Here is a 55177-nt window from a genome sequence, read left to right on the forward strand (position 1 = left end):
CGGGCACTTCGCGCGACCGTGGCGCGGTCAGCCCACCACGTCCGCGGCATGGGGCGTATCGGGCGGCAACCGGGGCGCAGGTGTCTGAACGGCGGGTGCTGCGGGTTCGAGCCGACGTTCAATCACCGGGGCGACCGCGCGGGCGCGGCGACGGGCGGGCACCGTCTCGGGGATGCGTGTCGCGCTGGCCGTGGTGTCGGGACGGGCGGGGGACGCGCCCGTGGCGGGCACGTTGCCGTCGAACTTCTGTCCGACATAGCCGGTCACGTAGGCCTGCCCGGCGCTCGTGTCGGCAAAGCTCCAGATGCCGGCCATCGACCCTTCGGCGATCAGCGCCATCACGGCCTTCTCGACGGCCTGCTCGACCGCGATCTGCTTGGGTTCGTTGACCGCGCGGCCGGCCTCGCCCTCGAGGATCTCGTCGAGCGCGACGTAGGTGAAGATGTTGCCCTGTTCCGAAATCGAGGCCAGCGGCTTGCGCACGACGACGCTGGCCAGCACCTCGCTCGTCTCGACCGACACGGCCTTGAGCGACACGGTCACGACGTCGATCTTGTAGCGGCGATTGGCGCCGATCCCGAGATAACGCGCGCCGACGCCGCCGGTGACGGTGTTGGTGTCGTAGCCGACGATGGCGCCGTCGATCAGGATGCCGGAATGGTCGAGCGGCCCAAGTACCGAGGGGCTGATATTCTGCTCGCCCCGATAGATGCGGCGCATCTCGGTGATGATCTGGCGCTCGCGCACGAGGTTGTCGAGATTGGAGCGGTCGAGCACGCTGAACCAGCGCCGGTCACCGGCATCCTGCAGCGCCTTGATCAGGACGGCCGCGCCGCCCTGGGTGACGGCCCGCGACAGGTTCTGGCCGGTGGTCGATTCCTTGTACTGCCCCGTCAGGTCCGGCATCCCGTAGACCGACACGGTGACCCGGTGCGTCGGGAATGGCACGGCGCGGAGCGCGCGGTTCTGGGCCGTGATGTCGCCGACCGATGCGAGATACTGGCTCTCGTACGAATCCTCGAAGTGGAAATTGCACGCGGACAGGCTTGCGATGGCCGCGACGGCCACGCTGATCGATCTCAATCTGTGGAACACTTTACGGTCCTTTTGATTTACTGCTCGTGCTGCGTTCGGCGGGCCTGGCCCGTCCGCGCGGCATCCTCTTGTTCTATTATCCGGTGACGAGTTGCGGGACGACGATCTCCGTGACGGTGCCGTCGAGGGCATCGGTGATGACGAGGCGGATCTCGCCGACCGTGCGGACGAACTCCACGGTCGTCGTGCCGAAGACGACCGTCCCGCTGTCGCTGGGCGTGTCGCCGAAGATCGCGTCGGTGACCTGGCCCGCGAGCGCCGAGAGAAGCCGCCCCTCCAGCTGCCGTACGAACAGGTCGGCGTTGCTCGAGCCGGGCGCGTCGATCCCGCCGCCGCCGAACCCGCCGCCGCCGCTGGTCGCGTCGCGGGCCGTCGCCTCGCGCTGCGCGCTCGCGGTCGAGAGCAGGTAGGTCGAATTGAGGGGGTTGCCGCCAAAGGACGGGTTCACGGGCGTATAAACGATATCCTGCGCGACGACCGGACCGGCCATCAGGCCGGCCGCAAGGGCAAGGGCGGTTCGATACGTCATCACTCACTCCTCCAACCGCGCATCACGCGAATCTGTCGTTAACACTTTCCCCTTCGATCAGAGCGTAATTCCGCCGATGCGACAATCTTGACTTACCCACAGGCAACCGGATTCCCCTGTCCGTGCCCAATCGGCCACCACCCGGACACCTGTGCGCAGATGACCGCCCGCCGATTGATCCCAGTAAAGAAACGGTTTTGCGGTCTTTTGCCCTTTGTCGGGCAGCGCGAACAAGCACCCCCTGTCCCGCCGTAGGAATGCGACGCGATTGCGTTTCAAATGCAGCAAAAGGTTGACGGTCGGTTAACGCGCGCGGCATGAAGTGAGACATCGGCGTGTTCTTGCCGATACTGCGAACGGATGTTCGCGTGTGAGTGTTTGCAGGTTTCCGCGCCAGTTGGAGTACGGCGCCCGCCCCCCGGACAACCCCGCGTGGAAATGGGGCCATGACCGGGTCGACGGACGGCCTTCGGGTCGGGTCACCGAAGGTACCGGCGGGACCGGATGCGTTGCAGGACGCATCGCCACGATCCCGCCGGGTTGTTCGACCGACGCGGGCGACCCCCGCCGTCACACCCCCGAAGCGCGGACGCAGATCCGGCGCACGGACCCGAGGCAAATCGGACAGGACGTGAATTCGTCCGGGTCGCGTATCCGGATATCGTGACCTTGTGGGGACTTTATGAATAACAGATTTCTTACCGCCTCGATCCTGGCCCTGTCGGTCGGATCGGGCGCTGCCATGGCGGACAACAACTTCGTGCTGTTCGACCAGATCGGGAACGGCAACGACGCGTTGATCGACCAGGACGGCGACAACAACGCCTTCGGCGGCAATGTCGGCAGCTACGAAGGGCCGATCGCCTCGATCAACAACGCGGTCCAGTCCGGCAACGGCAATGATCTCGACCTGACCCAGACCGGGAACGGCAACCTCGTCGGCGTCAGCCGCCGCGGCAACGGAAACGGGTTCGAACAGCTCGGCGACGGCAACCGCGCCCGGATCGAGCAGACCAGCTTCGAGAACATCGTCAACAACGTCAGCCAGGACGCAACCGCAGGCGGCGGAAACGTCCTCGTGATCCGTCAGGGCTCGACGACCACCCCGCCGAACCCGGTCAGCGGCAATCTTGACCGGACGGGCAACACGCTGATCAGCGTCGAGCAGACCAGCACCGGGGCCAACGGCAACCGCGCCCGCATCACGCAGTCGGTCGAGGGCGCAGCACCCAACAACCGCAATCGCAACCGCATCGGTGGCCGCCTCGGGCGCGCGACCCAGATCGAGATCTTCGGTGACACCGCGCTCAACGGCAAGAACCACGGCGTCGAGCAGTATGGCGACGACAATGACGTCACCGCGGTCCAGCGCGGCGCGGACAACCTGTTGATCACGGCCGCGCAATGGGGTGTCGGCAACGACATGGATCTCCGCCAGATCGGCAACACGAACTACATCGTGACCGCCGAGCAGGTGGGCGATAACAACGATGCGCGCATCCGGGTCCGCGGCGACCGGAACGGCAATTTGGGCTTTGGCCAGACCTGGGCGCTGCTCTCCGGCGCGGGCGCGTCGTCCATGCTCCAGATGGGCAACGGCAACTTCGTGGATTACGACGCCCGCGGCGACGACAACGATTTCGGTTTCGTTCAGATCGGTGACAACAACACCGTCGGGTCCGTCATGGTCGTCGGAGACGGCAACGAGACGGGCATCAGCCAGACCGGCGACAACAACATCGCCTCGATCGCACCCATCGTCGGAGACGACAACGATATCGGCATCCTTCAGTTGGGCGACGCGAACATGGCGGACGTGGTCATGGACGGCGGCAGCAGCCGCAATTCGTTCGGGATCGGCCAGTTCGGCAACAACCACGTCGCCAACCTGAGCATCGACGGCAACGACAACGGCGAGGGTCTGTTCAGCGGCGACGCGGCCAGCGTCGGCGTTCCGTCGGGCCTGATTCTGCAGGGCAATCTCGGAGGGGTCGGCAACGTCTTCGACGGCGAGATCACCGGCAATCGCAACGTGTTCGGCGCGGTCCAGCTCGGTGAGGGCAACGACATCGACGCGACGGTCACCGGCAACCGCAACCAGTTCGCGGTCGTGCAGTTCGGCGATGCCAACGTCGCGCAGTTCAGCCAGATCGGGAACAACAACAATCTCGGCATCACGCAGTAAGCGATGCCGGGCCGGGCGGAAAATTCCGCCCGGCCCACACGCCGCCCGAACAGGCGCGCGACGACAACCTCCTTGGCAATTCGAACTTCGAACCGTCGCGCTCTAGCGGTCTGCGACCGGTCCCGTGCGGCGCGCGACGTCGAGTGCCTGACCCAGCGCCTCTGCATCCCCGAGATGGTTGGCGAGGATCAGGATCAGCCGCGCGTTCAGTGCGTGGACCGCGTCCGTCTCCAACCCGTCATGCGCCGCCAGAAGCGCCGCGTAGAACGCGTCCGGGTCGTCGATATTCGGGGTCACGATCAATTCTGCCATCGCCTCACCCCCGTCCCAGCGCGCGCGTCACCGCCGCCTCGACCGCATGGGGGTCGTAGTCCAGCCATCGCGCGACGACATGCTGGTCGGGACGGATGAGGTAGAGGCCCCTCTCCGCCGCCCCGAGATAGCGCGCCGCGACCAGGCCCTCGGGATCGTCCGTCGGCCCGATCGCCACCGTCCCGAGCGCGAGACCCGCGGCCATGGGAGCCTCCGGCAGCTCGCAGCCGATCGCCAGAAGCACGAAGCCGCCCGTCAGGCGGTCGAGGAGGAACCCTTCGGCCAAAGACGCATCGCTGCAGGCGCTGCCGGGCCGCGTCCGCGCAGGCGCCCCCGGCAACGCGTCCGGCCCCGAAAGGGGCGAGCCGTCATAGGTGCAGGGCGTCGACAGCCGCCCCGAATTGACCATCGGCCGCGCGAAGGGCACCTCTCCCACGAGGTCCAGCACCGCGTCGCGGAAGAGCGCGTGCGCCGCATTCCGGGGTGTCAGAAAATCGGCCGACCGGCTGGAATGGGCGATATTTTCCTCAGCGGCCTGCTTGCGCTCGGCATGGTAGCTGTCGAGCAGCGCGTCCGGCGCATCGCCCGCCAGAACCGCAGCCAGCTTCCAGCCCAGGTTGTCGATATCCTGCATCCCGCCGTTCGCGCCCCGCGCGCCGAACGGGCTGACCTGGTGGGCACTGTCGCCCGCAAACATCACCGGGCCGTGGCGGTAGCGATCCATCGTGCAACAGCGGAACGTGTAGATCGACGTCCAGACCGTCTCGAAGGATACGTCCGGGCCGATCATGCCGACGACGCGGGTGCGCACCCGCTCGGGGTCGAGCTCGGCGTCGCGATCGATCTCCCACCCGAGCTGGAAGTCCAGCCGCCAGATATCGTCGGGCTGCTTGTGGAGGAGCGCCGTCTCGCCCGGGTTGAAGGGCGGATCGAACCAGAAGCGCCGCTCGGTCGGCATCTCTGTCCGCATCCGGATGTCAACGATCAGGAAATTGTCCTCGAAGACGCGCCCTTCGAATCCCAGCCCCATCATCTCGCGGATCGGCGACCCGGCCCCGTCGCAGGCCACGAGATACCGTGCCTCGATCCGGTAGGGTCCGTCGGGCGTATCGACCTCCAGCGCGACGTGGTCGTCGTGGCGGTCGAGTGCGGTGACGCGGTTCCGGCCCCGGATCTCGATCGGGGCGCCGCCGGCTTGGGCGCGGCGAATTTCCTCGACGAGGAAGCGCTCGAAATGCGGCTGTTGCAGGTTGACGAAGGCCGGGCGCCGATGCCCCGCCTCGGGCAAAAGGTCGAAGGCGTAGATCTCCGCCTCCCCGCGAAAGACGCGGCCCCGCTTCCAGACGACGCCCCGGTCGACCATCGGCTCGCCGCAGCCCAGGCGGTCGCAGATCTCGAGCGTCCGCTTGGCGAAGCAGATCGCGCGGCTGCCCTGGCCGACCCCGTCGTGGTCGTCCAGCACGACGCAGGGCAGGCCTCGTCGCCCGAGGTCCAGCGCCAGCCCCATGCCCACCGGCCCGCCGCCCACGATCACGACCGGGTGGCGCACCGGCGCGTCCGCGTCCTGGTCGGGCACGCGCGCGTAGGGGTAGAGCTGGAACGCAGTGCGGTATCTCGTGGCGACCATCCCTGTCAGCCTTGCAGTGCCTCCCACATCTCGAGATCGCGCGCGGCGGTCCAGATGCGGGGGTGGGCGATGCCGCGCGCCTCGTCATGGGCGCGGGCGACGTTGAAGGGCAGGCAATGCTCGTAGATGGCGTAGTCGGCGAATTTCGGATCGCATTCGGCGCGCACCGCGTGCCATGCGTCCTTGAGCGAGCCGCCGCGCGCGGCGACGCGGGCCGCTGGGCGATAGGTGCTGGTGACGAAATCGCGCGTGCTCTCGATGGCGCGGTCGACCGCCTCGCGACCGATCAGCGCGCCGCCGCGTCCCGGCGCGATGGCATCGACGTCATAGGCGCGGATCGCGTCGAGCGTGCCGCCCCAATCGCCGAAATACCCGTCGCCGCAATAGCAGGCCGAGCGGTCCTCGACGATGTCGCCGGTGAACATGACGTTGGCGTCTGGCACATGGATCACCGCGTCGCCTGCCGTATGCGCCCGCCCGAGGTGCCGGATGTCGACGCGGCGATTGCCGAGATAGACCGTCATCCCGTGCGAGAAGGTCGTCGTGGGCCAGGTCAGGCCGGGAATGCTCTCGTGCCCTTCGAAGAGGCGGGGGAAGCGCTGGAACTCGCTGTCCCAATCCTCCTGCCCGCGCTCGGCGACCATCGCACGGGCGGCGTCGGACATGATGACCTGTCCCGCGCCGTAGGCCGAAGCCCCCAGCACGCGGACCGCGTGGTAATGCGTCAGCACAAGATGGCTGATCGGCTTGTCAGTGACCGTCCGCACCTTCTCGATCACGAGATTGGCGAGGCGGGGCGTGGCCTGCGCCTCGACGATCATCACGCTCTCGTCGCCGATAATGACGCCCGAGTTCGGGTCGCCCTCGGCGGTGAAGGCCCAGAGCCCGTCGCCGATCTCGTCGAAGGTGATGATCTTGGCGGCCAGGTCGCCCTGGCTGGCGAAGGCTTTGCTCATGTCGTCTCCACGGTTTGAACGATCCGGCCGAAGAGGTTGCGGCCTTCGGCGTCTTCCATCCACATCTCGACCCGGTCGCCCGAGGCAAGGAACGGCGTCTGCGCGGCGCCGTCGGTCAATGTCTCGACCATGCGCTGCTCGGCGATGCAGGAATATCCGCGCCCGCCCGCCGCCACCGTGCGTCCCGGCTTGCCACCTTCGTCGCGGTTCGAGACCGTGCCCGAGCCGATCACCGTACCCGCCGGCAACGGCCGGGTGCGCGCGGCATGGGCGACAAGCTGGCCGAAATCGAAGGTCATGTCCTCGCCCGACCGGGTTCGTCCGAAGGGCGCGCCGTTGAGGTCGACGCAGAGCATGGCGTGCAGGCGGCGACCATCCCATCCCGGCAGATCGTCCGGCGTCGCGGCGAAGGGCGCGAGCGCCGAGGGCGGTTTCGACTGGACGAACCCGAAGCCCTTCGACAACTCGTCGGGAATCAGCGCGCGCAGGCTCACGTCGTTCAGAAGCATCACCAGCCGGATCGCGGCCGCGCCTTCGTCCGGGGTCGCGCCCCGCGGCACGTCGCCGGTGACGACCGCCACCTCGCCCTCAAAGTCGATGCCCCAGGAGGCATCGCCCGTGATCGGGGCCGTCGGCGCGTTGAACACGGCGCAGCCCTGGTACATCAGCGGATCGGTCCAGAACCGCGCCGGCATCTCGGCGCCGCGCGCCCGGCGGACGAGGTCGACATGGTTCACATAGGCCGAGCCATCGAGAAAGGTGTGCGTACGCGGCAGCGGCGCGAGGAACGCATCCCCGGCCACGGGTTCGACACCCGCCCTCGGTGCCAGATCTTCCCCGTCGAGCCAAGCGCGCATCGTGCCCGCGCCCGTCGACCGCAGGCCATCCTCCTCCACCACCAGCGTGCCGTCCGGCCCGCCGGAGGCGAGGCTCGCCAGCCTCATGCGCGCCACCCGGGCGACGCGTCGCGCCCTCGGCCCTCTTGCCAAAAATACCTCGGGGGCTCGGGGGCAGAGCCCCTGCCCCGGCCGACCGCGCCCGCGGTCCGGCCGCTCATCCCTTCGTCCCCGGCGTCCCGTCGAACAGCTTCGGCAGGTCCGTCCAGCAGTCGATGTAATCGTCCTGCAGCGGCGCCTCGCGCCCGGCGAATTCGGTCAGGTGTTGCGGGAACCGCGTCTCGAACATGAAGGACATCGTGGCCTCCAGCTTCATGGGCTTCAGCTCGGCATTCGACGCGCCCTCGAAGGCCTGCCGATCCGGCCCGTGCGGCAGCATCATGTTGTGCAGCGACAACCCGCCCGGGACGAACCCCTTCGGCTTCGCGTCGTATTGGCCGTGAATGTTGCCCATCAGCTCGGACATGACGTTCTTGTGGTACCAGGGCGGGCGGAACGTGTCCTCGGCCACCATCCAGCGGTCGCGGAACAGCACGAAGTCGATATTCGCCGTGCCGGGGCTGGCCGAGGGCGCGGTCAGGACCGTGAAGATCGACGGGTCCGGATGGTCGAACAGGATCGCGCCGACCGGGCAGTAGGTGTTGAGGTCGTATTTGCAGGGCGCGTAATTGCCGTGCCACGCCACCACATCGAGCGGCGAATGGCCGATCCGGGTCTCGTGGAACTGGCCGCACCACTTGACCGTGACGGTCGACGGTGCGTCGCGATCCTCGAAGGCGGCGACCGGTGTCTTGAAGTCGCGCGGGTTGGCCATGCAGTTGGCCCCGATCGGGCCGCGCCCCGGAAGCTCGAAGGTCTGGCCGTAATTCTCGCAGACGAAACCGCGCGCCGGTCCCTCCAGCAGCTCGACGCGGTAAACCAGCCCGCGCGGCAGGATCGCGATCTCCTGCGGGGCGAGGTCGATGACGCCCAGCTCGGTGCAGAACCGCAGACGACCCTCCTGCGGCACGACCAGAAGCTCGGAGTCGGCCGAGTAGAAATAGGCGTCCACCATGCTCTCGGTCACCAGATACACGTGCGCCGCCATCCCGACCTGCGTGTTGACGTCGCCCGCCGTCGTCATCGTACGCATGCCCGTCAACCAGGTCAGCGCCTCGCCCGAATGGGGCAGCGGATCCCAGCGGTACTGCCCCAACGAGGTAACGCCGTCGGGGATATGCGGCGCGGTCGTCCAGTAGGGCAGGTCGATCCGTTCGAAGCGGTGCGTGTGCTTGACCGAAGGCCGGATGCGATAGCACCACGTCCGCTCGGGACGGTCGGCGGTGAACGCCGTCCCTGAAAGCTGTTCGCCATAGAGGCCGTAATTGGCCTTCTGCGGGCTGTTCATGCCTTGCGGCAGCGCGCCGGGCAGGGCCTCGGTCTCGAAGTCGTTTCCGAAGCCGGGCATGTAGCCTTCGACCGTGCCGACCGGCGTCAAGGCGGTCGTCAGGCTGTGCGACGCGGGTGCCTCGTTCATGATGCTCCTCCCTGCTCCTGCCTGCCCCAATAATCGTTGCGCTTGCAACTATCAACGCCCAACTGGCGTGGGGACCGGCCGCCGTCAGCTCAGCCAGGTGTCGTAATCGCTCACCAGAAGGTGGGTCGGCGCGACGTCCTCCTCGATCTCGGCGAAGCGACCGATCGGTTCGCGGAAGATGTTGTCGGTGAGGTCGTCGTTGACCGTCGAGACCTCGCCGATCAGCACGTCGCCCCCCTCGCCCCAGAACGCGTGCCAGTCGCCGGGGCGCAGCGTGACACTCTCGCCCGGCGCCAGCGCCAGCCGCTCTCCGGGGGCGTAGTCGCGGTAGAGCCCGTCGCAGGCGACCCGCCCGCCTGCGTCCTCGGCAAAGCGCCCCGCCTCGTCCGAGCCGTAAAGCTCGATCACCAGCGTGGCACCGCCCCGGTTGATGATATCCTCGGTCTTGGTGATGTGGGTGTGCATCGGCGAAAGCTGGTCTCGCCGCGAGATCAGAAGCTTCTCGGCATAGCAGAACCCCCCGCCCGCGCGCAGCTCCGCCGGATCGCCGTTGCGCAGCGTGAAAAGGAACAGCCCCATCTCGTCGAACCGGCCTGCACCGTAATCGGTGATGTCCCAGCCGCAGCGATGGTCGATCACCTCGGCGGCCTCGGTGCGGCGGGCGACGAAGGTCTCGGGGGACCAGCGCGCCCAGGGCGGCAGCGCGAAGCCGTGGCGGCGCATCATCTCGTCGGCCTCGGCCATGATGGCATTGATCCTCGACCGCTTCATGCCGGTCTCCTCCTACGGGCGTGTCTCGCGCGACGATAGCGCCTTCGCCCCTCGACGCCATCCGTCTTTCCGAGCGGCGGGGGCGGCCTAGATCGCGAAGCATGAAGCGACGCATGTTCATCGCGGCGACCCTGCTGGCCGCCCTGCCCGCCCACGCCGAGGAGATGCAGATGGATCTGGAACCGGACTGGGGCTACGTCGCCGACACGGTCATGGGCGGCGTCTCCGAGGGGCGGGCGACGCGCGAGAGCGTCGCCGGGCGCGACGCGGTGCGCCTGACGGGCGAGGTTTCGACCGAGAACAACGGCGGCTTCATCCAGATGGCGACCCCGGTCCCGCGCGACGTGTCCGGCTGGACGGGCATCGAACTCGACGTCATCGGCAATGGCGAAACCTACGAGATGCGCCTGCGCACCGAAGGGATGACGCGGCCTTGGCAATCGTTTCGCGCCGAGTTTGCCGCGCCACCCGACTGGACGACGATCCGCCTGCCCTTCGACGCGTTCGAGGCCAACCGCACCGACATCGTGTGGGATCCCGCCGGGCTGCGGCGGATCGGTGTGCTGGCCGTCGGGCGGGAGTTCACGGTCGATATCGCGGTGGCCGGGATGCGCCTCTACCGCTAGCCTTGGCGGCAATCGAGGCAGAGCAGCACCGCCGGATCGAAGGCGAGGCGCGCGGCCTCGACCGGTTCCTCGCAATCGACGCAGAGCCCCCATGTCCCCGCGTCGACCCGCGCGAGCGCCGCCTCGAGGACGGTGATCCGGGCCGATCGACGCGCCTCCTCTCCCGCCGCCATCGCCTGGTTCTGAATCGCGTCCATCCGCGACAGGCGCCCGACGCTCTGCTGGTCCAGCACCACGGGACGTCGCGCCTCGGACGTCCCATCACGCGCGGCCCGTAACTCGGCCAGCTCGCCCTCCAGCGCGGCGCGGGGATCGGTCACCCGAGCAGCGCGTCGATCTCGGCCCGCAACGGCATCGACGGCGCCGTGCCGGGGCGCGTGACGCTGATGGCCGCGGTCGCGCAGCCGAAGCGCACTGCGTCGCGCGGGGACATGCCCTCGGCCAGCGCCGCCGCGAAGGCGCCGTTGAACGCGTCGCCCGCCCCCGTCGTCTCGACCACGGGGCCGGCGTCGAAGGCCGGCACTATCTCGGTCGTGTCGGCGTCGTGATAGAGCGCGCCCTGCGCCCCGAGCGTCAGGATCGCGGCCCGCCCCACACCCGCAGCCAAGAGCGCCTCGCCCGCCGCGCGCGCCGACGCGGCATCGGTGACCGCGATCCCGGTCAGCGCCTCGGCCTCGGTCTCGTTCGGGGTGACATAATCGCAGAGCGTCAGCATCCCTTCGGGCAATGGCGCGGCGGGCGCAGGGTTCAGGATGGTGACAGCCCCGCCCTCCCGCGCGATGCGCAGCGCGTGGACCGCGGCGTCCATCGGTTGTTCCAGCTGGGTGACGAAGACCTTGGCTCCGCCGATCAACGCCGCGTGGCCGTTGACGAAATCCGCGTCGATCCCGGCGGCCGCACCCGGCGCGATGATGATCGCGTTGTCGCCCGTCTCGGCGTCTATGAAGATATGGGCCGCGCCCGTCGCCTCGTCGCTCCGCTCGACGGCCGGGGTCACCCCCGCCTCCTCCCATGTCGCCATCGCCATGTCGCCGAAGGTGTCCGATCCGATCCGCGTCACCATGGCCACGTCGCCGCCCGCGCGCGCCGCGGCGACCGCCTGGTTCGACCCCTTGCCGCCGGGGCCGAGTGCAAAGGACCGGCCCATGATCGTCTCGCCCATCCGGGGCTGCCGGTCGGCGCGGTAGGCGGTGTCGGCGACGAACACCCCGAGGATCACGACATCAGTCATAGGACCTGTCTTCCGGCCCGATCACCCCCTTGCGCAGCATGATGCAGCCATAGAACCGCCGCTCGCCCGTCTGGATCACGGCATAGGCGTCGCGCGCGAGGTCGTAGAAGGCGAAGCGCTCGATCCCCACCATGTCCCGCGTCTCGCCGGTCGCCGCGATCTCGGCCTGCACCTCCGCCTGGACCGGCGGGACGGTGGCGGCGTCGTCCACGACCTCCATGCGGCCCGCGAAATCCTCGACGAAGGTGTCGAGCGGCATCACCGACAGGACCGCGCGGGCGACCTCGGCCATCGGCCGGTCGATGCGCAGCACCTCGCCATGGACCGTCTCCTGCGCGATCGCGTCCGAGGGGAAGTTCGTGTCCGCCAGGATCAGCATGTCACCATGCCCCATCGCGCGCAGCGCATAGAGCACATCGGCGTTCAGGATCGGGTCCAGTCCCTTGAGCATCGTTCGGTCCTCCCTTGGTGCGGGCCACGCTAGGCCCGGCGGCGCGCCGCTGGCAAGACGGCGGCTTGCGATGGGTCAAGACATGCGCCAAGCGGCCGGGGCAAGATCGTCGCGACACCCGAACCCTCGCCCGGAGACTCCAATGCGCCTCATCGCTCTTCTGCCCCTCGCCCTTGCCGCCTGCCAGACCGCGCCCGAGGACGTGCGCGTCGACGCGGCCCATGGCATGGCGCTCTTCGCGCAGGACTGCACGGCCTGCCACGGTGCCGATGCGACAGGCGGGACGGGCCCCGACCTGACGCGCATCTCGTCGCGCAATGGCGGGGACTTCCCGACGACGCGCGTGCTGGGTCAGATCGATGGGCTGGGGCGCCATGGCGACCCGGCGGCGGTGATGCCGGAATTCGGAGCCCAGGACCTCGGGCCGACGGTCGTCGTGGAATTCGAGGAGGGGATCGGGACGCCGATCCCCGCCGACCTCCTGGCGCTGTCCCGCTACCTCGAAAGCATCCAGCGCTGATCGGCGATCGGACGGTCAGGGCTGGCCTCCGGGGATTGGCACGGCGCGCTCCGCCGTCCGGCCTGGCCTGCCGCCGCGCCGCCTTCATGGATTATCAACGCCTCGCAGGCAGAGAATATTCGTACGAATATTCTCTGCCGCGGGGGTGACCGGACGAATTAAGTCCGTTATCGGCCACGCCGTGCGCGCACGCCCGGACGGCGCGGGACCCCTGCGCTCCCCTTGTCTTAACCCTGCCCCAGCCGCGCGCCCACCGCGTCGGCCATCGCAAGCCCGATCGCCACCTGCGCCGCGCCGTCCATGTGCACCCCGTCCAGCGGATCGACCTCGGCCACGCGGCCCGCGTCAAAGAACCCGCAGCCCAGCCCCTCGGCCGTCTCGCGGAGCGCGGGCGCGATGGCCCGGCTGCGCGCGCGGCCGCCCTGGAACATCTCGGCCAGCACGCCCGCCTCCTCCAGCGGGACGGGTGCGACCAGCATTACGTCCGGCGCGCCGCCGTCGGGTCCCGCCGTCGAGCCCTGCACAACCTGAGCCAGCCGCCCCGCACCGGCGGCGATGTCCCAGCCGCGCAGGCCGAACCGCGCCTTGCAGTCATTCGTGCCCAGCATGACGATCACCAGCCGGATCGGCCTGTGACTCTCGAGAAGCGCGGGAAGCACCCGCAGGCCGTTCTTATGCGCCCCCTCGATCGGGTCGTCATGGACGGTCGTCCGGCCCGGATGCCCCTCGCAGATCACCTCGATCCCCAGCGCGCGGCCCATGACCATCGGCCAGCGCGCCTCGGGCGGATGGCGGTCCAGCTGACCCAGCCGGGCGAAGGGCCGCGTGCCATGGCTGTTGCTGTCGCCGAAGACGAGGATCGTCACGGATCGATCCGCGCGCCGCTCTGGCGGTCGAAGATGTGAACCGTGCCGGGCGCGGGCATCAGGTGGATGCGGTCGCCGGGCCGGATGCCGGGCCGGTCGCGCGTGACCGCCGTCACCTCGCGCTCGCCGATCCGCGCGATCACATGGGTCTCGGATCCCGTCGGCTCGACCACCGAGACCGTCGCGGGCAGCCCCGCCTCGGCCAGCGAGAGATGCTCGGGGCGCAGGCCCAACGTGACGCCTTGGCCTGCAATGACCCCCGGCACCGGCAGGACGTGGCCGTCCACCGCGACGCCGTCCGCCACACCCTCGCCCGGCATCAGGTTCATCGAGGGCGAGCCGATGAAGCTGGCGACGAAGGTATTCGCAGGCCGGTCGTAGAGGTCGAGCGGAGAGCCGATCTGTTCGACATGCCCGCCCTGCAACACGACGATCTTGTCGGCCATCGTCATCGCCTCGATCTGGTCGTGGGTGACGTAGATCGTCGTCGTGGACAGCCGCTGGTGCAACTCGCGGATCTCGGCGCGCATCTGGACGCGCAGCTTGGCGTCGAGGTTCGACAGCGGCTCGTCGAAGAGGAAGACCTGCGGGTCGCGCACGATGGCGCGGCCCATCGCCACCCGCTGCCGCTGCCCGCCCGAAAGCGCCCGCGGATAGCGGTCGAGGTAATCCGTCAGCCCGAGGATCCCCGCCGCGCGGTCCACCCGCTCGGTGATCTGCGCCTTGTCCATGCCTGCCATGCGCAGGCTGAAGGCCATGTTCGCGCGCACCGTCTTATGGGGGTAGAGCGCGTAATTCTGGAACACCATCGCGATGTCGCGGCGCGCGGGCGCGAGGTTGTTCACAACGCGGTCGCCGATCGCGATGGTGCCGCCGGTGATCCCCTCGAGGCCCGCGACCATCCGCAGGAGCGTGGACTTGCCGCAACCCGACGGCCCTACAAGCACGACGAATTCCCCGTCCGAGATGTCGATGTCGAGGCCGTGGATGACCTCCGTCGTCCCGTAGGACTTCCGCAGGTCGCGGATCGTCACGTTGGCCATTCGTCTCCCCTTCGCTCGGGCCGACGCTAGCGGGGCGTCCGGCGGCTGTCACGTCCGACATGCTAACATGCCAGTCCCTTGACAGGTCGGGTCCGGCGCGGTGACTGTCGCAGGGTCAAGGTCGCCCGGAAAGGGCGCCGATCTGGGAGGATCACATGAAGCACCGCATCTACGAACACTTCCTGCGCACGGGTAAGCTCAATCGTCGCGCCATGCTGCAGGGCGCGGCCGCCACGGCCGGTCTCGCGGCGGGCGGCGCGCTGATGCCGAAGGGCGCCTTCGCCGACGCCCATGGCAATCTGCGCGCCGAGATCCTTCAGATCCCGGGCGTCGGATCGGGCAGCCCCACGGACGCCGATTGGCAGCGCGTGGGCGAGATGTGCCTCGGGGCGACGCGCGAAAGCGTGGCCGAGGGCGAGTTCGCGGGTGTCGAGCTGACCTTCATGGGTCTCAACAACCAGAACACGCACAACTTCCTGTTCCGCGGCTTCCTGAAGTCGTGGGAGGACTACACCGGGGCCACGATCAACTGGATCGACCTCGCACAGGCCGACTACAACGCGCGCCTGCAGCAGTCGATCGCGACCGGAACGGTCGATTTCGACATCATCGAGATGGGCGCGCCCTTCGAGGGCGACGTTCTGGGCCGCGGCATGGCCTCCGAGATGCCCCAATGGGTCGCCGACATCATCGACATGGACGATTACGTCGACTACCTGAAGGCCCCCGTGGGCACCTGGGACGGCAAGACCTACCGCGTATCCATCGACGGCGACTGCCACACGATGGCCTATCGCCAGGACTATTACGACAACGCCGAATTCGCCGAGGCCTGGGCGGCCGAGGGCGGCGAAGGCCCCTGGGCCCCGCCCGAGACCTGGGAGCAGGTCAACGCGCATTCGAAGTTCCTTGCCGGCAAGACCGACCCGCTGACGGGTCTGCCCGCGCATGGCTTCCTCGACCCGCTCAAGGGTTGGGGCGGCTTCGGGTTCTACTTCCTCGAGGACCGCGCGACGCCCTATGCCAAGCACCCGGACGATCCAGCCTGGCTGTTCGATCCCGAGACGATGACGCCCCGCGTCAACAACCCGGCCTTCGTGCAGGCGATCCAGGACGTGATGGACCTGATTGCGACCGAAGGGGCCTACCCGGCCGACCAGATCAACGCCGATCCCGGCACGACCGCGTTCCAGCAGTTCCTGGCGGGAACCGGCGCCGCGCTGACCTGGTGGGGCGATGTAGGTGCCGCGGCGCGGACCTCGGATACGTCGGTCGTGGGCGAGGTCGCGGCCTTCTCGATGAACCCGGCCGCCGAGCGCGTCTACAACTCGCAATCCGGCGAATGGGAGGAGGGCCGCAACGAGAGCCCGAACCTCGCCTATATCGGCTGGGGCGTCTACGTGATGGCCAAGACCGAAGAGGACGCGCTCAAGAACAAGGCGGCCTGGTCGGCGGCGGCACATCTGGGCGGCAAGGACCTCTCGCTCTGGGCCTCGGCCTATCCGTCGGGGTTCCAGCCCTACCGCAACTCGCATTTCCAGTACGAGGAATGGGAAGCGGCGGGCTACGACCGCGCCTATGTCGAGGATTTCCTCGGCGCCAATCTCGACAGCTACAACCACCCCAACGGCGCGATCGAGCCGCGCATCCCCGGCATCTTCCAGTACTACTCGGTCGCCGAGGACGAGCTGGCGAAGGGCTTCGCGGGCCAATACGGCTCGGCGCAGGAGACCGCGGACGCCATCGCCGCCGCTTGGGAGGAGATCACCGACCAGATCGGCCGCGACAGCCAGATCGCGCTCTACAAGGCGTCGCTGGGGATGTGAACCGCATCGTCTGAGATCGGGGGCGCGTCCGGCGACGGGCTCGCCCCTTTTCCGTGGTGCCAGGCCCGATCGGGCCGGGACATCGAGCCCCGGCCCGACCGGCGAGGTGTCTCCCCTCGCGCTCCCCGAGGTATTTGGGGCCAGAGGAGGGGGGCGCGATTGACAGCGGCGCGCGTCGGGGGCCAGTTCGGGCCAGATCCGAAAGGTCCAGCCCATGCTGCCAGACGACATCCAGACGCAGGTCCTCGACCTTCTCCATCACCGTACGTCCCGGCTGGCCGATGGCGACCCGGTGGCCGAGCCGATGGTCTCGACCTCGACCTTCCGGCTGGGCGACCAGCCCGCGCCCGACGCGATCTACGGTCGGTATGCGACCCCCACGGTGCAGGCCTGCGAGGCGCGGCTGGCCGCGGTCGAGGGCGCGCCGAGCCTTCTGTTTGCGAGCGGGATGGCGGCCATCGCGGGCGTGATGCTGAGCGTGCTGAAGACCGGCGACCGGGTGCTGGTGCCCGCAGACGGCTATTTCCACACGCGCGTTCTGGCGGGCGAGACGCTCGCGCCGCTGGGCGTCGAGATGGTCACCGTGCCGACCCGCGAGATGCTCGGGGCGGATCTTTCGGACGTGGCGCTCGTGCTGGTCGAGACGCCGTCGAACCCGGCGCTGGATCTCATCGACCTCGGCGCGCTGTCGGCGCGCTGTCGGGCGGCGGGGGCGCTGCTGGCCGTCGACAACACCTTCTGCACGGGGCTTCTGCAGCGACCGCTGGCGCTGGGGGCCGACATCACGCTGGCATCGGACACCAAGGCCGCGGGCGGGCACAGCGACCTGATCCTCGGGCATGTGGCGACCGTCGATGCGGACCTGATGGAGCGGCTGGCCGCGACGCGGAAATTCACCGGCGCGATCCCCGGTCCGTTCGAGGCATGGATGCTGTCGCGCTCGCTTGAGACGCTGGAGCTGCGCCTCGAGCGGATGTGTCGCAGCGCGCGGTCCGTGGCCGAACGGCTGGCATCGGACGACCGCGTCGCCGTGCGCTTTCCCGGCCTTGCCGACCACCCCGACCACGCGCTGGCCCGGACGCAGATGCACGCGCCCGGCTTCGTCATCGGCGCGACGTTCCCCGACCGTACCGCCGCCGACCGCTTCATCGCCGCCGCCGGATGCATCCTGCCCGCCACGAGCTTCGGCTCGACCCATACCAGCGCCGACCGCCGCGCCCGCTGGGGCGATGCGGTGCCCGAGGGCTTCCTGCGGCTGTCCATCGGGATCGAACCGGAGGCGCCGCTGCTCTCCGCCATCGACCGGGGACTCGCAGCCCTCTGACGTCGCGGGCGGGCGAGACGCCGTCGCAATCGGGCGCCACCGTCGGGGGGATCATCCCTGGAGGCGACATGCGCGACGAGACCCTGCCGGACCTGCCCTACACGCCCGATTTCGAAACCTGGCCCGTCACCCATCGCCCCGTCGCCGCCCGTGCCCAGGGCGATGCGGTTCGCGTCATCTGGGCGGACGGTGCCGAGAGCATCCACCTCGCCCGCCTCCTGCGCGAGAACAGCCCCGATGCCGAGACGATCCACCCCCTTTCGCGCGAGTTGCTGATCTCGCCCACGGCGATCCCCGCCGACCTGTCGGTGCGGTCGGCATCGGTCGAAAACGGCATCCTCGGGGTCGTCTTCACGGACCGGCCCGACACCTGCCGCTACCACCCTGGCTGGCTGCGCGGCACGGCATGGCTGGGACAGGTGCCGGAACCCGACAGGGCCGCGCCGGTGCTCTGGGACGCGACGATGGCCGAGGTGCCGAGCTTCGACGGGCCCACCGCCCTGGCCGATAACACGACCTTCCTCGCCTGGCTGGAAGCGCTGGCCCGCAATGGCGTCGCCCGCCTTCGGGGCCTGCCCGAGCGGGACGGCCTCCTCCTCGAGATCGCCGGTCGCATCGGCACGATCCGCGACAGCAATTTCGGCCGCGTCTTCACGCTGGCGATCCAGGACGACCCGACCAGCAACGCCTACACCTCGCACGCCCTGCCGCCCCATACCGATCTCGCAAGCCGCGAATGCCCGCCGGGGCTGCAATTCCTGCATTGCCGCGAGAACACGACGACCGGGGGCATGGGCACCTATGTCGACGGCTACCGGGTGGCCGAGGATATCCGAACCGAGGACCCCGATCTCTTCGAGACGCTGACGACCCTCGACTGGACCTTCGGCAACCGCGCCCGCGACACCGACTACCGCGCGACGGGGCCGGTGATCGCGCTCGACGCAGAGGGCGCCGTCCGCGAGATCCGCTACACCGTCTGGCTGCGCCAGCCCGTGGTCGCCCCGCTGAACGAGCAGCGCCGCGCCTACGAGAGCCTGCGCGCCTTCGCGGTCCGGGCCGAGGATCCGCGCTACCGAATGGAGGTGCGGTACGCGGCGGGCGATCTCTTCGCTTTCGACAACCGCCGCGCGCTGCATGGGCGCACAGGCTACGACGCGGCGGGCGGGGCGCGCTTCATCGAGGGGGTCTATTCGGACCGCGACGAGCTCTGGTCGCGCATCCGGGTCCTGCGGCGGGGCACGCGATAACGCTTCCCAACCGCCGGGCGGCGTGACTAACATGTCAGCAATGGCCGAGCAGCTTCACATCGTCACCGACGACCGCATCACGCCTGCGCGGCGCGCCGCCGGACGGACCATGGTCTGGGGCGGGCTGGCTCTCCTGATGGCGGTCGGCGCGCTGCAATGGTTCGACCAGACCGGCCGCCTCGATCTCGGCTTCGAAAGCTGGCGCCCGACGCTCTACGCCTTCTGCCTCTTCGCGACGCTGCTGTGCTGGGCACAGGTGGTGCTGCATGGCGAGCAGGGCAAGCGCACGCTCTTCGTGCTGCCCGCGGCCCTCTTCGTGGGCGCGCTGGTGATCTTCCCGCTGATCTTCGGCGTCGGCATTGCACTCAGCGACTGGAACCTCGCCTCGCCCGACGGGCGGCAGTTCAACGGTCTCGACAACGCCCGACAGGCGATGGGGGACCCGTTCTATCTCAACGCGCTCTGGAACATGGTGCTCTATACGGCGGCGATCCTCGTGGAATACGTCATCGCCTTCGGTCTCGCGCTCCTTCTCAACGCCGAGATCCGGGCGCGTAAGTTCTTCCGCGTGGCGTTCCTTCTGCCCCTGATGCTGTCGCCCGTCGCCGTCTCCTGGATGGTCGGCAAGTCGATGTTCGAGCCGCGCTTCGGCCCGATGGCCCGCCTTGCACGCGAGCTGGGATGGGAGACGCCCAGCTTCTTCGGCACCCCCGAGATCGCGCGCCTGATGATCATGGTCATGGACGCCTGGACCTTCATCCCCTTCATGATGATCATGCTGCTCGCGGGCCTCCAGGCCGTGCCGAAGGAGCTGATCGAGGCCGCCAAGGTCGACGGCGCATCGCCCTGGCGCCGCTTCTGGGAGGTGACGTTCCCCCTGATGCTTCCAGTCTCGATAACCGCGATCCTGATCCGCATCATCTTCAAGCTGAAGCTCGCCGACATCGTCATCAACATCACCTCCGGCGGCCCCGGCGGCGCGACGGACACCGTCACCAGCTTCATCTTCCGCGAATACCGCGACCGCTCGAACGTGGGCTACGGGACGATGCTGGCCTTCCTCTACCTCATCGCCATCGTGATCTTCATGACCGTCCTGATGAAACTCACCGAACGCTGGACGAAGCCCCAGACATGACGGACGCGCCCGCCACCCAGATCTTCCACGACAGCGAGGCCGACCGCGCCTTCCGCCCCGGCTTCGTTCTGTCGAAGGTGGCGATCTACGCGCTGCTGATCGCCTGGGCGATCATCTGCCTCTTCCCGATCTACTGGACCATCACCACCAGCTTCAAAGCCGCGCCCGACGTGATGCAGGGCAACATGATCCCCTATGTCGACTTCGAGCCCAAACGCCTCGGGTGGCGGGCGCTCGGCCTGTCGCCCGACACGATCGGTAGCGTCTCGACCGTGCGCGACGAGTTCATGCGCCGGTTCTGGAACTCGACCATCATCTCGGTCTCGGCCTCATTGCTGGCCGTCATCCTCGGGGCCTGCGCCGCCTATGGCCTCTCGCGCTTCCAGTACCGCTTCGGTCCGATGCGCAACGGCGACATCTCGTTCTTCTTCCTCAGCCAGCTGATCCTGCCGCCGGTGGTGCTCGCGCTGCCGTTTCTCGTCCTCTACCGCGAGCTCGACATGCTGGACTCCCGCATCGGCCTGATCCTGCTCTACACGCTGACGGTGCTCCCCATCGTCATCTGGATCATGCGCGACCAGTTCGGCTCGATCCCCACCGAGCTCGAGGAGGCGGCGATGGTCGACGGCCTCGGCATCTGGGGCGCGTTCCTGACGATCATCCTGCCCATCGCCGCCCCCGGCATGGTCGCGGCCTTCATCCTGTCGCTCGTGCTGACGTGGAATGAATACTTCTTTGCCGCGCTCCTGACCTCGACCCACGCCAACACCCTGCCCGTGATGGTGGCGTCGCAGACCGGGTCGCAGGGCATCTCCTGGTGGTCGATGGCCGCGCTCAGCTTCGCGGCGATCCTGCCCCTGATCGTGATCGGGATCGTCCTGGAGAAGTACATCATCAAGGGCATGGCGGCGGGCGCTGTAAAGTAAGCGTCGGCAGGCAGATTGGAAACGGATCTTGGTCTGGCGTTTGGACAGAGACGTCCCTGGACCAACGCAGCACGTGATGCCATCCGATTGGCCGGTTTCCGCGTGAGGAAAACCACCTAGAAGCGCAGCATCGCTCCAACTCGAACCGTCGTCACACCGTCTATCGCGACGAAGTCCTCCGGATTTGAGTCAGACGTCAGACCAGCAGTGCCGACACGACCGTTCGGCTGATAATGAAGGACTTCGAACGTTATGCTCGTATCCTCGGATGCAAGCCAAGAGACCCCGGCCCCGAAGACGGGGCCGAACCCGTCGAGGCTGACTTGGCCGAACGGATCGGCGCCATCGGGGTCCCGCATGGAATAATTCGCGGATACGTAACCGACGCCCAGAGTTGCGTAGGGCAACACGTCTCCGATGGAGTAACCGGCCCTCGCCCGCAGGCTTAGCATGCCGTCTATCTTGATGTCGCTTTGGTTGGGGATCGCCTCCGACTGGCTGTTCTGCGAGGCGCTTACGTTCGCAAGTACAGCGTCGGCTACGACGCCGTAGACAAGCCGGCCGTGCTGCCGATCAAAGCCGAGTTGGACGCCGCCCAACATGCCGTCAGGGGAAAGGTTGTCAGGGTCATCTCCGGGGTCGAAGCCACAGCAATCCTGGATACCAGTGGCTCCCGCGCTCCCAAATCCGAATACGACCCCGGCATACGAACCGGACCAATCCGACAAGGATTGAGCGGACGCCTGTGCCGAAAGGGCGACAAGCACCGAACAGAACAAAAAAGCACATCGGCGGCGTCGAAAATGGCCCATCAGGAATCCCCCCAGAATTAACGAATTCTAAAGCTATTTGTGCATCATGCGCCAACATAGCGTCGCCGTCTTGCAGCAAAGTGCGACCCTGCTCCCCAGCGACAGCCCGGAACGTCTGCGCTGGGCACCGAGCCGATCCTCAAAATACGTCCAGCCGTCCCTCCACCTCCGCCCTGAGCCAAGTCGCCGCCAGCCGGGCGATGCGGCCGGGATGTGCCACCGTGACCTCCAGCCCCTCGTCCAGCAGAACGCGCGCGCCCGCCTCCTCCAGCCGGCCCTCGGCCAGCAGACCGGCCACGAGCGACAGGCGTCCCATCGCCGTGCCCGCGCCGCGCAGCGCCTCCTCGATGGCCAGCCCGTAGAGCGAGAAGACCGGCCCCGGCGCGGGCACGCCGCCCGTCGCGGCGTCCCAGGTCGCCCAATCCCCGGCCCAACTCGCATCCGTCAGCCGCGTCGCGGTCCCGCCCGGCGCGCGGACCGGGACCAGAATGTCCGCGCCGGGGCCGTAGAACAGCCACAGGTCATGCGGCGCGCGCTTGGTCGGCGGCGGCGCCTCCATTGCGGTGATCGAGACCGAGAGGCCCGGCATCGTCGCGCGGAGCGCGGGCAGGCGCGGCTGGAGCCAAAGCTGCGCGATGGACGGCAGCGTCGCCACCGACAGCCGCGCGGGGGCCGCCCCCGTCCGCAGCGTGTGCTGCGCCGTCCCAAGGTCGTCGAACGCGCGTGTCAGCCCCGGCAGGACGCTGGCCCCCAGCGGCGTCAGGCGCACGCCCCGCGCCAGCCGATCGAAGAGCGGCGCGCCCAGCCGGTCCTCCAGGCCCTTCACATGCGCCGTCACCGCGCCGGGCGTCACGCCCAGCTCCCCGGCGGCGGCCTTGAACCCGCCCAGCCGCGCCGCCGCCTCGAAGGCGCGCAGAGCGTTGAGCGGCAGGTCGGGGGCACGGGGCGGGTCGACGGACATGGGCAAGCCTCAGTTTTCCTGACCCTCACCTTCACCCGATCTGCGTTGACCGCAAGCCCCCGTCTCGGGCCAATGCGACCCATGACCGATCTCGCCCCCCGTCCCTGGCTCTCCGCTCCCGCCGCCGCGCGCATCGACGCGCTGCCCCTGCCCCCCGACCCCCGCGCCGCCGTCGAGGCGCTGGCCGCCGAAACCCGGGCCATCCACGACGACCGCTGCTTCAACCTGAACCCCGCGACCAACGTGATGAACCCGCGGGCCGAGGCGCTGCTGTCGTCGGGCCTCGGCAGCCGTCCGTCGCTGGGCCAGCCGGGCGACAAGTACGAGACCGGCCTCGACGCCGTCGAACAGATCGAGGTGATCGCCGCCCGCCTCGCCGCCCGCGTCTTCGGTGCCACCTATGTCGAGGCGCGCGTCCCCTCGGGCGCGCTCGCGAACCTGATGTCCTTCATGGCACTGGCCCAGCCCGGCGACGCCATCGTCGCGCCGCCGCCCGCCATCGGTGGCCACGTCACCCACCACGCGCCGGGCTGCGCGGGGCTCTACGGCCTGACGACGCACCCGGCCCCGGTCGATGCCGCGCGCTATACCATCGATGTCGACGCCCTCCGCGCGCTGGCCCACGAGGCCCGTCCGAAGATCATCACCATCGGGGCCTCGCTCAACCTCCATCCCCACCCCGTCGCCGATCTGCGCGCCATCGCCGACGAGGTCGGTGCCACCCTGATGTTCGACGCGGCCCATCTCTGCGGCGTGATCGCGGGCGGCGCCTGGCCGAACCCGCTGGGCGAGGGCGCGCATCTGATGACCATGAGCACCTACAAGTCCCTCGGCGGCCCGGCCGGCGGCCTGATTGTCACCAACGACGCCGAGATCGCGCGCCGGCTCGACGCGGTCGCCTTTCCCGGCCTGACCGCCAATTTCGACGTGGCCAAGACGGCGGCGCTGGCGATCACGCTGCAAGACTGGCTCGACCACGGCGCAGAATACGCCGCCCATATGGTCGCCTTGGCACAGGCCCTCGCCGAAGCCGCGCGCACCGAAGGCCTGCCCGTCCACGGCACGACTGAAAGCCACCAGTTCGCGATAGAGGCGGCGCCGTTCGGCGGTGGTCAGACCATAGCCCGGCGCCTTGCCCGCGCGGGCTTCCTCGCCTGCGGCATCGGCCTGCCCCTTCCAGAGGTCGAAGGCGACATGAACGGCCTCCGCATCGGAACGCCCGAGCTGGCCCGCCGCGGCGTCGAGCCGTCGGACGCGCCCGCGCTCATGGCGCTCTTCGCCCGCGCACTCCGCGATGACCCGGAGACCGTCGCCCCCAAGACCGCCGCCCTCCGCGCCGGGTTTTCGGAGCTGCGCTACGCCGACTGAGTCCCGCGTCTTCGATGTTCCGGAAATATGTGCGGGGGGTGCGAGGGGGGCCGCCGGCCCCCCCCCGCCGTCAGAGCGAATGCGCGATGGCCTTCGTCGTCTCGTAGAGATCGCGCCAGAGTGGATAGGCCCGCGCATAGGCGTCCCGCGCCACCGGCTCCACCACGCGCTCGACCGGGTTCCAGGCGGCGATGTCGCGCGGCGCGCAGGCTCCGACCGCCACGCCCGCGAGGAACGCGTCGCCCAGCGCCGCCCCCGTCGTGCGCCGGCAGAGATGCTGGGTCACGCCCGCCGCGTCCGACGTCGCCTGCAGCCAGACGTCGTTTTTCACCCCGCCGCCCACGGCCAGCACGCGCGCCGGGTCCGCCCCGCCCGCGCGGATCGTCTCGACCACGTGCGCCGTGCCCATCGCCACGCCCTCGCAGACCGCCCGGAACATCGCGCCGCGATCATGGGTCAGGTCCAGTCCGAAGAAGGCGCCTTTCGCGCGGGGGTCCTGGATCGGCGTCCGCTCGCCCGAGAAGTAGGGCAGGCAGAGCAGGCCGCGCGCCCCGGGCTCGATCCCGCGCGCCTCGGCGGTCAGCACGGCGAAGGCGTCCTCCCCCAGCTCCCGCGCGAAGACGTCGCGGAACCACCGCGTCAATGTCCCGCTGGTGCCCTGGCCCGCCATCGTGCACCACGTGCCCGGCCAGAGCCACGGCGCCGACCAGAGTGCCGGGTCCAGCAGGCGGTCCGCCGTCACTTGGATCATGAACATGCTCGACCCGTACATCACCATCATGTCGCCCGCGTCGCGCGTGCCGACGCTCACGGCTTCGGCCGCCGCGTCGATCGTGCCCGCCGTCACCGGCACGCCCTCGGGTAGCCCCGTTGCGCGGGCGGCCCGCGCGGTCACACGCCCGGCGACCTCGGTGGTCCAGATCAGGCGGGGCAGCATACCGGGGTCGACCACGCCGTCGCACATTGCCTCGGACCACCCGCCCTCGCGCGCATCGTAGAACGGCGTCCATTGTCCGGCTGAATGGTGGTCCAGCACCCGCTCGCCCGTCAGGCGGCGCACGAGGAAGGTCGTGCAGGTCTCGATCGCCGCCGTCTCGGCCCAGATCTCCGGTCGGTTTCGCCGCAGCCAGAGCACCTTCGGCCCGACCGACTGCGTCGTCAGCACGTTGCCCGACGCCTCCAGCATCGCCTCCGCCCCGAACCGCGCCGTCATCTCCGCGATCTCGGCCCCGGCACGTGCGTCCACCCCATAGAGGATCGCGGGCCCCAGCGGGTCGCCCGCCCCGTCGACCGCCAGCACGCAGGGCCCGATCCCGCTGACGGCGACGGCGGCGACCTCTGCGGCATCCACCCCGGCCAGCACCTCGCGCGCAAGGGCCACGAACCCGTCCCACCAGACGGCCTCGGCGTCGTGCTCGGCCCATCCGGGGCGCGGCACGTCCATGCGGTGCGCCCGCACGGCCTCGGCCACGACCGCGCCGTCGGGCGTGGCCAGCACGGCCTTGCCCTCAAAGGTCCCGATATCCACACCCAGAAGATAGGTCATCGCGCGCTCCCCCTCGCCGGGGACGCTAGCGCCCACGCCACGGACATTCTAGCATGTCAGCCGATCAGGGGAGCACCGGATGACACTCAAGACACGACACTGGGACCGGCTGGGCAATGGCGGCCTCACCTTCACAGAGCTTGGCTTCGGGACCGCGCCCCTTGGCAATCTCTACCGCGCGATCACCGATGACGAGGCCGACGCCATCCTCGACCGGGCCTGGGCGGCGGGCGTGCGCTACTACGACACCGCACCGCTCTACGGTCTGGGTCTTTCGGAGACGCGGCTGAACCGGTTCCTCCGCGACAAGCCGCGCGACGAATATGTCCTCTCGACCAAGGTCGGGCGCTACCTCGTGCCCGCCACGCCCGAAACCCGCGACGGCCACGGAAAGTGGTTCGAGGTCCCGAACCGCAACGAGGTCTACGATTACAGCTATGACGGCGTGATGCGCTCGCTGGAAAGCTCCTTCGAGCGGCTGGGCGTCGACCGGATCGACATCCTCTTCGCCCATGACATCGACGTGCCGAATCAGGGCAGCCGCGCCAATGTGGACGCCAAGGTCGCCCAGCTGCAATCGAGCGGCTACCATGCGCTCGAGCAGATGCGGAAGGATGGCGCGATCACCGCCTTCGGCGCGGGCGTCAACGAATGGGAGGTCTGCCAGCAACTGGCCGAGGGGGGCGATTACGACCTCTTCCTGCTGGCGGGCCGCTACACGCTTCTGGAGCAGGAGGCGCTCACCTCCTTCCTGCCCCTCTGCGAGGCGCGGGGCATCGGCATCGTGACCGGCGGGCCCTACAATTCCGGCATCCTCGCCACCGGCCCCAAGCCCGGCGCGTTCTACAATTACGAGGTGGCCGAGCAGCCCGTCCTCGACCGCGTCGCCGCCATCGAGCGCGTCTGCCAGAGCCACGGCGTCAAGCTCGTGGACGCCGCCTTCCAGTTCCCGCTTCTTCACCCCTGCACCGTCAGCGTGGTGCCCGGCGGGCAAGGGGTGGCCGAGATGGACGGCAATCTCGCCGCCGCCCGGGCCGAGATTCCCGCGGCCCTCTGGTCCGACCTCAAGTCCGAGGGCCTGATGCGCGAGGACGCGCCGACGTGAACCGCCAACCCCTTCGATGTTCCGGAAGTATGCCGGGGGGTCCGGGGGGCTGGCCCCCCGGCTATGGGCTCGGTCCGGGGGGCTGGCCCCCCGGCTATAGGCTCGGTCCTGCGGGCCAGCCCCCCAGCCTCCTCAACTGGGCCCGACCGTGAGAGTCGACGCCCATCACCACCTCTGGCAGCCGCTGCGGGGCGACCACGACTGGATGCCCGAGGGCCACCCGATCCTCGACCGGCCCTACGCGCCCTCCGATCTGGCACCGCAACTCGACCGGCACGGCATCGACCGCACCGTGCTCGTCCAGGCCGCCGCCACGACCGACGAGACCGAGTACATGCTGGGTCTCGCCGACGCGACGGATTGGATCGGCGGCGTCGTCGGCTGGGTCGACTTCGAGGATGCGGACCAGCGCGCCACCCTCGCAAGACTGGCCCGCCACCCGAAATTCCTCGGGGTGCGGCCGATGATCCAGGACATCCCCGACGACGACTGGATGCTCCGCGCGGACGTCGCCTGGGGGTTCGCGGCGGTGGCGGAGCTGGACCTCACCTTCGATGCGCTCGGCTTCCCGCGGCACTTGGCCAATTTCCACACGATCCTCACCCGCCACCCCATGCGCGCCGTGATCGATCACGCGATGAAACCCGACATCGCGGGCGGCGCCTTCGACGACTGGGCCGCGGGCATGGCCCGGCTGGCCCGCGACACCACCGCTTGCGTCAAGCTGTCGGGCCTCGTGACCGAAGCCGCCGAGGGTTGGTTCGTGGACGATCTGCGCCCCTATGCCGACCATCTGTTCGAAACGTTCGGGGCGGACCGGATCATGTGGGGCAGTGATTGGCCCGTGTGCCGCCTGCGCGCCGAATACGGCGCGTGGCTCGAGGCGGCGGAGGCGCTGACGGCGGACCTGTCGCCGCAGGAGCGCGCGGCGATCTTCGGCGGAACGGCGGCGCGGATCTACCGGCTCTGAAGGAGTGGGGGGCGCTGCCCCCTGCCGCCCTCCGGGCGACTCCCCCGAGGTATTTCAGGCCAGAGGACGAGGCTCAGCGCGGTGTGGAGACGTGTCGCGCGGCATGGTCTTGGGCTACGGCAAGAGCCTTCGCCAACGACACGCCTGCCGCCATCGCCGCCGCGAGCGCGCCGCAGAACGCATCGCCCGCGCCGTGGGTCGAGATCACCTCGACCGCTTGGGCCGGCATCTCCGTCACGACGCCGCCCCGGTGCAGCGCCAGCCCATCGGCGCCCTTGGTGACGACCGTCGCCCATGCGCCGAAGGCCGCCGCTCCCAGCTGCGCCGCCTCGACCCGGTTCACGACCAGAATATCGACCCGCGCCATCAGCGCGGGATCCACGTCCCGCGCGGGCGCCGCGTTCAGGATCAGCGTCGCGCCCGGCGGCAGCGCGCGGGCCAGTGCCAGGTTAGCCGCCGCGGGCACCTCGTTCTGGATCAGCGCGACGGTCACATCCGCAGGCACCTCGCCCGGCATCGCCGCCGCGTTCGCCCCCGTGACGACGACCGCGCCATAGTCGCCCGTCGCGGTCTCGATGGCCACCGACATGCCCGACGCCCCCGCCACCCGCGCGACGCGATCCCGGTCCACGCTGGCCCCGTCCAGCTCGGCCAGCATACGGGCGCCCGCGTCATCGGACCCCACCGCGCCCGCGAAGGCGACCCGCGCGCCGCAGGCCGCCGCGGCCAGCGCCTGATTGCCGCCCTTGCCGCCGAAGCGATAGTCGACGTCCCGGCCGGGTAGAGTCTCATCGAGCGCGGGCAGACGGGCAGCCCGGACCACCACGTCCCAATGCAGCGATCCGAGGACGAGGATCATGTGCCCCGCTCACGCACCGTAGAGTGCCCGTGCCACGATCCGCTGCGACGCCGCCCCGTCCTGCCGCGCGATCGCGTCCCGCAACTCCGGCAGCGCCCCGATCTCGCCCGCCAGGGCGCGCAGCCGCTCGACCAGCGTGAGGTTCGTGCGCGCCTCCTCGACAGGGTTCAGTCCGCCGTGATCGGGGAAGGTGTCGAAATAGATCGCGCCGTCGTAGCCGATCCGCTCCAGCTCGACGAAGAGCTCGATCGTGGCGACGGGATGCACCGTCCCCACCATCAGCCCGTCGTCGCGCTTGCCGTAGCCGTCGTTGAGATGCACCCCCAGCAGCCGCGAATGCCGCGCGATCAGGTGGGCGGCGTGGGCCGGCATCTCGTCGGCATAAAGGACGTGCGCGAAGTCGAGCGTCACGCCAAGGTTCGACCGATCCGCCTCGCGTACGCCCAGAAGCGTCGTGCCCACGTCGGGCATCAGCGCGTAGGCGCGCGGCTCATTGGGCTTGTACTCGATGGCCACGTCGAGGCCGGGGTCATGGTCGGCCACGGCCTGCATCGCGGCGATCGTGTCGTCCCACATCCGACCGTACTCGCCCTGGAACGCGTAGTCGAACCCGTCCTGACCCATCCAGAGCGTTATCACCGTCCCGCCCATCGCGCGGCAGGCATCCATGCCGCGCTTCGTCAGGTCGACGGCCTTCTGTCGCACGTCGGCATCCGGGTTGGTGAACGCCCCGATCATGAAGCCCGGTTCGGTGTAGTAGCGCATCGCCACGCCGTTCAGCGTCATGCCCGCATCGCCCAGCACCGCGCCAAGTGTCTCGGGCGTCTGGCCGTCGAAATGGTCGGGATAGTTGAGGTCGGCGGTGTCGAGACCGCCCACCTGCCCCGCCGCCGCGATCATGCCGGCGATGCCCCCGCCCAGATCGCCCGCCATCGGCTTGAACGCGTTGAGCCGCGCGGCGTAGCGCGGGCGGTTCGGAATGGTCATGGCTGGTCCACTTGCGAGGGCGTCGGATCGGGCGAGAAGAGGTCGGGCCGCGCGGCTTCCAGCGGGGTCAGGAAGGTCATCAGCTGCGCGAGGTGATGCCGCATCGCCGCGCGGGCGGCGGCCCCGTCGCGCGCCTCCAGCGCCGCGACGATGGTGCGATGCTCGGCCAGCGTCTCGGCCACCCGGTCGCCCATCGGCAGGATCAGGCGGCGGGCGCGGTCGACATGGACCCAGGCCGTGTCGGACACGCGGGCCAGCCGCTGGAAGCCCGTGAAGTCGAGCAGCATCCGGTGCATCTCGCCGTCGAGCGCGTAGAACCCCGGAAAATCGCCATCCTCGACCATCACGCCCTGAAGGCGCAGGTTCCGGCGCAGGTCGGTCAGCTGTGCGTCGGTGATCCGGGGGGCGAGGTGGTCGATGGCGGCCAGCTCGATCGCCTCGCGCAGGAACGCGCCCTCGCGGATTTCGGCCATCGAGAGGCGGGCGACGAAGCTGCCGGCCTGGGGGACGACATCGACCAGCGCTTCGGTCGCAAGCCGGGTGACCGCCTCGGAGACGGGCGAGCGCGAGACGCCCAGCATGCCACAGATCTCTTCCTTGCGAAGCGCGGCGCCGGGATCGACGCGAAGCTCGACGATCGCCTCGCGGAGCGCCAGATAGGTTCGCCGCGCGAGCGTGCCCTCGTAGCTGTCGAGGGGGCGGAGCGTGATCGTGGGGGCAGCGGCCGACATGCTAGCATGCTACGTCGTCGCACCCGCCCCGGCAATCGCGCGCCGCGGGTCGGTCAGGCTGCGCCCCGGACGACCGGGAACCAATCCTCGCGCAGCCGCTCGCCGGCCGCCATCCCGTGGCCGGGAAAGGGCGGCGAGGTGGGGCCGGGCCGGTCCACGACGCGCGCATCGTCGCCGACGTAGCGCAGGGAGAACGCCCGCCGCCGCCGCTCGGCCACGTTGCCCCGCGCGCCGTGCAATGTGTCGAACGAGAAGGCCACCGCGTCGCCCGGCGCCATCTCCCATTCGAGGACGCGCATCCCCTCGGCATCTGGGTCCGGCACGGGGCGGTAGTCGCCGGGAAAGAATGCCTCCTCCGACAGCCAGCGGGTCGGCAGCACCGGCCGGTCCCAGAGATGCGAGCCCGCCACCAGCCGCAGCGTCGCGTCGCGCACCGGGTCGAGCGGCACCCAGAAGCTGACCGTCTGGCGCCCGCCGACGAAGTAGTAAGGACCGTCCTGGTGCCACGGCGTTGCGCGCGCGGTCCCCGGCTCCTTGACCAGCACGTGATCGTGGAAGAGCTGCACCCGCTCGGACCGCATCAACGCGGCGGCGGCCCCGGCGATGATCGGGTCGCGCGCGACTGCCTCGAAGGGCGGGATGCGGTGCCAGTTGACGTAGTCGTCGAAGAAGCGCCCGGCCTCGCCCGTCACCGTGTTCTCGGCGGCGTGGGGGCCCGGCGCGATCATGTTATGCGCCACGCCGTCGCGCAGATCCTCGACATGGGGCGCGAACAGGCCGCGCAGCACCACGGCGCCGTCGCGGGCAAAGTCGTCGGCGATCTCGGGGGTGACGATGTTCTTGGTATGGTCCATCCGACATCCATGCCTGCGGCGCGGCGATCCGTCCAGCCCCGCGACGCCACGTGACGCTGGAAGATCGCGCCGCAACGGCCTAGCTGTTGGGGCGACCCGTACCGAGCCGGAGCGTCGCCATGCGTCTGATCGTCAACGGAATCCCGCGCGACGTCGATGTCGAGCCGGACATGCCGCTCCTTTGGGTGCTGCGCGACGAACTGGGGCTTCACGGCACGAAATACGGATGCGGCATCGCGGCCTGCGGGGCCTGCACTGTGCATCTCGACGGTGTCGCCACGCGGTCCTGCCAGGTCTGGGCCGAGGACGCTGCGGGTGTCGAGATCACCACGATCGAAGGGCTGGGCACGCCCGACGCGCCCCATCCGGTCCAGGCGGCGTGGATCGAGACCCAGGTCGCGCAATGCGGCTACTGCCAGTCGGGCCAGATCATGCAGGCCGCCGACCTTCTTGCGACCATGCCCGATCCCACCGATGCCGAGATCGACGCGGCGATGGACGGCAATCTCTGTCGCTGCGCCACCTATCCGCGCATCCGCGCCGCGATCCGGCGCGCCGCGGCGCTGCGGGCGGAGGGCGCGTGATGGGCCGCGCCGGAACCATCGCGCGGCGGACCTTCCTCGTCGGCTCGGTCGCCATCGCGGGCGGCGTGGCCTTCGGCACCTGGCTCTACCGTCGCGAGGGCGCGAACCCCCTCCTGGCCGATCTCCCCGAGGGGGCGTCCGCGCTGACGCCCTACGTCCGGATCGACGCCGAGGGCGTGACGCTCATCACGCCGCGCGCCGATGTCGGACAGGGCGCGACCTCGATCCAAGCCTACCTGCTGGCCGAGGAGTTGGACGTCGATCCGCTGACCGTGCGCACCGATCCGGGGCCCGCCTCGGGTGCCTACTGGAACGGCAAGGTCGCCGCCGAGGGCTTCCCGCTGGCCGCCTGGGACGACGGCATCGCCGCCCGGACGGGGCGCGCGGCCTCGGACGTGGTGGGCAAGCTCGCTGGGCTGCACCTGACCGGGGGCTCGACCACGGTGCCCGACGCCTATGACCGCCTCCGCGCCGCCGGGGCCTCGGCCCGCGAGACGCTCAAGGCGGCCGCCGCCCTGCGGCTGGGCGTGGACGCGGCCAGGCTTTCGACCGCCGACGGCGCCGTGATCGGCCCCGATGGCCCGATCCCCTATGCCGAGCTCGCCGCCGAGGCCGCGGCCCTCGAGCCCGTGTCCGCCGTGCCGCGCGACCCAACCGAATGGCGCTGGCTCGGGCGCGACCACCGGCGCACCGACATCGTTGCGAAATCCACCGGCACCGCGCGTTACGGCACCGATATGAACCTGCCCGACATGCTCCACGCCACGGTCGTCGCCAACCCGACCCTCGGCGGGGGCGTCGCCGCCATCGACAGCGCCGAGGCGGAGGCGATGCGCGGCGTCGTCGCGATCCACCGCATCACCGACGGCGTGGCGGTCGTCGCCGACAACACCTGGCGCGCCATGCGCGCGGCCGATGCGGTCACCGTTGATTGGGGCACGCCCACCGCCCCCGCCACGACCGACGCGCATTGGGCCGCCCATGCCGCCGCCCTGACCGAAGGCACCCGCGACAGCCGCTTCGCCGATGACGGCGACGTCGCCGCCGCGACCGGCGACGCCTTCACGGCCGAGTATGGAGCGCCCTATCTGCATCACGCACCGATGGAGCCCGCCAACGCCACCATCCGCTACACGCCCGAGCGCACGGATATCTGGACCGGGACGCAGGTGCCGACCTTCGCCCGCGCCGCCGTGGCCGAGATCACCGGCCAGGACGCCGAGGCCGTCCACCTCCACAACCTGCCTTCGGGCGGCAGCTTCGGCCACCGGCTCGAGATGCTCTGGGTCCGGCAAACCGCCGAGATCGCGCGGCACCATCCGGGCCGCCCCGTCCGCATGACCTGGTCGCGCGAGGAGGACATGTCCCACCCGTTCCTGCGCCCCATGGCCGTCGCGCGCGGCGCGGGCACCACCGGCGGGGGCGAGGTCCGCAGCCTCGACCTCGCCATCGCGGCGCAGTCGGTGGCCGAAAGCCAGGTCGCGCGGCTGGGCTTTCCGCCCGTCGGCCCGGACCTCGCCATCGTCGCCGCCGCGTGGGATGCGCCCTACGCGCTGCCCGACCGTCGCGTCACCGGCCACCGGGTGCCCGCGACCGTTCCCGTCTCCTCCTGGCGGTCGGTGGGCGCCTCGCATAACGGCTTCTTCACCGAGACCCTGATGGACGAGCTGATCCACCAGGCCGGCGCCGATCCCGTGGCCGAGCGCCTGCGCCTGATCCATCACGCCCCGTCCCGCGCCGTCCTCGAGACCGTCGCCGACATGGCATCCTGGGACGGTCCGACGCCCGCGCCCGGCCGGGGCCGGGGCGTGGCCTTCACCTTCTCCTTCGGGGTGCCCTGCGCCCAGATCGTGGACGTCGACGAGACCGATGCCAGTCTTCGCATCACCGACCTCTGGATCGCGGCCGAGGTCGGGCGCATCCTCGACCCGGTCAATCTCGAGGCGCAGCTCTCGGGCGGCGCGCTCTTCGGGATGGGGCACGCGATGCACGCGGCGATCACCTTCGACGGTGGCATCCCGCGGGAGCGCAACTTCGACGGCTATGCGAGCCTGCGCATGGCCCAGACTCCGCGCGTGCATGTCCGCGCGCTGGAGACGACCGGCGCGATCCGGGGCGCGGGCGAGCCGGGCCTGCCGCCCGCCGCACCCGCGTTGGGCAACGCGATCTTCGCGGCCACCGGTCAACGCCTACGCCGGATGCCCTTCGCCGAGACCGTTCGCTTCGCCTGACCGCTGGACGGGTGCGCGGCGCGCGCGTAGGGCGGTGCCATGACCGATGCGCCCCTGCCCTACGCCGCCTATGTCTTCGACCTCGACGGCACGCTGATCGACAGCGCACCGGGCATCCACGCCGCCGTGGCCTCGATGTGCGCCGAGCTGGACCTGCCCGCGCCCGACCTCGAGACCATGACCGGGTTCATCGGCAATGGCGTGCCCACGCTGATCGCCCGCGTGCTGGCCTGGGCCGAAGCCGATCCCGACCGCCACCCTGAGGCGCTCGCCGCCTTCACCCGTGCCTACGAGGCCGATCCCGCGGGCGGCACAACGATCCTGCCCGGCGTGCCCGAGACACTGCGCGCGCTGGCCACACGGGGTGCTCGGATCGGGCTCTGCACCAACAAGCCCGCCGCGCCGGCCCGCGCCATCCTCGACCTCCTGGCGCTCGGACCCTTTCACGCCGTCGCGGGGGGCGACACGCTGTCGGTCCACAAGCCCGATCCCGCACCGCTTCTGCATGTCATCGCGGCCCTCGGCGCGACACCGGACACGACGCTCTACATCGGCGACTCGGCGGTGGACTGGACGACGGCGGACGCGGCAAATGTCGACTACGCCCATCTCCATGGCGGCTACCAGAATGGCCGCATCCCCGCCCAGGGCCCGGCGCAATGGATCGACATCCTGTCCGACCTTCTGCCCTGAGCCGACGCGCGATTTGCAAGTGATTCGCGAAACGCCTATGTTCGAGGCATCAGACGTCATAAAAATACAGTACCGGGGCGCTTGAACCCCCGGTCGGTTGAGGAACGGACAGGTGCGTAAGGAACGCGAACAGATCGCGGCGATGCCGCTGCGGTGGAACGACGACCGGGTCGAGGTTCTGATGATCACCTCGCGTGACACGGGGCGCTGGATCGTGCCGAAGGGCTGGACCATGAAGGGCATCAAGCCCTGGGCCGCCGCCGGCATCGAGGCGCTGGAGGAAGCCGGGGCCAAGGGCCATATCGGCCGCGAGATCTTCGGGACCTACCACTATCGCAAGCGGTTCGACGACGGCAGCTCGCAGCGCTGCCGCGTCCGGGTCTATCCAATGATCGTCGACGACCTGAAGAAGTCCTGGAAGGAAGAGGACGAGCGCACGCGCAAGTGGTTCGGCCTCGAAGCCGCCGCCGATCTGGTGGACGAGCCCGAGCTGGCCGACATGCTGCGCCAGTTGCACGTCAAGCCCAAGAAGCACCCGGTGGCGGGCCCGCTCCTGAAGCGCGCGGCCTCCTGAGCGATCTGCCTTGGGGCATCACGACAAAAGGCCGGACCTGAAGTCCGACCTTCGGGTCGATCGTCTGGATGGGGGTTAGTCGGCGGGCGGTCAGCCCCGGTTCGGACCCCGGCGCGGGTCGTTGCGGACGGGGATCGGAATGGCGTCGGGCTGCGGCGCCAAAGCACCCAGCACCTCGGACAGTTTGTCCTTTAGGGTGTCTGCCAGCTTGCCGATGGTCCCGCGGGAATCCGCCATGATCGCCTCCTTGCCGTGCAGATGAAGGTGGGGCGATGCAGGGGGGGCTTCAAGCGAAAACTGCACCTTGTGCGACAATCCGCCCGAGGTGACACCGAATTGTGAACGCGGGGTCACCCGCCGCGGCAGCCCTCGATCTCGACCGCGCGCCGGTCCCCGATCACCGTGATCCGCACCCGCGAGCGGTCGATCGCGACGTTGCGCCCGCCGCCCACCATCAGCTCTGATGTGGCGACCAGCGTGCCGCCCCGTCGGCTGACCTGCGCGTCCGTCACCCAGACGCCGGGATCAGGCACTTCGAAGACCACCGTCTCGGATCGGCCCACCGGCGGCAGCGCGATCTCGCCCGTCAGCGCGAGGCCGTCGCGCGTCGGGCGCAGGCGGCAGGTGGCATCGGCCGAGACGCGGCGCGGCCGGTCTGCCAGCGCGGCGGCCAGGAGAGGATCGGGTGTGCGTCCTCCGCTCAGTGCGCCCGTCACCCGCACCCGCGCGGGCAGGCATATATCCGAGCAGACCCCGAGGTCGAGGACCCCGTCGAGCGTCGGCACCGCACCGGTCGCGACCACCAGCAGCGGCAAAACGAAGTCGGAATCGTAGCCGATCGACAGCGCACCCGCGGTGCGGAACAGCCGGGGCGTGGGCCAGGCCGGCGTCACCGAGGCCACGCCCCGCGACCGACGCCAATCCATGCGGGGCGCGATGCCCGCGGCACCTGCGCTCCGCCAATAGGTCTTCCAGCCGGGGGCGAGGTCGAAGCGCAGCCCCGCGACATGGGTGCCGTCGGCCTGCCGCCAGCCGGGGATCAGCTCGACCCGCAGCGCCTGCGATACGTCGTCGAGCATCTGCGCGCGCGCGGCGGGGGCGGCGAGGGTGACGGCGGCGAGGGCGAGGAAGAGAAGGCGGCGAAGCATCGCCCGCATCTAGGACGCCCGCCGCCGGATTGGAATTCACGGCTGCGGCATCGCGCGCTCAGCGCGGCGCGGCCGCCCGGCGCAGCCGATCGAGGATCGCACGTCCGAGCCCCTGCTCGGGGATCGGCGCGACGTCGATCCGCTCCAGCCCTCGTGCCCGCGCCAGAGCGTCGATCCGGTGGAGGTGGTCGAAAAGGTTGGCCGCCGCCGCCCCGAGGTCGCTCTCGGGCGACAGGTTCAGATCGCCCGCGACCGGGCCGAAGCCCAGATGGACCGCGTCCGGCGCGGCTTCGGTCACGTCGAGCCGGACCGGGGCCGACGGCGCGTAATGCGATGCGAGCTGACCCGGCGCCTGCACCCGGCCGGGGGTGACGTCGCGCGGCAGCGGATGGCCCAGCGCGGCCTCGATCGCCTCGGCCGGCAGCCCGCCCTCGCGCAGGAGCGTCGCGGGGCCGGTCCGCAGGATCGTCGATTCAAGGCCGACCGGGCATGCCCCCCCGTCGAGCACCATGTCGACGCGGTCGCCCAAGCCCTCGCGGACATGCTCGGCCCGGGTCGCGCTGATCCGGCCCGAGGGGTTGGCCGAGGGCGCGGCCACGGGGCCGTCCACCGCGCGGAGCAGCGCTTGCGCCAGATCCGCCGCCGGCACCCGGATCGCCACCGTCGGCTGCCCCGCCGTCACCAGCGGCGAGAGGCCGTGCCCGTCGCGCAGCGGTAGCACCAGCGTCAGGGGGCCGGGCCAGAACCGGTCCGCCAGCGCAAGCGCTTCGGCGTCGAAGCCCGCGATCCGCGCGGCAGCGGCGCGGTCCGCGACATGGACGATCAGCGGGTTGAAGCTGGGCCGTCCCTTGACCGCGAAGATCCGCGCCACAGCGCGCCCGTCGGTCGCAAGCGCGCCGAGCCCGTAGACCGTCTCGGTCGGGAAGGCCACGAGCCCGCCCCCGCGCAGGCAAGCGGCGGCTGCGGCGACGTCGTGACGTGGTGTTCGGCTTGAAGCCATGAGGTCTGGGACCTTACGTTGCCCGTGAATACGTCACCCGACTTACGCGGCGCCCGCGCGCACCGCCAGCCAGAGGTTGCCCCATGCCCTATCGCGCCCCCGTCTCCGAGCTGCGCTTCGTTCTCGACCACGTCGTTGGCTTCGACCGCGTCGCCGCCACCGAGACCTTCGAGGAGGCCACGCCCGAAACCGTCGAGGCGATCCTGACCGAAGCGGGGCGCATGGCCGAGGAGGTGCTGGCGCCCCTGAACCGGCAGGGCGACCTGCATCCCGCGCATCTCGAGAACGGCGTCGTGCGCACCTCGCCCGGCTTCGCCGACGGCTTCCGTGCCATCGCCGAGGGCGGCTGGATCGGCATGTCCGCCGACCCCGCGCATGGCGGCATGGGCCTGCCCATCGCGCTGACCATGGCGGTGAACGAGATGATCGGCTCGGCCTGTCTCGCCCTTCAGCTGAACCCGCTCATGACCCAGGGCCAGATCGAGGCGCTGGAGGCCCATGCCTCCGACGAGCTCCGCGATCTCTACATCCCGAAGCTCATCTCGGGCGAGTGGTGCGGCACGATGAACCTGACCGAGCCGCAGGCCGGCTCGGATGTCGGCGCGCTGAAGTCCAAGGCCGTGCCCAATGGCGACGGGACCTACGCGGTCACGGGACAGAAGATCTACATCTCCTGGGGCGACAGCGATTTCGCGGGCAATATTTGCCACCTCGTCCTCGCGCGGCTGCCCGACGGGACCGAGGGCACCAAGGGCATCAGCCTCTTCATGGTCCCGAAGCGCATTCCCGACGCCGACGGCAACCCGGGCGTGGCCAACGACCTCAAGGTCGTCTCGCTCGAGCACAAGCTGGGTCTCCACGGCTCGCCCACGGCGGTCATGCAGTATGACGGCGCGACCGGCTGGCTGGTGGGCGAGCCCCACAAAGGCATGGCCGCGATGTTCACCATGATGAACAACGCGCGGCTGGGCGTCGGCGTCCAGGGCCTCAGCGTGGCCGAGGCGGCGATGCAGCACGCCATCGGCTACGCGGTCGACCGGCGGCAGGGCAAGAACTCGGTCAAGGACGGCTCGATCCTCGAACATGCCGACGTGCGCCGGATGGTGCTGGGCATGAAGGCGGACATTTTCGCGGTCCGGTCGATCGCGATGGATTGCGCGGTGGCGCTCGACATGGCCAAGGCCACCGGCGATGCCGCGTGGCGCGCGCGCGGCGCGTTCCTGACGCCCATCGCCAAAGCCTTCGGCACCGATACCGGCATCCGCATCGCGGGCGAGGGCATCCAGGTCCACGGCGGCATGGGCTTCGTCGAGGAGACGGGGGCCGCGCAATACCTGCGCGACGTGCGCGTCACCGCGATCTACGAAGGCACCAACGGCATCCAGGCGATGGATCTCGTGGGCCGCAAGCTGATGGATGGGGGGGCCGCGGCCTTCGCGATCCTCGACGAGGTGGCGGAGACGGACCACGCGGACCTGCGCGCCGCCGCCGCCGACCTGCGCACGCTGACCGAATGGATGCTTGCGCAGGACATGGAGGACCGCTTCGCGGGTGCCGTGGCCTATCTCGCCGCCTTCGCCCGCATCCTCGGCGTCCACTACCACCTGCGCGCGGCCGCCGCCGACCCGACCCGCGCCGGACTGGCCCGCATCGCCGCGAACCGGATGCTGCCCGAGGCGCTGGCCGAAATGGCCAAAGCGCGGACGGGGGCCGAGGAGCTGTTCGCCATTTCCTCCGAGGAGATCGCGGCCTAGGTGAAGCGGTCGGCCCGCTGATGCGGGCCGACCCGCCGGGCGGGCGCGGCCCCGTCGTCCATCGGGCTCGAACCGATGGCGCCACGATGAACGACCCCCCGAGGTATTTCGGGCCAGAGGAACAGGCGGGACGGGCGATGAAGGACACCGAGATTCCCGACGGCTATGCCGGTCTGACCTTTCCCTGGAACGAGCCGCCTGCCGAGGGCGAGGCGATCGAGGTGGCCGAGGGTGTGCTCTGGGCGCGGCTGCCGCTGCCGATGGCGCTGGACCACGTTAACATCTACTTCCTGCGGGAGGCCGATGGCTGGGCGATGGTCGATACCGGGTTCGACACCAAGCGGACGCGCGCCATCCTCGAGCGGCTGCGCGCCGGGCCACTGGGCGGACGGCCCATCACGCGGCTTCTGGTGACCCATCACCATCCCGATCACGTCGGGCTGGCCGGGATGCTGCAGTCCGAAGGCGCGGAGCTCCTGATGACCCGCACGGCGTGGCTCCTGGCGCGGATGCTGATGCTCGACGAACAGGACGTGCCCCCACCCGAGACGATCGAATACTGCCGCCGCTGGGGCATCGCGTCCGAGATGCTGGCCAAGCGCGCGACCGAGCGGCCCTTCAACTTCGCCGATATCTGCGCGCCCCTGCCGCTAGGCGTGACCCGCATCGCCGAGGGCGACCGGCTGGAATTCGGCGGGCGGCGTTGGGACGTGGCGCGGGGCGACGGGCACGCGCCGGACCATGCGGTGCTCTTCGAGGCAGGAGGCGACCTCGTGATCGGGGGCGACCAGCTCCTGCCGGGGATTTCGCCGAACCTTGGGCTCTATCCGACCGAAGCGAATGCCGATCCGGTGGGCGACTGGCTGGAGGCCTGCGACCGGCTGATGCCGCTGGCGCGCCCGGATCAGCTCGTGCTGCCGGGGCATAAGACACCCTATCGCGGCCTGCCGACGCGGCTGGCCTCGCTCAAGCAGAACCATGTCGCGGCGCTCGACCGGCTGCACGCGCATCTTGCGACGCCCCGCACGGGCGGCGAATGCTTCGCGCCCCTCTTCAAGCGGAAGATCGACGACGCGACCTATGGGCTCGCCTTCTTCGAAGCGATCGCCCATCTGCGCCACCTCCACGTCGCCGGCCGCGCCATCCGCGAGACACGCGACGACGGCGTCTGGACCTTCCGCGCCGCGTGACGTGATCGCCCGGTGCTTGACCCGCGCCGCGCGTCGGCCAAGGTTCGACCCATGACGGATGCTCCCGACATCGCCACCTCGGCCGAGGCCATGGAGGCCGACGCGTTGCCGCGCTGCGCCGAGCCCCATGCCGACGGCACGGACCACGCCCCCGCCATGCCCGAAGCCGTCGCGCGCGGCGCCAAGGCGCGCAGCCCGGCGGAATGGGCCTATCAGCGCGTGATCCTCTACCTGAAGGCCTTCGAGGAAGAGCTGGACGACGATCACGAGGTGGCGATGGGCTTCACGGGCGGCGCCACCGGCATCCTGCGCATCCAGGGCATCGGGTTCCACGCGCCGGACCTGCTGACCTTCTCGGGGCTCGACGAGCATGGCCATCGCTGCCAGCTGATCCAGCATGTGAGCCAGACCGGCGTGCTGCTCCGGGCCGTCCCGAAGCCCCGCGACCGGCCCAAACCCGAACGCATCGGCTTCCGTCTCGCCCGCGCGCTCGAGACCGACGAGACGCCGCCAACACCCCGTGACACCGAACCCGCGACGGGATAGGACCGCACCCGACAGACCAGACGACACCGGAGCGAGACCGTATGGCCGACGACCACAAACAGGGCGAGATGGACATCACCGAGCAGGAGAAGACCTTCGCCGGCTTCATGACCTTCACCAAATGGACCGTGATCGCGATCATCGTGATCCTGATCCTGCTGGCGATCTTTCGGACCTGACCGTGATGCTGCGCGCCTGCCTGACCGCCCTGATGCTGCCGCTGCTGGCCGCCTGCGGGGCCGACAACATCTACGCCCCGATGGAGGAGGTCGCCGCCCGCGCCTATGCCGAACCCGGCCCGGCCAAACTGACCCTGCTGACGGCGATCAACAACCGCTCGGGTTCGGGCGGGCATTCGGCGTTGATGGTGTCGGGCAGCCAGAGGGTGATCTTCGATCCCGCGGGCACGTGGTGGCATCCCACGGCCCCCGAGCGGGGCGACGTGAAGTTCGGTGTGACGCCCGCGATCTACGACATCTACCTCGATTACCACGCCCGTCCCGAATACCACATGGTCATGCAGGAGATCACCGTCTCGCCCGAAATGGCCGAGCGCGCGCTCCAGATCGTGCAGGCTCACGGTCCCGCCTCCAAGGCCACCTGCGGCCAGTCCGTCTCGGGCATCCTGCGCGAGCTGGGGTTCAACCAGGTTCGGCAGAGCTGGTATCCCGACCGCATCATGGACGATTTCGCGAGGGTGCCCGGCGTGACCGAGCGCAAGCTCTTCGACGACACCGACGATCCCCATTCTCCGGGCCGTCCGCCGGTGACCTTCGACGCGGACGGCAACGTCATCCAGGCAGGCTGAGGCGCGGGGACCGCGACCGCGGGGGTTGACGCGCACGGCCCTCGCGTCACCCTACCCGGAGATCCCCGCCCGGAGCCCCCGATGTCCCAGAGCCTGCCGCTTCCCTGCACCGCCGCGGCCGACGGGCCTGCGCGGTCGGTCCCCTCGGGCACCGGCACGCTCGTGGCGACGACGATCGGCTCGTCGCTGGCCTTCGTGCTCGGCTCCATCGTCAACGTCGCGCTGCCGCAGATGCAGGCCGCCTTCGACGCGGGCGCGACCGGCGCGCAGTGGATCGTCAACGCCTACCTTCTGCCGCTGGGCGCGCTCGTCTTGATCGGCGGCGCGTTGGGCGACCATTACGGCCGCCGCCGCGTCTTCCAGATCGGGCTTCTGATCTTCACCGCCTCCTGCGCGCTGGCGGCGGTGGCCTCGTCCTTTCCGGTCTTTCTCGCGGCCCGCGCGCTCGAAGGCGTAGGCGCAGCCCTGATCGCGCCGACCTCGCTCGCCATCATCGCGGACGCGTTCACCGGTCCGGCCCGTGGCCGCGCGGTCGGCACCTGGGCGGGCGCGGGGGCTGCGGCGGGGGCGCTGGCCCCGGTCGCGGGTGGCTGGATCGTCGATGCCGCGGGCTGGCGATGGGCCTTCGTCGCCGTAATCCCCTTCGCCGTACTCGCCTTCGTCGTGGCCGCCCGCGCCATTCGCGAAAGCGTCGCCGAAACCGACGATCGCGCGCCCCTCGACCTCGTGGGGGCGGCGCTGGTCGGCACCGGGCTCCTGGCCTTGATTTGGGGTCTCGTCGCCCTGCCCGACCGGGGCACGACCGGCGCGGTGATGGCGGCACTCGGCGGGGGTGCGGCTCTGCTTGCGGGCTTCGTCGCGGTCGAGGCGCGCAAGGGCGACCGTGCCATGACGCCGCTTCGCCTCTTTCGCGACGCCTCCTTCTCGGGGCTGACCGGCTTCACCTTCCTGCTCTACGCGGCACTCGGCGGGCTGATGCTGATCCTGCCCTACGTCCTCATCAGCGATCAGGGCTACAGCGCCACGCAAGCGGGCCTCGCCCTCCTGCCCTTCCCGCTGATCCTCGGCGTGCTGTCCCGCTTCACCGGCGGCCCGCTGGCCGATCGCTACGGCGCCCGGCTCCTGCTGACGGTCGGCGCGACGCTGGTCGCGGGCGGCTTCGCGTGGTTCGGCCTCGTCCCCGCCGAAGGCGTCTCCTACACGGCCGACATCCTGCCGCCGCTGGTCGTGCTGGCGCTTGGCATGTCGCTCTCGGTCGCACCCCTCACCAGCGCGGTGCTCTCCTCGGCGGGGGATCGCTACGCGGGCGTCGCCTCGGGGATCAACAACGCGATCAGCCGGATCGGCGGGCTGGTGGCGACCGCGCTCCTGGGGCTTGTGCTGCTCGGGGGCGATCTCATGGCGGGCTTCGCGCTGGCCGCGTGGACCGGGGCGGCGCTGGCGCTCGGATCCGCCGCGGTCGCCTGGCTTACCGTTCGTCCGGCGTAAGTCCCGCCGGCACGCGCTCGGCCTCCGCAACCACCCGCCGCAGGAACCCTTCGGTCAGGTCACCGACCGTCTCGGCGATCGCCGCGGCCCCTTCGGCGCGCAGCTCCTCGGGCGCGTTGTAGCCCCAGGAGACTCCGACCGCCGGGATGCCCGCCCGCGCCGCCATCTGCATGTCATAGCGCGAGTCGCCCACGAGGACCGTCGTCCGGGGGCCGTGCCCCGCCTCCTCCATCGCCTTCAGAACCATCTCGGGACTGGGCTTGGACGGGTTGAGCTCGGCACATTGGACGGAGGCGAACATCCGGTGCCAATCCATCGAATCGAGGAGATGCCCGACGCTGCGGATCGATTTCCCCGTCGTGATCCCCAGCGTGATCCCGGCACGATAGAGGTCGAACAGCATCGCCTCCGTCCCCGGAAAGACCGGCGGATCGATCTGACGGACGATGGTGTCGAAATAACGCGTCCGGTATCCGGCCTGTATCTTGTCACGTCGGTCGGGATCGAGCCCGCGGGTCAGAATGTCGATCATCTCGCGCAGGGACAGGCCGATCAGCCGCATCACATCCGAGCGGGTCGGTGGCGTCTCGCCCGCCGCGCGAAATGCCCCGATCATCGAATCCGCGATCAGGCCGCCACCGTCGAGGATCGTGCCATCGACATCGAAGAGCACGAGAAGAGGCGACGCCGACGGACGCGGTATGACCCGCCCGCTTGGATTGCATTTCGTCGACCAGTCTCGCCCCGGCATCGGATCGCCTCCTGTTCACGTCAAGAGTTATGGGCCAATCGGTGGTCAGCAAGCGGATATACGCATTTGCGGCGCATTTGCGCCTGATTTGATCGAATTTTTACTGTTTCTCAGTCTTTTAACGAATTCTTAAGATCTTTCGAGGTGCCCTCGCAAAGGCCATCAGCCGCCCTTCGAAGATCCCCTCGGACCGGGGAAACATGCGTTTTCACCGCTTGAAAACGAAGAACCCCCGGCACCGCGAGGGCACCGGGGGTCCGATTCGTCCGGCGGACCGGCGTTAGGGGTGACTTACATCATCCCTTCGCGCTGGGCTTTCTTCCGAGCGAGCTTGCGGGCGCGCCGAATCGCTTCGGCCTTCTGCCGCGCCTTCTTCTCGGAGGGCTTCTCGAAATGTTGCTTGAGCTTCATCTCGCGAAACACACCCTCGCGCTGCAGCTTCTTCTTCAGGGCCCGGAGGGCCTGATCGACATTGTTGTCGCGAACGCTGACCTGCATGTGGTTTTCACCACCTTTCTAGGTTGGAGTTGTCCCGTCATCGGGTGCAGGAAGTGGCCATATAGGCTGGGGCCCCTATCTTGTCCAGCAACCCGACACCGCCGCCCGGAGGCCCGCATGACACCCCTGAAGGACCGCATCCTCGACGCCGCTCTGAACCACGTGCCCTTCGACGGCTGGTCCGCGGCCACCCTGCGCGCTGCCATCCGCGACGCGGGCGTCAGCCCCGCCGAGGGACGTGCGGCCTTCCCCCGCGGTGCCGTCGATCTGGCACTGGCCTTCCATGCGCGCGGCGACGCCCGCATGATCGAGCAGCTGCGCGCCGAGGACCTGACCGCGCTCCGCTTCCGCGATCGCATCGCCCATGCCGTCCGCGCCCGCCTCGTCATCGCCGGTGAGAACCGCGAGGCCGTGCGCCGCGGGGTCACGCTCTTCGCGCTGCCGATCCATACCGCCGACGGGCTCCGCGCGCTCTGGGGCACGGCGGACGCGATCTGGAACGTGCTGGGCGACAGCTCGCGCGACGTGAACTGGTACACCAAGCGTGCCACGCTCTCGGGTGTCTATTCGGCGACCGTGCTCTACTGGCTCGGCGACCAGTCGGAGGGTCACCGCGAGACCTGGGACTTCCTGGACCGCCGGATCGACGACGTAATGACCATCGAGACGGTCAAGGGCCGGGTGCGCGACTCCCCGATCCTGTCGCGGCTGATGGCGGGGCCGAACATACTGCTGTCGCGCATTCACGCACCTGCCGCCACGCCGCCCGCCGACCTGCCCGGCCATTGGCGCGACCCCAGCTGAGGCGCGGCCTCAGCCCCGCCAGAGCGTCCAGAGCGTGACGCCATGCACCGCCGCGATCCCGAGATTGGCCGCCGCCACGGGGTGCCCGATCCCCAGCATCGGGACGGTGATCAGCTTGTAGACCACCTGCACGGCCAGCAGCCCCGGCACGACCGCCGCGCGCCACGGCGCGGGCGCGACCAAGAGCACCGCGCTCACCACGAGGATAGCAAGATAGACCGAGATCAGGGTGCGCCGCGCGGGCGCGTCGCCACCGAATGCGACCTCGGATCCTGCCGATCCTCCGAGGAGACCCCAGAGCACGGGGACGAGCACGACGACGTTCAGCACAAGCGAGACATGGACCATGCCGGGCCAGCTAGAACTCGACCCCACCCCCGTCTAGGGTCGCCCCGACCCGCCGCACCCGCCGCCCCGGAGATCCCATGTCCGACACCATGACCGCCATCGAGATCACGTCACACGGCGGCCCCGAGGTCCTGCGCCCGACCACGCGCCCCGTGCCCGTGCCCGGCCCCGACCAGATCCTGATCGCGGTCGACCACGCGGGCGTGAACCGTCCCGACGCGCTGCAACGCGCAGGCGCCTACAACCCGCCGCAGGGCGCGTCCGACCTGCCCGGTCTCGAATGCGCGGGCATCGTCGCCGCCGTGGGCTCCGGCGTCACCCGCTGGGACGTGGGCGACCGGGTCTGCGCGCTGCTGCCCGGCGGCGGCTACGCGGAATACGCCGTCACCCATGGCGACCACGCGCTGCGCATCCCCGATGGCCTCTCGATGGCGCAGGCCGCGGCCTTGCCCGAGACATTCTTCACCGTCTGGACCAACGTGTTCGACCGCGGCGCCCTCCGGGGCGGCGAGCGATTCCTCGTCCATGGCGGCTCCTCGGGCATCGGAACGACCGCGATCCAGCTCGCCGTGGCGCGCGGCGCGCGGGTCTTTGCGACCGCCGGTTCGCCGGAGAAGGTCGCCGCCTGCGCCGCCCTCGGGGCCGAGGCGATCAACTACCGCGAGGCCGATTTCGTCGAAGCGCTGCGCGCGGCGGGCGGCGCCGATCTCATCCTCGACATGGTCGGCGGCGACTATCTGCCCCGCAACATCAAGGCGCTCGCCGATGACGGGCGGCTGGTCCAGATCGCCTTCCTACAGGGCCCGAAGGTCGAGTTGAACTTCGCGCAGCTCATGGTCCGCCGCCTGACGATCACCGGCTCGACTCTGCGCCCGCAATCCGACCTCGCCAAATCCCGCATCGCCGACGCCCTGCGCGCCGAAGTCTGGCCTCTTCTCGACACGGGCCGGATCGCCCCGGTCATGGACGAGACCTTCGCCCTGACCGACGCCGCCGCCGCCCATGCCCGGATGGAAGCGGGCGACCATATCGGAAAGATCGTCCTAAAGGTCCGTTGAGGTCAACGCGCCGCCGCCACGCGCCGACCCCTCAGGTCTTTGCTCTCGAAAATATGCCAGCCCGACCTCGGGCCCGGGCGCGCGCCCGCCGCGGCCCACGCAGACTATTCAGCGAATAGTCTGCCCCCCTCAGCGTGTCAGCGTGCGCCCGACGGCATCCGACCACCCGGCATAGCGGTCCTCGCGGTCCGCCTCGGCCATCTCCGGCTCGAACCGCCGCTCCAGCGCCCAGTCTTCGGCGAACCCGTCCATGTCCGGGCAGACGCCCGCGCGCATGCCCGCGAGCCATGCGGCACCGAGCGCCGTCGTCTCAAGGACCTCGGGCCGGTCCACCGGCGCGCCGAGGATGTCCGACAGGAACTGCATCGACCAATCGGACGCGCTCATGCCGCCGTCGACCCGAAGGACCGTGTCGCCCAAGCCCCCCATATCGGCGCGCATCGCGTCGAGCAGGTCCCGCGTCTGGTAGCCGACGCTTTCCAGCGCGGCGCGCGCGAACTCCGCGGGGCCCGATCCGCGCGTCAGCCCGAAGATCGCGCCGCGCGCGTCCGGGTCCCAATGCGGCGCGCCGAGCCCCGTGAAGGCCGGGACGAGATAGAGCCGCTGCGCAGGGTCCGCCGCCTCGGCCAGCGCCTGCGTCTCCGCCGCCGACCCGATGATCCCCAGCCCGTCGCGCAGCCATTGCACCACGGCGCCCGCGATGAAGATCGACCCCTCGAGCGCGTAGGTCGGCACCCCGTCCAGCTGGTACGCCACCGTCGTCAGCAGCCGATTGGTCGACGCCACCGGCGCCTCCCCCGTATTCAGAAGGGCAAAGCACCCCGTCCCATAGGTCGATTTCATCATCCCCGGCTCGAAACACGCCTGCCCGATCGTCGCCGCCTGCTGGTCGCCAGCGACGCCGAGGATCGGGATTTCGGGGCCCAGCAGGTCGGTCGTCCCGAACTCGGACGCGCAGTCGCGCACCTCGGGCAGCATCCCCATCGGCACGTCCAGAAGACCGCAGACATGGTCGTCCCACGCGCCCGCGTGGATGTTGTAGAGCATCGTCCGACAGGCATTCGTCGCGTCCGTCACATGGGCCCGTCCCCTGGTCAGCCTCCAGATCAAGTAGCTGTCGATCGTGCCGAAGAGGAGGTGTCCGGCCTCGGCATCCGCCCGCGCGCCGTCGACATTCTCGAGGATCCAGCGCAGTTTCGTGCCGCTGAAATACGGGTCCATCAGCAGGCCGGTCCGCGCCGTCACCTCGGCCTCGTGGGCCGCCATCTCGCGACAGAACGCGGCCGTGCGCCGGTCCTGCCAGACGATGGCGCGATGCACCGGCGCGCCGGTCCGGCGGTCCCAGACGGCGGTCGTCTCGCGCTGGTTGGTGATGCCGATGGCCGAGATGTCGCCCGCGTCGATGCCGGCGGTCTCGACCACCTCGCGGCAGGTCCGCGCGACGGTGGCCCAGATGTCCTCGAGATCGTGCTCGACCCAGCCGCTATCGGGGAAATGCTGTGCGAACTCCTCCTGCGCCGTCGCGACGATCTTCAGATCCGCCGAGAAGAGGATGGCCCGGCTGGACGTCGTGCCCTGGTCGATGGCGAGGATATGGGTCATGGCGCGGCCTCCCTGCTGGCGTCCCAGAGATGTCGCGGATCGGACGGCGACGGGCAAGAGGCGGCACGACGCCTCAGGCCCGGCCCCCAAAACCCGGGGGGCCGGCCCCCCGGACCCCCCCGGCATATTTCCAGAGCAAAGACGGGGCGGGCGGGTCCCGGGCGCGGTCGGCCGGGTTTATGTCGATTTCTCCGCATGTCGTCACGCCTGCGTTAGCGCCCGTCGCGGGCGCGTGAGGCCGGTGCGGCAGGGGTGCAGATGCTGTGCATGGATGCACTTATTTCGCGCCGATCTCACGCGTCCGTGCATTGCGGCAGCGGCCTCGGACGCGCATCTTCATCCCATCAGCAGGGCATGCACCGCCCCGCCGCATCGCAACCGGGCCGAACACAACCACGGGCCCACACCAAGGACAGAACACATGAAAACCCTCATCGCCTCCGCCCTCGTCGCCGCCGCCGCCTTCGCCGCCCCCGCCACCGCGCAGGTCGGCGCCGGCACCGCCGCCGCCATCGCCCATTTTAACCAGTCGCACGACACCCAGGACAACCGCACCGCGCTCCGCGGCGGCGTCTCGAACACCTTCGTCTCGACCCGCTCGGCCTCCAGCGACCGCGCCTACGCGATCTTCAACGCCCAGGCCGACAACGTGAACGCGCTCCGCGGGCTCTACGGCCAGGCCGGCGTTTCCGGCACCCCGGCCTACGGCGCCGAGATCTTCGCCCGCATCCAGGCCGAAAGTCTCGAGAACGAGTGACCCCCGGACCGGGCCGCGCCCCCGACAGGTCTCTCCCCCCGCCCCCGCGCGACCCGATCACGACCCCCGGTGCAAGCCGGGGGTCGTTCCTCATTCCACCTGCGCCACCAGCTCCGCCACGCGGGGGCCCAGCGCCTCGACGATCACGCCGACGCCGTCGCGGTTGGGATGGATGCCGTCGCCCTGCATGTAGCGGGCCCGCGCCTCGGCTACGCCGACCTCGGCGATCAGCGGCCCGAGGAAGCTCGTCTCGTGGAGCGCGCCGTATTCCGCGGCTAGTTCGGGATACATCGCGTCGAACGCGGCCTTGAAGGCGGGGCCGTAATTGCCCGGCGCCTCGAGCCCGATCACGAGAACGGGCAAGGCCCCCGCCCCGGCGAGGATGCCGTCGAGATTGGCACGGCTCGTCGCCGGCGGCAGTCCCCGGAGGAGGTCGTTCCCGCCCAGCGCCACGATCAGCGCGTCGACCTCGGGCGTCAGCGTCCAGTCCAACCGCGCGAGCCCGCCCGCCGTCGTGTCGCCCGACACGCCGGCGTTCACGATCCGGGCATCGACGCCCTCCGCATCGAGCCAGGCCTGAAGCTGCGGCACGAAGCCCTGGCCGTCGGGCAGGCCGTAGCCCGCCGTCAGGCTGTCGCCCAGCGCGGCCACGGTCACCGTCTCAGCCTGCGCCACCCCGGCGCCCGCCATGAGGACGGCGGCGACCTGAACCGACTTGTTCAGCCAGCGGCGGGCCCCATATCCCACCCGACGCACCCACGCCACGAGGTTCCCCATGGTCCTGTCGCTCCGCGACGTCTCGCTCACGCTCCCCGGCAATGCGGGACTGGTCGACATCCTCCACGATATCTCGCTGGAGGTGAGCGCGCGCGACAGTGTGGGTCTGGTGGGGCCTTCGGGGTCCGGCAAATCGTCTCTCCTCATGCTCATGGGCGGGCTGGAGCGGGCCTCGTCGGGCAAGGTCGAGGCGCTGGGCCGCGATCTGACCGCGATGGACGAGGACGCGCTGGCCCGGTTCCGCCGCGAACATATGGGGGTGGTCTTCCAATCCTTCCACCTGATCCCGACGATGACCGCGCTGGAAAACGTCGCCACGCCGCTGGAACTGGCGGGCCACGCGGACGCGTTCGACCGCGCCGAGGCCGAACTGGACGCCGTCGGCCTCGGCCACCGGACCGACCATTACCCGTCCCAGATGTCGGGCGGCGAACAGCAGCGCGTGGCGCTGGCCCGCGCCGCCGCCCCGCGCCCCGACATCCTTCTGGCGGACGAGCCGACGGGCAATCTCGACCAGGCCACGGGTGCTGCGATCATGGATCTTCTGTTCGGGCTCCGCGACCGCCACGGCGCGACGCTGATCCTCGTAACCCATTCGACCGAACTCGCCGCGCGCTGCGACCGCACCGTCAGACTGGTCGACGGTCGGCTCGAAAGCGAGACGCGCCGCGACCTGCGCGTCACCGATGCCGCCCAGACCGGCGCCGCCCGTCCCGCCGTGGACGCCGCCGAATGACGCCCGCGCCGTCGCCGCTGGCCCCAAGACGCCCCGACCGCCGGTCGTTGCTCCCGAAATATGCCCTTTCGGCGCGCGGCCTCCAAGCCGTCGCCCGCAACCGCACGACCCCGGCATGACCTGGCTCACCCATGCCTGGCGCATCGCCACCCGCGAATTGCGGGGCGGCCTGCGCGGCTTTCGCATCTTCCTCGCCTGCCTCGCGCTCGGCGTCGCGGCCATTGCCGCCGTCGGCTCGGTCCGGGTCTCGATCACCGAAGGGCTCGAGCGCGAGGGGCGTAACATCCTCGGCGGCGATGCCGAGGTGCAGTTCACCTACCGCGCCGCCACCGCCGATGAACGCGCCTGGCTCGACGCGCTGGGCACCGTGTCGGAGGTCATGGATTTCCGATCCATGGTCGCGACCGGGGAGGGTATCGAGGCCGACCGCGCACTGACGCAGGTCAAGGCCGTGGACGATCTCTATCCGCTGGTGGGTGAGGTCGAGCTGGAGCCTGCGATTCCGCTGGACGAGGCGCTGGCGGGGGACGGCGTCGTCGTCCATCCGGTGCTGGCCGACCGATTGGGCCTCGCCGTGGGCGATCCGCTCTGGATGGGCGCCAACCGCCTGACGATCACGGCCCGGCTGGTGCGCGAGCCGGATGCAGGGGCCGACGGGTTCGGCCTCGGGCCGCGGACGCTCGTGCGGACGGCGGCGCTCGAAGGGTCCGGGCTTCTGGCCGAAGGGTCGCTCTTCGACAGCGAGTACCGCCTCGTGCTGCCGCCCGAGACGACCGACGCCGATCTCGACGCCGCCCGCGCCGCGATGGAGGCGGAGTTCGCCGAAACCGGCGCCCGTTGGCGCGACCGCCGCAACGCCGCGCCGCAGGTCGAGCGCTTCGTGGACCGCATCGGCAGCTTCCTCGTACTCGTCGGGCTCGCGGGTCTCGCCGTCGGCGGCGTCGGCGTCTCGGCCGCCGTGCGCGCCTATCTCGACCGCAAGACCGGGGTGATCGCAACGCTCAAGACGGTCGGCGCGGAAGGGCGCACGATCTTCGCGGCCTACCTGATGCAGGTCGGGTTGCTGGCCGCCTTGGGCATCGCCATCGGCCTCGGGATCGGCCTCCTGATCCCGCTCGCCGCCGGACCCTTCATCGAGGCGCAGCTACCGGTCCCCGTCGCGCTCGGGCTGCATCCCTCCCCGCTGGTCGAGGCGGCGCTCTACGGCGCGCTGACGGCACTGATCTTCACGCTCTGGCCGCTGGCGCGCACCGAGCAGGTCCGCGCCGCCTCGCTCTTTCGCGACGGCTCCGGTCCGATCCGGGGCTGGCCGCGCCGCCGCTACATCGTGGCGTTGGCACTCGCCGCGCTCCTCCTTATCGGCCTCTCGGCCTGGCTGTCGGGCATCCCGACGCTGGCGCTCTATTCGGCGGCGGGGATCGCCGTCGCCCTCGCCGTGCTCGTCCTCGCGGCCTGGGGCGTGCGTCGCCTCGCGCGCTGGGGCGCAGGCACGCGGGCGGTGCGCGGACATCCGGCGCTCCGCCTGGCACTCGGCTCGGTCGGCGGCCCCGGCGGCGAAGCCACGGCGGTGGTCCTCTCGCTCGGCCTCGGTCTCACGGTGCTGGCCGCCGTCGGTCAGATCGACGCCAACATGCGCGCCGCTATCGACCGCGACCTGCCCGAGGTCGCGCCGTCCTACTTCTTCGTCGACATCCAGCCCGACCAGCTTCCGGCCTTCCTCGACCGGGTGACCAACGACCCCGCCGTCAGCCGCGTCGACAGCGCGCCGATGCTGGGCGGCGTGGTCCGATCCATCGGCGGCCGCGATGCCGCGCAGATCGACCATTGGGTGACCCGCGGCGACCGCCGGATCAGCTTCGCCGACGCGCTGCCCGCCGGTACGACGCTCACGGCGGGCGAATGGTGGCCCGAGGGCTATGCCGGCCCGCCGCGCGTCTCGATGGCGCAGGAGGAGGCCGAGGAGATCGGCGTGGCCTTGGGCGACGAGATCGTGATGAACGTGCTCGGTCGCGACATCACCGCGACGGTGACCAGCTTCCGCGAGGTGGATTTCTCGTCGGGCGGGATCGGCTTCGTCCTCGTGTTCGACGCGAACGCCCTCACCGGCGCGCCGCACACCTGGCTCTCGACCGTATATGCCGAGGAAGAGGCGGAGGCCGCGATCCTGCGCGACGTCGCAGGCGCCGCGCCCAACATCACCGCGATCCGGGTGCGCGACGCCATCGGCCTCGTGACCGAGGCGCTCTCGGCACTGGCCGCCGCCACGTCCTGGGGCGCGGGCGCGACGCTGCTGACGGGCTTCGTCGTGCTGATCGGCGCGGCGGCGGCGGGCGAACGGGGCCGCGTCGCCGAGGCCGCGATCCTCAAGACCGTCGGCGCCACCCGGCGCACCATCCTCGCCAGTTTCGCGCTCCGATCCGCCATGCTGGGGGCGGCCGCCGGGATCGTGGCCATTGCGGGCGGCGCGCTGGCCGGATGGGGGATCATGCGCTTCGTGATGGAGGCCCCGTTCCGGTTCGAGCCGGTGTCGGCGCTCGCCATCGTCATCGGCGGCGCGCTGGCGACCCTGCTCGCGGGCCTCGCCTTCGCATGGCGCCCGCTCGCCACCCGCCCGGCCCGCGTGCTCCGGTCGCAGGAATGAGCGCCTGCCGTACGAACCCCGACGCGCCCGCCTGCAGACCGCGATAGGTCGCGCGCGGAGCGGCCCCGGTGCCGTGTCCCGCATGTCGTGCTGGCCGTCCGTCCCGGCGACCGCGGGGCAGATTTGGGGCGCGCATCGTGCACGGCGCGGACCGATCAATCGAACCGGGCCGGAGGACGCCCCCCCGGCCCCCCGATCCGCGACCGCCCATCCATTGACGGCCATGCCACCGTCCGGCGACGGTGCAGCATGGCCCGCACGGCGCGGGCACCGGGCGCGCTGCCCCGCCGTTAACCGCGCGTTCATCGCACGGGCCGAGAAGGATCACCGCTGCAGCGACCCGGACCGGGGGTGACGTCCCGGCCACACCGCGATCCGGGCGCCTTCGGGCGGTCGGGTCGGGCCCGACCCGATCCCCGGCGCCGATGTGCCGGGTCCGGACGACGCGGATCCCCCGCGCCCTCTGATCTCCATTACCGAGCGCTTCGGCGACGCGGCCCCGATCGGCGCGACCGCGCCCGTCGCCGTGCCGTCGTCCCCCACCTCGAAACCGCGCGGGCTTTCCCCGTCCGCGCCCCCTTGCTAGCCTTCGGCCCATGTTGCGCGCGCTCGGGCGGAAGGCCCTGTCCCTGACCCTGTCGCTGATCGTCGCCAGCGTCGTGATCTTCGTCATGCTGCAGGCCGTTCCGGGCGACCCCGCCGCCTTCATGCTCGGCCTCAACGCCCAGCCCGACACCATCGCCGCCCTTCGCGCCGAACTCGGGCTCGAGGGCGGGCTGATCCAGCGCTACCTCGCCTGGACCGGCGGGATGCTGACCGGCGATCTGGGCACCTCCTATACCTACCGCGCACCGGTCTCGGACCTCGTGCTGGACCGGATCGGCGTCTCGGCCCCGCTCGCGGCCTACGCGCTGATCCTGACGGTGCTGATCGCCTTCCCGGTCGGCCTCATCGCGGCAACCCGGCGGGGCGGGCCGGCGGACTGGGGGATCATGGGTGCCACGCAGCTCGGAATCGCGGTGCCGAACTTCTGGTTCGCCATGCTGCTCGTCCTCGTCTTCGCGGTGCAGCTCCGCTGGGTCTCGGCGGGCGGTTTTCCCGGCTGGTCCGACCCCGTCGCGGCCATCGGTGCGCTGACGCTCCCGGCCATCGCGCTCGCCCTGCCGCAGGCGTCGATCCTCGCCCGTGTCCTGCGGTCCGCCGTGCTCGACACGCTCGACCAGGACTACATCCGGACCGCGCGCGCCAAGGGCCTCAGCCGCCGGGCCACCGTCGTCCGCCACGCGCTCCGCAACGCGCTGATCCCGGTCCTGACGATCCTCGGGCTGCAGTTCTCGTTCCTCCTCGCCGGCGCGATCATCATCGAGAACGTGTTCTTCCTGCCGGGCCTCGGGCGGCTGATCTTCCAGGGGATCACCCAGCGCGACCTCATCGTCGTCCAGTCGGTGACCATGCTGCTCGTGGCCTCGGTGATCGTCGTCACCTTCCTCGTCGAAGTCGCCTATACCGTCGCCGATCCGAGGCTGCGGCGATGAGGGGCGCGCTTCTCATCGGTGGCGCGATCACGGCCGTCTTCGCGCTTCTGGCCGGCGTGGGGCTCGTCTGGGTGCCCCATGACATCACCGTGCTCGACATCTCGGCGCGGCTCCTCGGACCTTCCGCCGCCCACCCCCTCGGGACCGACCATTTCGGGCGCGATACGCTCTCGATGCTGATGGAGGGCGCAAGGACCTCGATCGCGGTCGCCCTCCTCGCCGTCGGCATCGGCATCGGCATCGGCGTGCCGCTCGGGCTGACGGCGGCGGCGGCGCGCGGCAGCCTCCTCGACGAGGTCATCATGCGCGGCAACGACCTCGTCTTCGCCTTCCCCAGTCTCGTGATCGCGATCCTCATCACCGCGGTTTTCGG

The 55177-nt window shown here is 70.1% G+C and carries 56 protein-coding genes and 1 pseudogene (1 of these 57 running past the window's edge); 28 read left to right on the forward strand and 29 right to left on the reverse strand.

Features of this window, described 5'->3' with window-relative positions:
- Positions 1-27: 27 nt before the first annotated feature.
- Together ACK8OR_RS08090 and ACK8OR_RS08095 are read right to left on the reverse strand one after the other, a co-directional pair.
- Positions 28-1083, reverse strand: coding sequence for a CsgG/HfaB family protein (locus ACK8OR_RS08090; RefSeq protein WP_410188904.1), 1056 nt, complete (start codon positions 1081-1083; stop codon positions 28-30).
- Between the two features lie 88 nt (positions 1084-1171).
- The gene (locus ACK8OR_RS08095; protein ID WP_410188905.1) at positions 1172-1624 is read right to left on the reverse strand and encodes a curli assembly protein CsgF; all 453 of its coding nucleotides are present in this window, start codon (positions 1622-1624) and stop codon (positions 1172-1174) included.
- 682 nt (positions 1625-2306) lie between these two features.
- Between ACK8OR_RS08095 and ACK8OR_RS08100 the strand changes: the two genes are divergently transcribed.
- On the forward strand, positions 2307-3809 hold the full coding sequence (locus tag ACK8OR_RS08100; protein ID WP_410188906.1) for a hypothetical protein: 1503 nt from the start codon (positions 2307-2309) through the stop codon (positions 3807-3809).
- Positions 3810-3911: 102 nt separating this feature from the next.
- Here ACK8OR_RS08100 and ACK8OR_RS08105 read toward each other — a convergent pair whose 3' ends face one another.
- The 6 genes from ACK8OR_RS08105 to ACK8OR_RS08130 all read right to left on the reverse strand — a co-directional run bounded on the left by ACK8OR_RS08105 (position 3912) and on the right by ACK8OR_RS08130 (position 9887).
- Entirely contained in the window at positions 3912-4121 is a 210-nt protein-coding gene (locus ACK8OR_RS08105) for a DUF2783 domain-containing protein (RefSeq protein WP_410188907.1), read from the reverse strand.
- A 4-nt stretch (positions 4122-4125) separates the two neighbouring features.
- Positions 4126-5748 (reverse strand): FAD-dependent oxidoreductase, encoded by a 1623-nt coding sequence (locus tag ACK8OR_RS08110; protein ID WP_410188908.1) that lies wholly within the window; start codon positions 5746-5748, stop codon positions 4126-4128.
- Between the two features lie 5 nt (positions 5749-5753).
- Positions 5754-6704, reverse strand: coding sequence for an MBL fold metallo-hydrolase (locus tag ACK8OR_RS08115; RefSeq protein ID WP_410188909.1), 951 nt, complete (start codon positions 6702-6704; stop codon positions 5754-5756).
- A complete protein-coding gene (locus ACK8OR_RS08120) occupies positions 6701-7648 on the reverse strand; it encodes a fumarylacetoacetate hydrolase family protein (RefSeq protein WP_410188910.1) in 948 nt (315 codons plus the stop codon). The genes ACK8OR_RS08115 and ACK8OR_RS08120 overlap by 4 nt, the downstream gene beginning before the upstream one ends.
- A 109-nt stretch (positions 7649-7757) precedes the next feature.
- Complete coding sequence (hmgA, locus tag ACK8OR_RS08125; RefSeq protein ID WP_410188911.1) at positions 7758-9116, reverse strand: homogentisate 1,2-dioxygenase; 1359 nt, start codon at positions 9114-9116, stop codon at positions 7758-7760.
- A gap of 84 nt (positions 9117-9200) precedes the next feature.
- A complete protein-coding gene (locus ACK8OR_RS08130) occupies positions 9201-9887 on the reverse strand; it encodes a D-lyxose/D-mannose family sugar isomerase (protein WP_410188912.1) in 687 nt (228 codons plus the stop codon).
- Positions 9888-9988: 101 nt separating this feature from the next.
- On the opposite strand from ACK8OR_RS08130, the gene ACK8OR_RS08135 reads away from it, so the two are divergent.
- Positions 9989-10513, forward strand: a complete 525-nt coding sequence (locus tag ACK8OR_RS08135; protein WP_410188913.1) for a CIA30 family protein — start codon at positions 9989-9991, stop codon at positions 10511-10513.
- On the opposite strand, the gene ACK8OR_RS08140 is transcribed toward ACK8OR_RS08135, so the two are convergent.
- The 3 genes from ACK8OR_RS08140 to ACK8OR_RS08150 are packed head-to-tail and all read right to left on the reverse strand — an operon-like array spanning position 10510 to position 12195.
- Complete coding sequence (locus tag ACK8OR_RS08140) at positions 10510-10833, reverse strand: TraR/DksA family transcriptional regulator (protein ID WP_410188914.1); 324 nt, start codon at positions 10831-10833, stop codon at positions 10510-10512. The genes ACK8OR_RS08135 and ACK8OR_RS08140 overlap by 4 nt on opposite strands.
- Positions 10830-11744: a ribokinase gene (gene rbsK, locus ACK8OR_RS08145; RefSeq protein ID WP_410188915.1), complete on the reverse strand. Its 915-nt coding sequence runs from the start codon at positions 11742-11744 to the stop codon at positions 10830-10832. Before rbsK ends, ACK8OR_RS08140 begins: the two co-directional genes overlap by 4 nt.
- Positions 11737-12195 carry an RbsD/FucU family protein gene (locus ACK8OR_RS08150; RefSeq protein ID WP_410188916.1) on the reverse strand — a complete coding sequence of 153 codons (459 nt, stop codon included), beginning with the start codon at positions 12193-12195 and terminating at the stop codon, positions 11737-11739. Before ACK8OR_RS08150 ends, rbsK begins: the two co-directional genes overlap by 8 nt.
- A gap of 142 nt (positions 12196-12337) precedes the next feature.
- On the opposite strand from ACK8OR_RS08150, the gene ACK8OR_RS08155 reads away from it, so the two are divergent.
- Positions 12338-12715, forward strand: coding sequence for a c-type cytochrome (locus ACK8OR_RS08155; RefSeq protein WP_410188917.1), 378 nt, complete (start codon positions 12338-12340; stop codon positions 12713-12715).
- 227 nt (positions 12716-12942) lie between these two features.
- Here ACK8OR_RS08155 and ACK8OR_RS08160 read toward each other — a convergent pair whose 3' ends face one another.
- Both ACK8OR_RS08160 and ACK8OR_RS08165 read right to left on the reverse strand, forming a co-directional pair.
- Positions 12943-13581 (reverse strand): SGNH/GDSL hydrolase family protein, encoded by a 639-nt coding sequence (locus ACK8OR_RS08160; protein ID WP_410188918.1) that lies wholly within the window; start codon positions 13579-13581, stop codon positions 12943-12945.
- Complete coding sequence (locus tag ACK8OR_RS08165; RefSeq protein WP_410188919.1) at positions 13578-14624, reverse strand: ABC transporter ATP-binding protein; 1047 nt, start codon at positions 14622-14624, stop codon at positions 13578-13580. Before ACK8OR_RS08165 ends, ACK8OR_RS08160 begins: the two co-directional genes overlap by 4 nt.
- Before the next feature lie 155 nt (positions 14625-14779).
- Here ACK8OR_RS08165 and ACK8OR_RS08170 point away from each other — a divergent pair, with 155 nt between their 5' ends.
- From ACK8OR_RS08170 to ACK8OR_RS08190, 5 genes are all read left to right on the forward strand, one after another.
- Positions 14780-16450, forward strand: coding sequence for a type 2 periplasmic-binding domain-containing protein (locus ACK8OR_RS08170; RefSeq protein WP_410188920.1), 1671 nt, complete (start codon positions 14780-14782; stop codon positions 16448-16450).
- 214 nt (positions 16451-16664) lie between these two features.
- Positions 16665-17774, forward strand: coding sequence for a cystathionine gamma-lyase (locus ACK8OR_RS08175; protein WP_410188921.1), 1110 nt, complete (start codon positions 16665-16667; stop codon positions 17772-17774).
- Between the two features lie 68 nt (positions 17775-17842).
- Complete coding sequence (locus ACK8OR_RS08180; protein WP_410188922.1) at positions 17843-19024, forward strand: TauD/TfdA family dioxygenase; 1182 nt, start codon at positions 17843-17845, stop codon at positions 19022-19024.
- Positions 19025-19055: 31 nt separating this feature from the next.
- The gene (locus ACK8OR_RS08185) at positions 19056-20162 is read left to right on the forward strand and encodes a carbohydrate ABC transporter permease (protein WP_410188923.1); all 1107 of its coding nucleotides are present in this window, start codon (positions 19056-19058) and stop codon (positions 20160-20162) included.
- Positions 20159-21088 (forward strand): carbohydrate ABC transporter permease, encoded by a 930-nt coding sequence (locus ACK8OR_RS08190; protein WP_298435381.1) that lies wholly within the window; start codon positions 20159-20161, stop codon positions 21086-21088. Before ACK8OR_RS08185 ends, ACK8OR_RS08190 begins: the two co-directional genes overlap by 4 nt.
- Before the next feature lie 116 nt (positions 21089-21204).
- Here the strand turns inward: ACK8OR_RS08190 and ACK8OR_RS08195 are convergent, their stop codons facing one another.
- Both ACK8OR_RS08195 and ACK8OR_RS08200 read right to left on the reverse strand, forming a co-directional pair.
- On the reverse strand, positions 21205-21900 hold the full coding sequence (locus tag ACK8OR_RS08195) for an outer membrane protein (RefSeq protein WP_410188924.1): 696 nt from the start codon (positions 21898-21900) through the stop codon (positions 21205-21207).
- Between the two features lie 139 nt (positions 21901-22039).
- Complete coding sequence (locus ACK8OR_RS08200; protein WP_410188925.1) at positions 22040-22861, reverse strand: LysR family transcriptional regulator; 822 nt, start codon at positions 22859-22861, stop codon at positions 22040-22042.
- 81 nt (positions 22862-22942) lie between these two features.
- Between ACK8OR_RS08200 and ACK8OR_RS08205 the strand changes: the two genes are divergently transcribed.
- Positions 22943-24229 (forward strand): serine hydroxymethyltransferase, encoded by a 1287-nt coding sequence (locus ACK8OR_RS08205; RefSeq protein WP_410188926.1) that lies wholly within the window; start codon positions 22943-22945, stop codon positions 24227-24229.
- 70 nt (positions 24230-24299) lie between these two features.
- Here the strand turns inward: ACK8OR_RS08205 and ACK8OR_RS08210 are convergent, their stop codons facing one another.
- A complete protein-coding gene (locus ACK8OR_RS08210; protein ID WP_410189880.1) occupies positions 24300-25010 on the reverse strand; it encodes an FGGY-family carbohydrate kinase in 711 nt (236 codons plus the stop codon).
- 42 nt (positions 25011-25052) lie between these two features.
- Positions 25053-25781 (reverse strand): annotated as a pseudogene (locus ACK8OR_RS08215) (FGGY family carbohydrate kinase); the annotation flags it as partial.
- A 73-nt stretch (positions 25782-25854) separates the two neighbouring features.
- Between ACK8OR_RS08215 and ACK8OR_RS08220 the strand changes: the two are divergent.
- Together ACK8OR_RS08220 and ACK8OR_RS08225 are read left to right on the forward strand one after the other, a co-directional pair.
- On the forward strand, positions 25855-26880 hold the full coding sequence (locus ACK8OR_RS08220; RefSeq protein ID WP_410188927.1) for an aldo/keto reductase: 1026 nt from the start codon (positions 25855-25857) through the stop codon (positions 26878-26880).
- A 148-nt stretch (positions 26881-27028) separates the two neighbouring features.
- On the forward strand, positions 27029-27850 hold the full coding sequence (locus ACK8OR_RS08225; RefSeq protein ID WP_410188928.1) for an amidohydrolase family protein: 822 nt from the start codon (positions 27029-27031) through the stop codon (positions 27848-27850).
- Between the two features lie 73 nt (positions 27851-27923).
- Here the strand turns inward: ACK8OR_RS08225 and ACK8OR_RS08230 are convergent, their stop codons facing one another.
- From ACK8OR_RS08230 to ACK8OR_RS08245, 4 genes are read right to left on the reverse strand one after another with little or no spacing between them, the layout of a single operon-like run.
- On the reverse strand, positions 27924-28709 hold the full coding sequence (locus ACK8OR_RS08230) for a PfkB family carbohydrate kinase (RefSeq protein WP_410188929.1): 786 nt from the start codon (positions 28707-28709) through the stop codon (positions 27924-27926).
- A 9-nt stretch (positions 28710-28718) separates the two neighbouring features.
- On the reverse strand, positions 28719-29696 hold the full coding sequence (locus tag ACK8OR_RS08235; RefSeq protein ID WP_410188930.1) for a TIM barrel protein: 978 nt from the start codon (positions 29694-29696) through the stop codon (positions 28719-28721).
- Positions 29693-30427 (reverse strand): GntR family transcriptional regulator, encoded by a 735-nt coding sequence (locus ACK8OR_RS08240; RefSeq protein ID WP_410188931.1) that lies wholly within the window; start codon positions 30425-30427, stop codon positions 29693-29695. Before ACK8OR_RS08240 ends, ACK8OR_RS08235 begins: the two co-directional genes overlap by 4 nt.
- 53 nt (positions 30428-30480) lie before the next feature.
- Entirely contained in the window at positions 30481-31281 is an 801-nt protein-coding gene (locus ACK8OR_RS08245; protein WP_410188932.1) for a phytanoyl-CoA dioxygenase family protein, read from the reverse strand.
- Positions 31282-31400: 119 nt separating this feature from the next.
- Between ACK8OR_RS08245 and ACK8OR_RS08250 the strand changes: the two genes are divergently transcribed.
- The 4 genes from ACK8OR_RS08250 (at position 31401) to ACK8OR_RS08265 (ending at position 35363) form a co-directional block, all read left to right on the forward strand.
- A complete protein-coding gene (locus ACK8OR_RS08250) occupies positions 31401-31865 on the forward strand; it encodes a (2Fe-2S)-binding protein (protein WP_410188933.1) in 465 nt (154 codons plus the stop codon).
- Positions 31865-34096 carry a xanthine dehydrogenase family protein molybdopterin-binding subunit gene (locus ACK8OR_RS08255; protein ID WP_410188934.1) on the forward strand — a complete coding sequence of 744 codons (2232 nt, stop codon included), beginning with the start codon at positions 31865-31867 and terminating at the stop codon, positions 34094-34096. Before ACK8OR_RS08250 ends, ACK8OR_RS08255 begins: the two co-directional genes overlap by 1 nt.
- 39 nt (positions 34097-34135) lie before the next feature.
- A complete protein-coding gene (gene gph, locus ACK8OR_RS08260) occupies positions 34136-34789 on the forward strand; it encodes a phosphoglycolate phosphatase (RefSeq protein ID WP_410188935.1) in 654 nt (217 codons plus the stop codon).
- A gap of 112 nt (positions 34790-34901) precedes the next feature.
- The gene (locus ACK8OR_RS08265) at positions 34902-35363 is read left to right on the forward strand and encodes an NUDIX hydrolase (RefSeq protein WP_410188936.1); all 462 of its coding nucleotides are present in this window, start codon (positions 34902-34904) and stop codon (positions 35361-35363) included.
- Positions 35364-35453: 90 nt separating this feature from the next.
- On the opposite strand, the gene ACK8OR_RS08270 is transcribed toward ACK8OR_RS08265, so the two are convergent.
- The 3 genes from ACK8OR_RS08270 to ACK8OR_RS08280 form a co-directional block, all read right to left on the reverse strand.
- Positions 35454-35600, reverse strand: coding sequence for a hypothetical protein (locus ACK8OR_RS08270; protein WP_410188937.1), 147 nt, complete (start codon positions 35598-35600; stop codon positions 35454-35456).
- Between the two features lie 113 nt (positions 35601-35713).
- Positions 35714-36511, reverse strand: a complete 798-nt coding sequence (locus tag ACK8OR_RS08275; RefSeq protein WP_410188938.1) for a protein-disulfide reductase DsbD domain-containing protein — start codon at positions 36509-36511, stop codon at positions 35714-35716.
- Between the two features lie 58 nt (positions 36512-36569).
- Positions 36570-37511 carry an L-threonylcarbamoyladenylate synthase gene (locus ACK8OR_RS08280; RefSeq protein WP_410188939.1) on the reverse strand — a complete coding sequence of 314 codons (942 nt, stop codon included), beginning with the start codon at positions 37509-37511 and terminating at the stop codon, positions 36570-36572.
- Between the two features lie 83 nt (positions 37512-37594).
- Here ACK8OR_RS08280 and ACK8OR_RS08285 point away from each other — a divergent pair, with 83 nt between their 5' ends.
- The 6 genes from ACK8OR_RS08285 (at position 37595) to ACK8OR_RS08310 (ending at position 43297) form a co-directional block, all read left to right on the forward strand.
- Positions 37595-39265: an acyl-CoA dehydrogenase gene (locus ACK8OR_RS08285; protein ID WP_410188940.1), complete on the forward strand. Its 1671-nt coding sequence runs from the start codon at positions 37595-37597 to the stop codon at positions 39263-39265.
- Positions 39266-39402: 137 nt separating this feature from the next.
- Positions 39403-40455: an MBL fold metallo-hydrolase gene (locus tag ACK8OR_RS08290; RefSeq protein ID WP_410188941.1), complete on the forward strand. Its 1053-nt coding sequence runs from the start codon at positions 39403-39405 to the stop codon at positions 40453-40455.
- A gap of 51 nt (positions 40456-40506) precedes the next feature.
- A complete protein-coding gene (locus tag ACK8OR_RS08295) occupies positions 40507-41001 on the forward strand; it encodes a DUF6173 family protein (RefSeq protein WP_410188942.1) in 495 nt (164 codons plus the stop codon).
- Positions 41002-41042: 41 nt separating this feature from the next.
- Positions 41043-41180 (forward strand): aa3-type cytochrome c oxidase subunit IV, encoded by a 138-nt coding sequence (locus ACK8OR_RS08300; protein ID WP_298435441.1) that lies wholly within the window; start codon positions 41043-41045, stop codon positions 41178-41180.
- Positions 41181-41185: 5 nt separating this feature from the next.
- Positions 41186-41809: a hypothetical protein gene (locus ACK8OR_RS08305; protein ID WP_410188943.1), complete on the forward strand. Its 624-nt coding sequence runs from the start codon at positions 41186-41188 to the stop codon at positions 41807-41809.
- 81 nt (positions 41810-41890) lie between these two features.
- Positions 41891-43297 carry an MFS transporter gene (locus ACK8OR_RS08310; protein ID WP_410188944.1) on the forward strand — a complete coding sequence of 469 codons (1407 nt, stop codon included), beginning with the start codon at positions 41891-41893 and terminating at the stop codon, positions 43295-43297.
- Here the strand turns inward: ACK8OR_RS08310 and ACK8OR_RS08315 are convergent.
- Positions 43278-44048 carry an HAD family hydrolase gene (locus tag ACK8OR_RS08315; protein WP_410188945.1) on the reverse strand — a complete coding sequence of 257 codons (771 nt, stop codon included), beginning with the start codon at positions 44046-44048 and terminating at the stop codon, positions 43278-43280. The two genes, ACK8OR_RS08310 and ACK8OR_RS08315, sit on opposite strands and share 20 nt — an antisense overlap.
- A 291-nt stretch (positions 44049-44339) precedes the next feature.
- Positions 44340-44546 carry a 30S ribosomal protein S21 gene (rpsU, locus tag ACK8OR_RS08320; RefSeq protein WP_109564695.1) on the reverse strand — a complete coding sequence of 69 codons (207 nt, stop codon included), beginning with the start codon at positions 44544-44546 and terminating at the stop codon, positions 44340-44342.
- A gap of 117 nt (positions 44547-44663) precedes the next feature.
- Between rpsU and ACK8OR_RS08325 the strand changes: the two genes are divergently transcribed.
- Positions 44664-45350: a COQ9 family protein gene (locus ACK8OR_RS08325; protein WP_410188946.1), complete on the forward strand. Its 687-nt coding sequence runs from the start codon at positions 44664-44666 to the stop codon at positions 45348-45350.
- 9 nt (positions 45351-45359) lie between these two features.
- On the opposite strand, the gene ACK8OR_RS08330 is transcribed toward ACK8OR_RS08325, so the two are convergent.
- Positions 45360-45698, reverse strand: a complete 339-nt coding sequence (locus ACK8OR_RS08330) for a hypothetical protein (protein ID WP_410188947.1) — start codon at positions 45696-45698, stop codon at positions 45360-45362.
- A gap of 77 nt (positions 45699-45775) precedes the next feature.
- Between ACK8OR_RS08330 and ACK8OR_RS08335 the strand changes: the two genes are divergently transcribed.
- The gene (locus tag ACK8OR_RS08335; protein ID WP_410188948.1) at positions 45776-46756 is read left to right on the forward strand and encodes an NAD(P)H-quinone oxidoreductase; all 981 of its coding nucleotides are present in this window, start codon (positions 45776-45778) and stop codon (positions 46754-46756) included.
- Positions 46757-46885: 129 nt separating this feature from the next.
- Here ACK8OR_RS08335 and glpK read toward each other — a convergent pair whose 3' ends face one another.
- A complete protein-coding gene (gene glpK / locus ACK8OR_RS08340; protein WP_410188949.1) occupies positions 46886-48358 on the reverse strand; it encodes a glycerol kinase GlpK in 1473 nt (490 codons plus the stop codon).
- A gap of 421 nt (positions 48359-48779) precedes the next feature.
- Between glpK and ACK8OR_RS08345 the strand changes: the two genes are divergently transcribed.
- The gene (locus tag ACK8OR_RS08345; protein WP_410188950.1) at positions 48780-49115 is read left to right on the forward strand and encodes a hypothetical protein; all 336 of its coding nucleotides are present in this window, start codon (positions 48780-48782) and stop codon (positions 49113-49115) included.
- 90 nt (positions 49116-49205) lie between these two features.
- Here the strand turns inward: ACK8OR_RS08345 and ACK8OR_RS08350 are convergent, their stop codons facing one another.
- Positions 49206-49805 (reverse strand): arylesterase, encoded by a 600-nt coding sequence (locus tag ACK8OR_RS08350; RefSeq protein WP_410189881.1) that lies wholly within the window; start codon positions 49803-49805, stop codon positions 49206-49208.
- Between the two features lie 85 nt (positions 49806-49890).
- Between ACK8OR_RS08350 and ACK8OR_RS08355 the strand changes: the two genes are divergently transcribed.
- From ACK8OR_RS08355 to ACK8OR_RS08370, 4 genes are all read left to right on the forward strand, one after another.
- Positions 49891-50628 (forward strand): ABC transporter ATP-binding protein, encoded by a 738-nt coding sequence (locus tag ACK8OR_RS08355; RefSeq protein ID WP_410188951.1) that lies wholly within the window; start codon positions 49891-49893, stop codon positions 50626-50628.
- 115 nt (positions 50629-50743) lie between these two features.
- On the forward strand, positions 50744-53269 hold the full coding sequence (locus ACK8OR_RS08360; protein ID WP_410188952.1) for an ABC transporter permease: 2526 nt from the start codon (positions 50744-50746) through the stop codon (positions 53267-53269).
- Between the two features lie 596 nt (positions 53270-53865).
- Positions 53866-54804, forward strand: a complete 939-nt coding sequence (locus ACK8OR_RS08365) for an ABC transporter permease (RefSeq protein WP_410188953.1) — start codon at positions 53866-53868, stop codon at positions 54802-54804.
- Positions 54801-55177, forward strand: partial view of an ABC transporter permease gene (locus ACK8OR_RS08370; RefSeq protein ID WP_410188954.1) — the 5' portion only. The gene runs 439 nt beyond the window's last position; only the first 377 of its 816 coding nucleotides appear in the window; its start codon is at positions 54801-54803; the stop codon falls past the right edge of the window. The genes ACK8OR_RS08365 and ACK8OR_RS08370 overlap by 4 nt, the downstream gene beginning before the upstream one ends.

The organism is Jannaschia halovivens (genome assembly GCF_046452375.1).
GTDB classification, from domain to species: domain Bacteria; phylum Pseudomonadota; class Alphaproteobacteria; order Rhodobacterales; family Rhodobacteraceae; genus Jannaschia; species Jannaschia halovivens.

Coding starts and splice junctions, on each gene's coding strand:
- ACK8OR_RS08115 (WP_410188909.1), bottom strand. CDS start 6,704: ATGAGCAAAGCCTTCGCCAGCCAGGGCGACCTGGCCGCCAAGATCATC.
- ACK8OR_RS08245 (WP_410188932.1), bottom strand. CDS start 31,281: ATGGACCATACCAAGAACATCGTCACCCCCGAGATCGCCGACGACTTT.
- rbsK (WP_410188915.1), bottom strand. CDS start 11,744: ATGACTGATGTCGTGATCCTCGGGGTGTTCGTCGCCGACACCGCCTAC.
- ACK8OR_RS08275 (WP_410188938.1), bottom strand. CDS start 36,511: ATGCTTCGCCGCCTTCTCTTCCTCGCCCTCGCCGCCGTCACCCTCGCC.
- ACK8OR_RS08330 (WP_410188947.1), bottom strand. CDS start 45,698: ATGGTCCATGTCTCGCTTGTGCTGAACGTCGTCGTGCTCGTCCCCGTG.
- ACK8OR_RS08270 (WP_410188937.1), bottom strand. CDS start 35,600: ATGGCGGATTCCCGCGGGACCATCGGCAAGCTGGCAGACACCCTAAAG.
- ACK8OR_RS08345 (WP_410188950.1), top strand. CDS start 48,780: ATGAAAACCCTCATCGCCTCCGCCCTCGTCGCCGCCGCCGCCTTCGCC.
- ACK8OR_RS08150 (WP_410188916.1), bottom strand. CDS start 12,195: ATGCTCAAGGGACTGGACCCGATCCTGAACGCCGATGTGCTCTATGCG.
- ACK8OR_RS08180 (WP_410188922.1), top strand. CDS start 17,843: ATGCGCGACGAGACCCTGCCGGACCTGCCCTACACGCCCGATTTCGAA.
- ACK8OR_RS08170 (WP_410188920.1), top strand. CDS start 14,780: ATGAAGCACCGCATCTACGAACACTTCCTGCGCACGGGTAAGCTCAAT.
- ACK8OR_RS08290 (WP_410188941.1), top strand. CDS start 39,403: ATGAAGGACACCGAGATTCCCGACGGCTATGCCGGTCTGACCTTTCCC.
- ACK8OR_RS08185 (WP_410188923.1), top strand. CDS start 19,056: ATGTCAGCAATGGCCGAGCAGCTTCACATCGTCACCGACGACCGCATC.
- ACK8OR_RS08310 (WP_410188944.1), top strand. CDS start 41,891: ATGTCCCAGAGCCTGCCGCTTCCCTGCACCGCCGCGGCCGACGGGCCT.
- hmgA (WP_410188911.1), bottom strand. CDS start 9,116: ATGAACGAGGCACCCGCGTCGCACAGCCTGACGACCGCCTTGACGCCG.
- ACK8OR_RS08235 (WP_410188930.1), bottom strand. CDS start 29,696: ATGACCATTCCGAACCGCCCGCGCTACGCCGCGCGGCTCAACGCGTTC.
- ACK8OR_RS08325 (WP_410188946.1), top strand. CDS start 44,664: ATGACACCCCTGAAGGACCGCATCCTCGACGCCGCTCTGAACCACGTG.
- ACK8OR_RS08295 (WP_410188942.1), top strand. CDS start 40,507: ATGACGGATGCTCCCGACATCGCCACCTCGGCCGAGGCCATGGAGGCC.
- ACK8OR_RS08175 (WP_410188921.1), top strand. CDS start 16,665: ATGCTGCCAGACGACATCCAGACGCAGGTCCTCGACCTTCTCCATCAC.
- ACK8OR_RS08280 (WP_410188939.1), bottom strand. CDS start 37,511: ATGGCTTCAAGCCGAACACCACGTCACGACGTCGCCGCAGCCGCCGCT.
- ACK8OR_RS08155 (WP_410188917.1), top strand. CDS start 12,338: ATGCGCCTCATCGCTCTTCTGCCCCTCGCCCTTGCCGCCTGCCAGACC.
- ACK8OR_RS08195 (WP_410188924.1), bottom strand. CDS start 21,900: ATGGGCCATTTTCGACGCCGCCGATGTGCTTTTTTGTTCTGTTCGGTG.
- ACK8OR_RS08315 (WP_410188945.1), bottom strand. CDS start 44,048: ATGCCGGGGCGAGACTGGTCGACGAAATGCAATCCAAGCGGGCGGGTC.
- ACK8OR_RS08300 (WP_298435441.1), top strand. CDS start 41,043: ATGGCCGACGACCACAAACAGGGCGAGATGGACATCACCGAGCAGGAG.
- ACK8OR_RS08210 (WP_410189880.1), bottom strand. CDS start 25,010: ATGATGGTGATGTACGGGTCGAGCATGTTCATGATCCAAGTGACGGCG.
- ACK8OR_RS08190 (WP_298435381.1), top strand. CDS start 20,159: ATGACGGACGCGCCCGCCACCCAGATCTTCCACGACAGCGAGGCCGAC.
- ACK8OR_RS08130 (WP_410188912.1), bottom strand. CDS start 9,887: ATGAAGCGGTCGAGGATCAATGCCATCATGGCCGAGGCCGACGAGATG.
- ACK8OR_RS08095 (WP_410188905.1), bottom strand. CDS start 1,624: ATGACGTATCGAACCGCCCTTGCCCTTGCGGCCGGCCTGATGGCCGGT.
- ACK8OR_RS08355 (WP_410188951.1), top strand. CDS start 49,891: ATGGTCCTGTCGCTCCGCGACGTCTCGCTCACGCTCCCCGGCAATGCG.
- ACK8OR_RS08135 (WP_410188913.1), top strand. CDS start 9,989: ATGAAGCGACGCATGTTCATCGCGGCGACCCTGCTGGCCGCCCTGCCC.
- ACK8OR_RS08285 (WP_410188940.1), top strand. CDS start 37,595: ATGCCCTATCGCGCCCCCGTCTCCGAGCTGCGCTTCGTTCTCGACCAC.
- ACK8OR_RS08360 (WP_410188952.1), top strand. CDS start 50,744: ATGACCTGGCTCACCCATGCCTGGCGCATCGCCACCCGCGAATTGCGG.
- ACK8OR_RS08255 (WP_410188934.1), top strand. CDS start 31,865: ATGGGCCGCGCCGGAACCATCGCGCGGCGGACCTTCCTCGTCGGCTCG.
- glpK (WP_410188949.1), bottom strand. CDS start 48,358: ATGACCCATATCCTCGCCATCGACCAGGGCACGACGTCCAGCCGGGCC.
- ACK8OR_RS08200 (WP_410188925.1), bottom strand. CDS start 22,861: ATGTCCGTCGACCCGCCCCGTGCCCCCGACCTGCCGCTCAACGCTCTG.
- ACK8OR_RS08220 (WP_410188927.1), top strand. CDS start 25,855: ATGACACTCAAGACACGACACTGGGACCGGCTGGGCAATGGCGGCCTC.
- gph (WP_410188935.1), top strand. CDS start 34,136: ATGACCGATGCGCCCCTGCCCTACGCCGCCTATGTCTTCGACCTCGAC.
- ACK8OR_RS08335 (WP_410188948.1), top strand. CDS start 45,776: ATGTCCGACACCATGACCGCCATCGAGATCACGTCACACGGCGGCCCC.
- ACK8OR_RS08105 (WP_410188907.1), bottom strand. CDS start 4,121: ATGGCAGAATTGATCGTGACCCCGAATATCGACGACCCGGACGCGTTC.
- ACK8OR_RS08205 (WP_410188926.1), top strand. CDS start 22,943: ATGACCGATCTCGCCCCCCGTCCCTGGCTCTCCGCTCCCGCCGCCGCG.
- ACK8OR_RS08350 (WP_410189881.1), bottom strand. CDS start 49,805: ATGGCGGGCGCCGGGGTGGCGCAGGCTGAGACGGTGACCGTGGCCGCG.
- ACK8OR_RS08110 (WP_410188908.1), bottom strand. CDS start 5,748: ATGGTCGCCACGAGATACCGCACTGCGTTCCAGCTCTACCCCTACGCG.
- ACK8OR_RS08120 (WP_410188910.1), bottom strand. CDS start 7,648: ATGAGGCTGGCGAGCCTCGCCTCCGGCGGGCCGGACGGCACGCTGGTG.
- ACK8OR_RS08305 (WP_410188943.1), top strand. CDS start 41,186: ATGCTGCGCGCCTGCCTGACCGCCCTGATGCTGCCGCTGCTGGCCGCC.
- ACK8OR_RS08250 (WP_410188933.1), top strand. CDS start 31,401: ATGCGTCTGATCGTCAACGGAATCCCGCGCGACGTCGATGTCGAGCCG.
- ACK8OR_RS08230 (WP_410188929.1), bottom strand. CDS start 28,709: ATGATCCTCGTCCTCGGATCGCTGCATTGGGACGTGGTGGTCCGGGCT.
- ACK8OR_RS08365 (WP_410188953.1), top strand. CDS start 53,866: ATGTTGCGCGCGCTCGGGCGGAAGGCCCTGTCCCTGACCCTGTCGCTG.
- ACK8OR_RS08100 (WP_410188906.1), top strand. CDS start 2,307: ATGAATAACAGATTTCTTACCGCCTCGATCCTGGCCCTGTCGGTCGGA.
- rpsU (WP_109564695.1), bottom strand. CDS start 44,546: ATGCAGGTCAGCGTTCGCGACAACAATGTCGATCAGGCCCTCCGGGCC.
- ACK8OR_RS08165 (WP_410188919.1), bottom strand. CDS start 14,624: ATGGCCAACGTGACGATCCGCGACCTGCGGAAGTCCTACGGGACGACG.
- ACK8OR_RS08240 (WP_410188931.1), bottom strand. CDS start 30,427: ATGTCGGCCGCTGCCCCCACGATCACGCTCCGCCCCCTCGACAGCTAC.